The sequence below is a fragment of the Neisseria sp. P0009.S010 genome, from assembly GCF_051958545.1.
Taxonomy (GTDB): domain Bacteria; phylum Pseudomonadota; class Gammaproteobacteria; order Burkholderiales; family Neisseriaceae; genus Neisseria; species Neisseria subflava_A.
The window spans coordinates 1-54,792 of record NZ_JBQCVH010000010.1; the positions used below are offsets into that span (position 1 = coordinate 1).

At 50.8% G+C, this 54,792-nt stretch carries 56 protein-coding genes, 1 other RNA gene and 1 pseudogene; 29 read left to right on the plus strand and 29 right to left on the minus strand.

The features are described from left to right. Positions 1-273: 273 nt before the first annotated feature. The 5 genes from dksA to ACTHSN_RS09830 form a co-directional block, all read right to left on the minus strand. Positions 274-690, minus strand: coding sequence for an RNA polymerase-binding protein DksA (gene dksA, locus ACTHSN_RS09810; RefSeq protein WP_049344904.1), 417 nt, complete (start codon positions 688-690; stop codon positions 274-276). A 233-nt stretch (positions 691-923) separates the two neighbouring features. Further along, entirely contained in the window at positions 924-1,481 is a 558-nt protein-coding gene (locus tag ACTHSN_RS09815; protein WP_070461561.1) for a YggT family protein, read from the minus strand. Positions 1,482-1,483: 2 nt separating this feature from the next. Continuing rightward, entirely contained in the window at positions 1,484-2,281 is a 798-nt protein-coding gene (gene proC / locus ACTHSN_RS09820) for a pyrroline-5-carboxylate reductase (protein ID WP_070461560.1), read from the minus strand. 90 nt (positions 2,282-2,371) lie between these two features. Beyond that, positions 2,372-2,767 (minus strand): RNA-binding protein, encoded by a 396-nt coding sequence (locus ACTHSN_RS09825; RefSeq protein WP_070461559.1) that lies wholly within the window; start codon positions 2,765-2,767, stop codon positions 2,372-2,374. Next, entirely contained in the window at positions 2,764-3,477 is a 714-nt protein-coding gene (locus ACTHSN_RS09830) for a YggS family pyridoxal phosphate-dependent enzyme (protein WP_070461558.1), read from the minus strand. The genes ACTHSN_RS09825 and ACTHSN_RS09830 overlap by 4 nt, the downstream gene beginning before the upstream one ends. 117 nt (positions 3,478-3,594) lie before the next feature. On the opposite strand from ACTHSN_RS09830, the gene ACTHSN_RS09835 reads away from it, so the two are divergent. The 3 genes from ACTHSN_RS09835 to yccS all read left to right on the plus strand — a co-directional run bounded on the left by ACTHSN_RS09835 (position 3,595) and on the right by yccS (position 8,262). Further along, positions 3,595-4,641 carry a type IV pilus twitching motility protein PilT gene (locus ACTHSN_RS09835; protein WP_004519239.1) on the plus strand — a complete coding sequence of 349 codons (1,047 nt, stop codon included), beginning with the start codon at positions 3,595-3,597 and terminating at the stop codon, positions 4,639-4,641. An 86-nt stretch (positions 4,642-4,727) separates the two neighbouring features. Continuing rightward, the gene (locus ACTHSN_RS09840) at positions 4,728-5,957 is read left to right on the plus strand and encodes a PilT/PilU family type 4a pilus ATPase (RefSeq protein WP_070461557.1); all 1,230 of its coding nucleotides are present in this window, start codon (positions 4,728-4,730) and stop codon (positions 5,955-5,957) included. A gap of 163 nt (positions 5,958-6,120) precedes the next feature. Beyond that, complete coding sequence (gene yccS / locus ACTHSN_RS09845; RefSeq protein ID WP_440365288.1) at positions 6,121-8,262, plus strand: YccS family putative transporter; 2,142 nt, start codon at positions 6,121-6,123, stop codon at positions 8,260-8,262. A 95-nt stretch (positions 8,263-8,357) separates the two neighbouring features. On the opposite strand, the gene ACTHSN_RS09850 is transcribed toward yccS, so the two are convergent. Together ACTHSN_RS09850 and ACTHSN_RS09855 are read right to left on the minus strand one after the other, a co-directional pair. Then, entirely contained in the window at positions 8,358-9,536 is a 1,179-nt protein-coding gene (locus ACTHSN_RS09850) for a phosphoglycerate kinase (protein WP_036493913.1), read from the minus strand. A 41-nt stretch (positions 9,537-9,577) separates the two neighbouring features. Next, positions 9,578-9,715: a hypothetical protein gene (locus ACTHSN_RS09855; protein ID WP_159068255.1), complete on the minus strand. Its 138-nt coding sequence runs from the start codon at positions 9,713-9,715 to the stop codon at positions 9,578-9,580. A 15-nt stretch (positions 9,716-9,730) separates the two neighbouring features. On the opposite strand from ACTHSN_RS09855, the gene ACTHSN_RS09860 reads away from it, so the two are divergent. Further along, complete coding sequence (locus ACTHSN_RS09860; RefSeq protein ID WP_440365289.1) at positions 9,731-11,080, plus strand: M16 family metallopeptidase; 1,350 nt, start codon at positions 9,731-9,733, stop codon at positions 11,078-11,080. A 58-nt stretch (positions 11,081-11,138) separates the two neighbouring features. Next, on the plus strand, positions 11,139-12,437 hold the full coding sequence (locus ACTHSN_RS09865) for a M16 family metallopeptidase (RefSeq protein ID WP_440365290.1): 1,299 nt from the start codon (positions 11,139-11,141) through the stop codon (positions 12,435-12,437). 250 nt (positions 12,438-12,687) lie between these two features. Here ACTHSN_RS09865 and glmS read toward each other — a convergent pair whose 3' ends face one another. From glmS to ACTHSN_RS09885, 4 genes are all read right to left on the minus strand, one after another. Beyond that, entirely contained in the window at positions 12,688-14,526 is a 1,839-nt protein-coding gene (glmS, locus tag ACTHSN_RS09870; protein ID WP_107768577.1) for a glutamine--fructose-6-phosphate transaminase (isomerizing), read from the minus strand. A gap of 161 nt (positions 14,527-14,687) precedes the next feature. Next, entirely contained in the window at positions 14,688-16,061 is a 1,374-nt protein-coding gene (gene glmU, locus ACTHSN_RS09875) for a bifunctional UDP-N-acetylglucosamine diphosphorylase/glucosamine-1-phosphate N-acetyltransferase GlmU (RefSeq protein WP_070813660.1), read from the minus strand. 98 nt (positions 16,062-16,159) lie between these two features. Continuing rightward, the gene (locus ACTHSN_RS09880; protein WP_003686634.1) at positions 16,160-16,444 is read right to left on the minus strand and encodes a membrane lipoprotein lipid attachment site-containing protein; all 285 of its coding nucleotides are present in this window, start codon (positions 16,442-16,444) and stop codon (positions 16,160-16,162) included. Between the two features lie 60 nt (positions 16,445-16,504). Continuing rightward, positions 16,505-17,152, minus strand: coding sequence for a pyrimidine 5'-nucleotidase (locus ACTHSN_RS09885; protein WP_070461552.1), 648 nt, complete (start codon positions 17,150-17,152; stop codon positions 16,505-16,507). 64 nt (positions 17,153-17,216) lie between these two features. Here ACTHSN_RS09885 and ACTHSN_RS09890 point away from each other — a divergent pair, with 64 nt between their 5' ends. The 3 genes from ACTHSN_RS09890 (at position 17,217) to ACTHSN_RS09900 (ending at position 19,718) form a co-directional block, all read left to right on the plus strand. Continuing rightward, positions 17,217-18,218, plus strand: a complete 1,002-nt coding sequence (locus tag ACTHSN_RS09890) for a thiamine ABC transporter substrate-binding protein (RefSeq protein ID WP_440365291.1) — start codon at positions 17,217-17,219, stop codon at positions 18,216-18,218. Between the two features lie 111 nt (positions 18,219-18,329). Then, a complete protein-coding gene (locus ACTHSN_RS09895; RefSeq protein WP_440365292.1) occupies positions 18,330-19,175 on the plus strand; it encodes a mechanosensitive ion channel family protein in 846 nt (281 codons plus the stop codon). Between the two features lie 75 nt (positions 19,176-19,250). After that, positions 19,251-19,718 (plus strand): CinA family protein, encoded by a 468-nt coding sequence (locus ACTHSN_RS09900; protein WP_003686660.1) that lies wholly within the window; start codon positions 19,251-19,253, stop codon positions 19,716-19,718. Positions 19,719-19,796: 78 nt separating this feature from the next. On the opposite strand, the gene efeB is transcribed toward ACTHSN_RS09900, so the two are convergent. From efeB to efeU, 3 genes are all read right to left on the minus strand, one after another. Next, positions 19,797-21,062 (minus strand): iron uptake transporter deferrochelatase/peroxidase subunit, encoded by a 1,266-nt coding sequence (efeB, locus tag ACTHSN_RS09905; RefSeq protein WP_440365293.1) that lies wholly within the window; start codon positions 21,060-21,062, stop codon positions 19,797-19,799. A gap of 135 nt (positions 21,063-21,197) precedes the next feature. Next, positions 21,198-22,364, minus strand: coding sequence for an iron uptake system protein EfeO (gene efeO, locus ACTHSN_RS09910; RefSeq protein WP_004519217.1), 1,167 nt, complete (start codon positions 22,362-22,364; stop codon positions 21,198-21,200). 12 nt (positions 22,365-22,376) lie between these two features. Continuing rightward, on the minus strand, positions 22,377-23,210 hold the full coding sequence (gene efeU, locus ACTHSN_RS09915) for an iron uptake transporter permease EfeU (protein WP_107768582.1): 834 nt from the start codon (positions 23,208-23,210) through the stop codon (positions 22,377-22,379). A gap of 380 nt (positions 23,211-23,590) precedes the next feature. Here efeU and ACTHSN_RS09920 point away from each other — a divergent pair, with 380 nt between their 5' ends. The 3 genes from ACTHSN_RS09920 to ACTHSN_RS09930 all read left to right on the plus strand — a co-directional run bounded on the left by ACTHSN_RS09920 (position 23,591) and on the right by ACTHSN_RS09930 (position 25,609). Next, positions 23,591-24,766, plus strand: coding sequence for a cytochrome-c peroxidase (locus ACTHSN_RS09920; RefSeq protein WP_049329349.1), 1,176 nt, complete (start codon positions 23,591-23,593; stop codon positions 24,764-24,766). 138 nt (positions 24,767-24,904) lie between these two features. Further along, positions 24,905-25,234 (plus strand): FKBP-type peptidyl-prolyl cis-trans isomerase, encoded by a 330-nt coding sequence (locus tag ACTHSN_RS09925; RefSeq protein ID WP_107768583.1) that lies wholly within the window; start codon positions 24,905-24,907, stop codon positions 25,232-25,234. Positions 25,235-25,360: 126 nt separating this feature from the next. Next, positions 25,361-25,609, plus strand: coding sequence for a BolA family protein (locus ACTHSN_RS09930; RefSeq protein ID WP_003686612.1), 249 nt, complete (start codon positions 25,361-25,363; stop codon positions 25,607-25,609). A gap of 145 nt (positions 25,610-25,754) precedes the next feature. Here the strand turns inward: ACTHSN_RS09930 and ACTHSN_RS09935 are convergent, their stop codons facing one another. Then, on the minus strand, positions 25,755-26,549 hold the full coding sequence (locus ACTHSN_RS09935; protein ID WP_049329347.1) for a methyltransferase: 795 nt from the start codon (positions 26,547-26,549) through the stop codon (positions 25,755-25,757). Positions 26,550-26,604: 55 nt separating this feature from the next. Beyond that, entirely contained in the window at positions 26,605-27,351 is a 747-nt protein-coding gene (bioH, locus tag ACTHSN_RS09940) for a pimeloyl-ACP methyl ester esterase BioH (protein ID WP_440365294.1), read from the minus strand. Between bioH and ACTHSN_RS09945 the strand changes: the two genes are divergently transcribed. The 7 genes from ACTHSN_RS09945 to rnpB all read left to right on the plus strand — a co-directional run bounded on the left by ACTHSN_RS09945 (position 27,350) and on the right by rnpB (position 31,470). Next, positions 27,350-28,066: a ComF family protein gene (locus ACTHSN_RS09945; RefSeq protein WP_070712467.1), complete on the plus strand. Its 717-nt coding sequence runs from the start codon at positions 27,350-27,352 to the stop codon at positions 28,064-28,066. The two genes, bioH and ACTHSN_RS09945, sit on opposite strands and share 2 nt — an antisense overlap. Positions 28,067-28,130: 64 nt before the next feature. Then, positions 28,131-28,595 (plus strand): tRNA (uridine(34)/cytosine(34)/5-carboxymethylaminomethyluridine(34)-2'-O)-methyltransferase TrmL, encoded by a 465-nt coding sequence (gene trmL, locus ACTHSN_RS09950; RefSeq protein WP_070461542.1) that lies wholly within the window; start codon positions 28,131-28,133, stop codon positions 28,593-28,595. Positions 28,596-28,643: 48 nt separating this feature from the next. After that, positions 28,644-29,363 (plus strand): septal ring lytic transglycosylase RlpA family protein, encoded by a 720-nt coding sequence (locus ACTHSN_RS09955; protein WP_070461541.1) that lies wholly within the window; start codon positions 28,644-28,646, stop codon positions 29,361-29,363. 98 nt (positions 29,364-29,461) lie between these two features. Beyond that, a complete protein-coding gene (gene ruvA, locus ACTHSN_RS09960) occupies positions 29,462-30,046 on the plus strand; it encodes a Holliday junction branch migration protein RuvA (protein ID WP_049349161.1) in 585 nt (194 codons plus the stop codon). A 13-nt stretch (positions 30,047-30,059) separates the two neighbouring features. Continuing rightward, a complete protein-coding gene (locus tag ACTHSN_RS09965; protein ID WP_049333119.1) occupies positions 30,060-30,293 on the plus strand; it encodes a hypothetical protein in 234 nt (77 codons plus the stop codon). Positions 30,294-30,347: 54 nt separating this feature from the next. Beyond that, positions 30,348-31,055 carry a hypothetical protein gene (locus tag ACTHSN_RS09970; protein ID WP_049333117.1) on the plus strand — a complete coding sequence of 236 codons (708 nt, stop codon included), beginning with the start codon at positions 30,348-30,350 and terminating at the stop codon, positions 31,053-31,055. Positions 31,056-31,108: 53 nt separating this feature from the next. Next, positions 31,109-31,470, plus strand: an RNA gene (gene rnpB, locus ACTHSN_RS09975) — RNase P RNA component class A. Between the two features lie 105 nt (positions 31,471-31,575). On the opposite strand, the gene mltA is transcribed toward rnpB, so the two are convergent. Both mltA and ACTHSN_RS09985 read right to left on the minus strand, forming a co-directional pair. Further along, on the minus strand, positions 31,576-32,898 hold the full coding sequence (mltA, locus tag ACTHSN_RS09980; RefSeq protein ID WP_070461538.1) for a murein transglycosylase A: 1,323 nt from the start codon (positions 32,896-32,898) through the stop codon (positions 31,576-31,578). Positions 32,899-32,987: 89 nt separating this feature from the next. Next, the gene (locus tag ACTHSN_RS09985; protein WP_070461537.1) at positions 32,988-33,560 is read right to left on the minus strand and encodes an RDD family protein; all 573 of its coding nucleotides are present in this window, start codon (positions 33,558-33,560) and stop codon (positions 32,988-32,990) included. 240 nt (positions 33,561-33,800) lie between these two features. Between ACTHSN_RS09985 and asd the strand changes: the two genes are divergently transcribed. Then, positions 33,801-34,916, plus strand: coding sequence for an aspartate-semialdehyde dehydrogenase (gene asd / locus ACTHSN_RS09990; RefSeq protein WP_063076326.1), 1,116 nt, complete (start codon positions 33,801-33,803; stop codon positions 34,914-34,916). An 89-nt stretch (positions 34,917-35,005) separates the two neighbouring features. Here the strand turns inward: asd and ACTHSN_RS09995 are convergent, their stop codons facing one another. After that, positions 35,006-35,803 carry a factor H-binding protein gene (locus tag ACTHSN_RS09995; protein ID WP_070461536.1) on the minus strand — a complete coding sequence of 266 codons (798 nt, stop codon included), beginning with the start codon at positions 35,801-35,803 and terminating at the stop codon, positions 35,006-35,008. A gap of 196 nt (positions 35,804-35,999) precedes the next feature. On the opposite strand from ACTHSN_RS09995, the gene ACTHSN_RS10000 reads away from it, so the two are divergent. Next, complete coding sequence (locus ACTHSN_RS10000; protein WP_070461535.1) at positions 36,000-36,482, plus strand: dihydrofolate reductase; 483 nt, start codon at positions 36,000-36,002, stop codon at positions 36,480-36,482. 82 nt (positions 36,483-36,564) lie between these two features. Here ACTHSN_RS10000 and ACTHSN_RS10005 read toward each other — a convergent pair whose 3' ends face one another. After that, entirely contained in the window at positions 36,565-36,831 is a 267-nt protein-coding gene (locus tag ACTHSN_RS10005) for a DUF3079 domain-containing protein (protein WP_003686685.1), read from the minus strand. A gap of 167 nt (positions 36,832-36,998) precedes the next feature. Here ACTHSN_RS10005 and ACTHSN_RS10010 point away from each other — a divergent pair, with 167 nt between their 5' ends. Beyond that, on the plus strand, positions 36,999-37,454 hold the full coding sequence (locus ACTHSN_RS10010) for a GNAT family N-acetyltransferase (RefSeq protein WP_234396013.1): 456 nt from the start codon (positions 36,999-37,001) through the stop codon (positions 37,452-37,454). Here ACTHSN_RS10010 and ACTHSN_RS10015 read toward each other — a convergent pair. The 5 genes and pseudogenes from ACTHSN_RS10015 to ACTHSN_RS10035 all read right to left on the minus strand — a co-directional run. Then, a pseudogene (locus ACTHSN_RS10015) lies at positions 37,353-37,625 on the minus strand (hemagglutinin repeat-containing protein); the annotation flags it as partial. The gene ACTHSN_RS10010 and the pseudogene ACTHSN_RS10015 overlap by 102 nt on opposite strands. Positions 37,626-38,028: 403 nt before the next feature. Next, positions 38,029-38,508 (minus strand): SMI1/KNR4 family protein, encoded by a 480-nt coding sequence (locus ACTHSN_RS10020; protein ID WP_070461533.1) that lies wholly within the window; start codon positions 38,506-38,508, stop codon positions 38,029-38,031. A gap of 15 nt (positions 38,509-38,523) precedes the next feature. Beyond that, a complete protein-coding gene (locus tag ACTHSN_RS10025; protein ID WP_283120669.1) occupies positions 38,524-38,775 on the minus strand; it encodes an HNH endonuclease in 252 nt (83 codons plus the stop codon). A gap of 107 nt (positions 38,776-38,882) precedes the next feature. Continuing rightward, complete coding sequence (dinG, locus tag ACTHSN_RS10030; RefSeq protein WP_070461532.1) at positions 38,883-41,033, minus strand: ATP-dependent DNA helicase DinG; 2,151 nt, start codon at positions 41,031-41,033, stop codon at positions 38,883-38,885. 164 nt (positions 41,034-41,197) lie between these two features. Further along, entirely contained in the window at positions 41,198-41,416 is a 219-nt protein-coding gene (locus ACTHSN_RS10035; RefSeq protein ID WP_107768592.1) for a DUF2061 domain-containing protein, read from the minus strand. A gap of 128 nt (positions 41,417-41,544) precedes the next feature. Between ACTHSN_RS10035 and ACTHSN_RS10040 the strand changes: the two genes are divergently transcribed. After that, positions 41,545-42,495: a D-2-hydroxyacid dehydrogenase gene (locus ACTHSN_RS10040; RefSeq protein WP_070461530.1), complete on the plus strand. Its 951-nt coding sequence runs from the start codon at positions 41,545-41,547 to the stop codon at positions 42,493-42,495. 195 nt (positions 42,496-42,690) lie between these two features. Here ACTHSN_RS10040 and gnd read toward each other — a convergent pair whose 3' ends face one another. Continuing rightward, on the minus strand, positions 42,691-44,139 hold the full coding sequence (gnd, locus tag ACTHSN_RS10045; protein ID WP_070461529.1) for a decarboxylating NADP(+)-dependent phosphogluconate dehydrogenase: 1,449 nt from the start codon (positions 44,137-44,139) through the stop codon (positions 42,691-42,693). A gap of 476 nt (positions 44,140-44,615) precedes the next feature. On the opposite strand from gnd, the gene ggt reads away from it, so the two are divergent. Next, complete coding sequence (ggt, locus tag ACTHSN_RS10050) at positions 44,616-46,385, plus strand: gamma-glutamyltransferase (RefSeq protein ID WP_070461528.1); 1,770 nt, start codon at positions 44,616-44,618, stop codon at positions 46,383-46,385. Positions 46,386-46,621: 236 nt separating this feature from the next. Here the strand turns inward: ggt and lpxC are convergent, their stop codons facing one another. Beyond that, complete coding sequence (gene lpxC, locus ACTHSN_RS10055) at positions 46,622-47,536, minus strand: UDP-3-O-acyl-N-acetylglucosamine deacetylase (RefSeq protein ID WP_070461527.1); 915 nt, start codon at positions 47,534-47,536, stop codon at positions 46,622-46,624. A gap of 652 nt (positions 47,537-48,188) precedes the next feature. On the opposite strand from lpxC, the gene gap reads away from it, so the two are divergent. Beyond that, positions 48,189-49,193, plus strand: coding sequence for a type I glyceraldehyde-3-phosphate dehydrogenase (gene gap, locus ACTHSN_RS10060; protein ID WP_049335677.1), 1,005 nt, complete (start codon positions 48,189-48,191; stop codon positions 49,191-49,193). A 95-nt stretch (positions 49,194-49,288) separates the two neighbouring features. Here gap and tsaA read toward each other — a convergent pair whose 3' ends face one another. Then, the gene (gene tsaA, locus ACTHSN_RS10065; RefSeq protein WP_004519192.1) at positions 49,289-49,963 is read right to left on the minus strand and encodes a tRNA (N6-threonylcarbamoyladenosine(37)-N6)-methyltransferase TrmO; all 675 of its coding nucleotides are present in this window, start codon (positions 49,961-49,963) and stop codon (positions 49,289-49,291) included. A gap of 169 nt (positions 49,964-50,132) precedes the next feature. Between tsaA and ACTHSN_RS10070 the strand changes: the two genes are divergently transcribed. The 5 genes from ACTHSN_RS10070 to ACTHSN_RS10090 all read left to right on the plus strand — a co-directional run bounded on the left by ACTHSN_RS10070 (position 50,133) and on the right by ACTHSN_RS10090 (position 54,333). Beyond that, positions 50,133-50,768: a nicotinamidase gene (locus tag ACTHSN_RS10070; protein WP_004519191.1), complete on the plus strand. Its 636-nt coding sequence runs from the start codon at positions 50,133-50,135 to the stop codon at positions 50,766-50,768. Between the two features lie 46 nt (positions 50,769-50,814). Beyond that, entirely contained in the window at positions 50,815-51,783 is a 969-nt protein-coding gene (waaC, locus tag ACTHSN_RS10075; RefSeq protein WP_070461526.1) for a lipopolysaccharide heptosyltransferase I, read from the plus strand. Between the two features lie 184 nt (positions 51,784-51,967). Further along, a complete protein-coding gene (locus tag ACTHSN_RS10080) occupies positions 51,968-52,717 on the plus strand; it encodes an electron transfer flavoprotein subunit beta/FixA family protein (protein ID WP_003686610.1) in 750 nt (249 codons plus the stop codon). A gap of 10 nt (positions 52,718-52,727) precedes the next feature. Beyond that, entirely contained in the window at positions 52,728-53,660 is a 933-nt protein-coding gene (locus ACTHSN_RS10085) for an electron transfer flavoprotein subunit alpha/FixB family protein (RefSeq protein WP_070461525.1), read from the plus strand. 61 nt (positions 53,661-53,721) lie between these two features. Next, entirely contained in the window at positions 53,722-54,333 is a 612-nt protein-coding gene (locus tag ACTHSN_RS10090) for an IMPACT family protein (RefSeq protein ID WP_070461524.1), read from the plus strand. 54 nt (positions 54,334-54,387) lie between these two features. Here the strand turns inward: ACTHSN_RS10090 and ACTHSN_RS10095 are convergent, their stop codons facing one another. Further along, positions 54,388-54,699: a DUF4298 domain-containing protein gene (locus ACTHSN_RS10095; RefSeq protein WP_003747758.1), complete on the minus strand. Its 312-nt coding sequence runs from the start codon at positions 54,697-54,699 to the stop codon at positions 54,388-54,390. Between the last annotated feature and the right edge of the window lie 93 nt (positions 54,700-54,792).

A 54,792-nucleotide genomic window follows, 5' to 3' on the forward strand; every position in this document is an offset into this window, starting at 1 on the left:
AAATTCTAACTAACTGTGTTATACTGTCTGCTTCGTTTTCTTCACCGCGTCAGCAGCGAAGAACCGAACTATACGCCTCCAAACAAAACCAGTCAACACTTTTCGCAAAATTATTTCCAGAAATTTAACCACTGCCCTGTTTTAACAGGGTTTTTATTTTATAAAAAACTCCAACAACCTTTCTACACTCTCCAAATATACAAAAAACACAAACTAAAGGCCGTCTGAAATGCTCTTTCAGACGGCCTTTTTTATGGTTTCTATATCTATATTTTAGTCGGCGAACTGTTTTTTCATTCGTTCGCGTCGCTCTTGCGCTTCTACGGACAATGTCGCGGTCGGACGTGCCAGCAGGCGTTTGAGGCCAATGGGTTCGCCGGTATCGGCACAGAAACCGTAATCACCTTCGTCAATGCTGCGGATAGTCGCTTGCACTTTATTGAGAAGTTTACGCTCGCGATCGCGGGTGCGCAGCTCTAAAGCGTATTCTTCTTCTTGAGTAGCTCGGTCGGCTGGATCGGGAGCGGATTCGTGCTCTTGAAGATGGCCGGTAGTGGTGTTTGCATTTTCAATCAGCTCTTCTTGCATTTTAACCAGTAGTTCGCGGAAGAAGGCCAATTGGTCGCTGTTCATGTAGTCCTCTTCAGGACCATCCCAGTTTAAAATATCTTGTTCTGTCAGCTTTGCCATGGTGTCTGCTTTCGGTTTGTTGTTAATGATTTGGATGCTACGGGTTTGCTTTTATTGGGTTTTCTTGAATTTCCGTTTTGGAAATTGGGCGAATCATATCATGTTTTACCTATTCATTTGTTCCTTATATTTCGATTTGCACTTTTTTGCACTACCTTACACCTAAATGTATTAAAACGCTTTTTAGGACGTTGTATTTTTGGTCGTTAATACCTGCTGCGCTTTCAGACGGCCTATTGAAGCAACCATAGGTTGGTTTGCTGGATAAGCTGGGGAAACCATCGGGCCAGCCACAACCATAATAAAAGTGCCAACAAACTGCCTGAAAAATCGTATCGCCCTACGCGCAAGAAGGAAAACGGTTTGAGCAATGGCTGCAGGATTCGTTCGATGGCATAAGTCAACGGCGAATAGCGGCCCTGTATGCTGGACACCATTCTAATAATCAGACCGATAAGTAATGTATAGGCCGCGGCTTTCAGCATATGGAGTGCGGCAAACCAGAAGTTTGCCAAAATCAGCTTATTACTGATGGACAGCGCCGGCGAGATGAAAATAATGGCGGTACAGGCAAGGTAGTACACCAGAAAACCTGCGGGCAGGCAGTACCAATCGGTTTTCTCGCCGGATGGAAATGCTTTTTGCCAAGGTTTGGTCAGCCAGCCTGTTGCCTGTATGCTGAATTTGAGCAGGGGGTGTTCTGCTGCCAATCCTGCGTATCGGAGCAAAAAGCGCGTGATACACAGGATGGCAATAGCGTCTGCCAATAATAAGAGCAAGTCGCCGCGCATGTTCAGACGGCCTTATATTGTTGCGCCATTTCTTGCGAACGTTTGACGCAGGCTTCTACACCCTGTTCGATGGCTTCGGCAACGTGACGGGCTTTGAAGGTTTCGATGGCTTCGTGTGTCGTGCCGCCTTTGGAAGTTACGTTTTGCTGTAATTGTGCGAATGCTTCGCCGGTTTGTTCGGCCAAAGCCACTGCGCCTTTAAATGTGGCGAGGCTCAGTTCGCGTGCATCTTGTTCGTTGAAACCTTGTGCCAAAGCCGCATTTTGGAGCGCGCCCAACAGATAGAAAACATAGGCGGGGCCGCTGCCGCTGATGCCGGTAATATTGTGGAGTTGCTCTTCCTCGTTCAGCCAAATGGTCGTGCCGACAGAGCGCATGATGCCGTCGGCAGCTGTACGGTCGGCTTCTGAAACGCCTGCATCGGCAAACATACCGGATACGCCCAAGCCGATTTTGGCCGGCGTATTGGGCATGATGCGTACGATACGGCGTGTGCCGCCCAGATAATGGCTGAGGGTATCGATGGACAAACCTGCCGCTACAGACAACACCAGCGCGCCATTCAAACGGATGTTTTGACAGGCTACCTGCATGTCTTGCGGTTTGACGGCGAGAATGAGGACATCGTCCGCACTCAATTCGGGCAGGTTTTCAGAAGTGGCTACGCCCAATTCTTGCACCAGTTGTGCACGTCTTTCGGCGCCGCGTTCGACAATGTGGACACGATAGCCGTCTTGTTTGACCAAACTGCCTGCAATGGCAGTCGCCATATTGCCGCCGCCTAAAAAGTAGATGTTCATAAATTTCCTTAATTTTTTAAATGAGATACATTTGCTGAGGTCGTCTGAAATACCGTTTCCATCATACCGACAAAATTTCAGACGACCTTTTCACCAACGGACGCTTTCGGGCAGTGATGTTCGGTATAAACCCTGTTTTTCCAAACAATCCAATCCTTCTTTTTTAAAAGTTTCCGCTAAAGGGCGTTTATCGCGGGTTTGCCAAGCTAGCCCGCAAGCTTCAAACTTTTTGATTTTCCTACTGAAATAATCATTAGCTGCGGTACGATAAGCATTATCGTCAATAGAATAATTCCCGTCCGCCAAACGCTTCCCGCGGAAATCCTCAATAGAAGGCGGCGGTTCGCCTTTAATTTCCCAAAAATCTATTGCTGCCGGCTTTTTGGGTTTGCACCAGCCCGATAAGGATTCACATTGATACCAGCCCATCAACCGACAACCCGTTAAGGTCAAACCAAGCAAAACGACCGAGATAATCTGTTTCATTGGCTGCCTTCTCCTTTTTGTTTTTGTTCCCGTCTGCCGAAAATCGCGCTGCCGATGCGGACATGGGTTGCGCCGCATTCTACCGCGATTGGCATATCTCCGGACATACCCATAGACAAAACATCTGCTTCGACGCCTGCCGCATTCAACTCGGCCAACAACCGCTGCATGGTATGAAACTGACTGCGCAACTCATCGTCGCTGCTGTCGGCCTTGGCCACACACATCAATCCGCATACTTTAATATTCGGCAACTTGGCCACTTCAAGGGCCAGCGCAATCGCTTCTGCGGGCGCTACGCCGTGTTTCGCCTCTTCCGCGGCAATGTTCACTTCAATACACACCTGCAACGGCGGTATTTCAGACGGCCTTTGCTCACTCAAGCGCCGCGCCGTTTTCAGACGGCCTATCGTATGCACCCAATGTGCGCGTTCGGCCACAAATTTGGTTTTATTAGACTGCACATCGCCGATAACGTGCCAAACAATATCCGGCAAATCGGCCAGCGTTTCCGTTTTTTCAAACCATTCCTGAATATAGTTCTCGCCGAAATCGCGCTGACCGGCCGCATACACTTCGCGGATGTCGTCTGCCGGAAAGGTCTTGCTGACCGCTACCAGCTTTACCGCATCCGCAGGCCTCCCTGAAGCCTCAGCCGCCTGTTCAACCGCCCGGCATACGTCCTGATAGTTTTGTTGCAATACCGACATGGTTTTCTCCTTTAACCCGTTCATCACTCGGCATTTTGAAAATTTTACTTGGTCGAACGGATTTATCTATTTAAAATAAAGCGATTTTATTATTCTAAACCAAAACAAGGCCACATTATGCAGATTACCGACTTACTCGCGTTCGGCGTGAAAAACAAAGCCTCCGACCTCCATTTGAGTTCGGGCATTTCCCCTATGATACGCGTACACGGCGACATCCGCCGCATCAACCTGCCCGAGATGAGCTCGGAAGAAGTCGGTACCATGATTACCTCGGTCATGAACGACCACCAGCGCAAGCTCTATCAACAGGATTTTGAAGTCGATTTCTCATTTGAGCTGCCTAATGTTGCCCGTTTCCGCGTCAACGCCTTTATGACCGAACGCGGCCCGGCCGCCGTATTCCGTACCATTCCGAGCACCGTTCTGACGCTGGAAGAATTGCGTGCGCCGCGCATTTTCCAAAAAATTGCCGAAAATCCGCGCGGTTTGGTCTTGGTAACCGGCCCGACCGGTTCGGGTAAATCCACCACGCTGGCGGCGATGGTCAACTACATCAACGAAACCCAACCGGCCCACATTCTGACCATCGAAGACCCGATTGAGTTCGTCCACCAAAGCAAAAAGGCGCTCATCAACCAGCGCGAGCTGCATCAGCACACCCACAGCTTTACCAACGCCCTGCGTTCCGCACTGCGCGAAGACCCCGACGTGATTTTGATCGGTGAGATGCGCGACCCTGAAACCATCTCCCTCGCCCTGACCGCCGCCGAAACCGGCCACTTGGTTTTCGGCACGCTGCACACGACCGGCGCCGCCAAAACCATCGACCGTATTGTCGACGTATTCCCCGCAGGCGAAAAAGAAATCGTGCGCTCCATGTTGTCCGAATCCTTGCGCGCCATCATTTCCCAAACCCTGCTGAAAACCCGCGACGGCAACGGCCGCGTCGCCGCACACGAAATCCTGATTTCCACACCGGCCGTGCGAAACCTCATCCGCGAGAACAAAATCGCCCAAATCAACGCCGCCCTCCAAACCGGTCAGGCCCACGGTATGCAAACCCTCGATCAAGCCCTGCAAACCCTTGTCCGCCAAGGCACCATCAGCCCCGAGCTGGCACGCAGTAAGGCGCAAAACATCGAAAACCTCTCTGTTTTCTAAACCATACTCAGGCCGTCTGAACCCCATCATCCCGTTTTCAGACGGCCTTTCAGCCTGACCGAATACCCGTTTTAAAGAGAATCATCATGAGCGACCTCGCCCCTCTGCACGACCTGTTAAGCGAAATGGTGCAAGCCTACTCACAAAAAAACCAAGCACCGCACATCCCCACCCCGGCTGAAATCGGTACGCATCTTCATCCCCTGCTCGACCGCATGTGTGAAGAGGCCGAAAAACGCAACGCCTCCGACATTTTCATCAGCGCAGGCTTTCCCCCTGCCATCAAAGTCGGAGGCACCCTCACGCCCATGCCCCACAAAGCACTGAACGGCGCGGACACCGCCGCCATCGCCGAATCCACCATGAACCCCGACCAGCTCGAAGCCTTCAACCGCGACTGGGAAATCAACTATTCCGTCCAATCGCGCAGCAACACGCGCTACCGCGTCAACGCCTACCACGAGCAAGGCCGCGTCGGCATGGTATTGCGCCGCGTCAGCCAAGACATTCCCGAGATGAAGACCCTCGGCTTACCCGAAAAGCTCCAAGAGCTTGCACTCGCACCGCGCGGCCTGCTGATCCTCGCCGGCCCGACCGGTTCGGGTAAGTCCACCACCATGGCCTCCATGCTCAACTACCGCAACCAAAAGCTGCCCGGCCATATCGTTACCATCGAAGACCCCATCGAGTTTATCTACAAACCTTGCCGCAGCATCTTCACCCAGCGCGAAATCGGCATCGATACCGACAACTGGAAAACCGCCGTTCAAAGCGCCATGCGTCAAGCACCCGATGTCGTCTGTATCGGCGAAGTCCGCAGCGAAGAAAGCATGGAATACGCCCTCCAACTGGCTCAAACCGGCCATCTGTGCGTTTTCACCATCCATGCCAGCACGGCCTCCCAAACCATCGAGCGCATCATCAACTTCTATCCGGAAGACCGACGCCAACAGGTTTTGATGGATTTGGCGTTGAACCTCGTCGGCATCATCGGCCAACGCCTCACCATCAAGAAAAACCGCCAACGCACGGCCGTTACCGACCTCCTGCTCAACACGCCGGCCATGCAGGACTTGATTTTCAAAGGCGAATTGCTGGAAATCCGCGACCTGATGGCACGCTCCGGCAGCAACGGCATGCAGACGTTCGACCAAAATCTCTTCACCCTCTACGCACAAGGCCAAATTGAACTCAGCGAAGCCCTGCGCCAAGCGGTATCCGCCAACGATTTGCGCCTGCGCATTCAAATGCACGACGAGGGCAACAATACCGAACGCCTCTACGACCGCATCAGCGACCTCAACCTGATGACCTAATGGCGCAAGCCAAAAAAGGCCGTCTGAACAAATGTGGAAACGAAATCAAGTATTTTCCCGTATCCGTTCAGACGGCCTTATCCTATTTCAAGCATTCTGAAACCGACTGAAAATCCTGTTAAAATCCAATCATTCATCTCATAACAAATAAAACAACCCAATCATGAAAACTCCGCCGCTCAAACCTCTGATCATTGCCTCCCTGCCCGTCTTCGCCAGCGTGTTCATCGCCGCTACCCTCGTTTGGCACTTCAACACGCCTAAGCTCGTCATGCCCTTCGTACTCGGCATTATTGCCGGCGGTTTGGTCGACTTGGACAACCGCCTCACAGGCCGTCTGAAAAACATCGTCATCACCGTTGCCCTGTTCACCCTCTCTTCGCTGCTTGCCCAAAGCACCATCGGCACAGGCGTTCCCTTCATCTTGGCCATGACCCTGATGACTTTCGGCTTTACCATCCTCGGCACCGTCGGCCTCAAATACCGCACCTTCGCTTTCGGTGCGCTCGCCGTCGCCACCTACACCACGCTGACCTACACCCCCGAGACCTACTGGCTGACCAACCCCGTCATGATTCTGTTGGGCACTGTTCTATACAGCGTCAACACCCTGATCTTCCAAATCATCCTGCCCCACCGCCCTGTCCAAGAAACCGTCGCCAACGCCTATGATGCACTCAGCAACTACTTCGATGCCAAAGCCGACTTTTTCGATCCAGACGAAGCCGCATGGTTGGGCAACCGCCAAATCGACTTGGCCATGAGCAACACCGGCGTGATTACCGCCTTCAACCAATGCCGCGGCGCACTTTTCTACCGGTTGCGCGGCCAACACCGCCATCCGCGTACCGCCAAAATGCTGCGCTACTACCTCTGCGCGCAAGACATGCACGAACGCATCAGCTCCGCCCACGTCGATTACAGCGAAATGGCCGAGCAGCTCAAAAATACCGACCTCATCTTCCGCATCCGCCGCCTGCTCGAAATGCAAGGCCAGGCGTGCCGCAACGTTGCCGCCTCCCTGCGCAACAACAAACCCTACGCATACAGCAAACGCCTCGGCCGCGCCATGGAAGGCTGCCGCCAATCCCTCAGCCATTTTGCCGAGACCCATGCCGATAATGCCAACCTCCACAATATCCGCCGCCTGCTCGACAACCTCAGCAGCGTCGATTACCAACTGCGGCAACTGCAAAACGATGCGTCCCTTGCCGAAAACGACAACGCCGACACCCGCATCGCCGCCCTTGAAAACACCAAATTCCGCAATATCGGCGAGACCGTCCTCAGCCAGCTCAATTTCGACTCCGGCGTCTTCCGCCATGCCACCCGCCTCTCCATCGTCGTGGCCGCGGCCTGCATCATTGTCGAAATCCTTCATCTCAATCTCGGCTACTGGATTCTGCTGACCGCCCTTTTCGTCTGCCAGCCCAACTACACCGCCACCAAAAGCCGCGTGTACCAACGTATCGCCGGTACGATTCTCGGCGTAATTGTCGGTTCGCTCGTTCCCTACTTCACCCCGTCTGTTGAAACCAAGCTTTGGATTGTCATCGCCAGCACCACCCTGTTCTTCATGACCCGGAGCTACAAATACAGCTTCTCCACCTTCTTTATCACCATCCAAGCCCTGACCAGCCTCTCGCTTGCCGGTTTGGACGTGTACCACGCCATGCCCATCCGCATCATCGACACCATCGTCGGTTCCGTTATCGCATGGGCCGCCGCCACCTACCTCTGGCCCGATTGGCGTTACCTCACCCTCAGCCATACTGCCGCCCAAACCATTACTGCCAACGGCCGCTATCTCGACGCCATCCTCGACCAGCTGCAAAACGGCAGCCGCGACGATTTCGACTACCGCCTTACCCGCCGCCAAGCCCACGAAAGCACCGCCGCCCTCAGCAGCACCTTATCCGACATGAGCAGCAACCCGAAAAAATACCAAGACCGCCTGCAAGACGGTTTTACCCTGCTCAAAACCAGCTATGCGCTGACCGGCCACATTTCCGCGCTCGGCGCATACCGCGACCAGGTTCATCACGACGGCAGCGATACCTTCGCCCCATATGCCCGCCTGACCCACCACATCGCCGAACTCCTCAAACAAATGCCGCAGACCGAACCGGCCACCTTCGATGCAAGCATCGAAGCCATCCGACAGGAGTTTGCCGATTTGGAACAGACCGACAAAGAGCAGTCCCAACAAAACCAAATCCTCAAACACCAGCTCGACCTCATCATCCGCCAGCTTGCACCGTGTTATCAGGCATTGCACAGACAGTCGGATACGCAAACCGCCTAAACCGATAACACATTTCAACAAAATAAATAAGGCCGTCTGAAACCTGATTTCCAGATTTTAGACGGCCTTTATTCAGCCATCGAGATTAAAACCGATTATGCGCCGCGTTTTTCCAAAGCGGCTACGGCAGGCAACTCTTTGCCTTCCAAGAACTCAAGGAACGCGCCGCCGCCGGTGGAGATGTAGCTGATTTGGTCGGTTACGCCGAATTTGGCAATCGCCGCCAAAGTGTCGCCGCCGCCGGCAATCGAGAACGCATCGCTTTGGGCAATCGCTTCGGCCAATACTTTGGTACCGCCGGCAAATTGGTCAAACTCAAACACGCCGACCGGGCCGTTCCATACGACAGTGCCTGCGGCTTTGAGCAACTCGGCCAAAGCAGCGGCGGATTTCGGGCCGATGTCCAAAATCATGTCGTCTTCGGCAACGTCGGCAATATCTTTCACCACAGCTTCCGCATCGGCGGCGAAGGCTTTAGCGACAACCACATCGGTCGGCAGCGGAACAGAGCCGCCTTTAGCCGCCATTTTCGCCATGATTTTTTTGGATTCTTCCACCAAATCGTGTTCGGCCAAAGATTTGCCGATGGCTTTGCCTTCTGCCAACAGGAAGGTATTGGCAATGCCGCCGCCGACGATGAGTTGGTCGACTTTGTCGGCCAAAGATTCGAGGATGGTCAGTTTGGTAGACACTTTGCTGCCGGCAACGATGGCAACCATCGGATGAGCCGGTTGTTTCAGGGCTTTACCCAAAGCATCAAGTTCGCCCGCCATCAACACGCCGGCGCAGGCAACCGGTGCAGCTTGGGCAACGGCTTCAGTTGAAGCTTGGGCGCGGTGGGCGGTACCGAATGCGTCGTTGACGAACACGTCGCACAAAGAAGCGTAGGCTTTGCCCAGCTCCAAGTCGTTTTTCTTCTCGCCTTTGTTGATGCGCACGTTTTGCAGCATCACGACATCACCGGCATTCAAGGTCGGTTTGTTTTCACGCCAGTCGTTCAATACTTTCACGTCTTTGCCCAACAGTTTGCCCAAATGCGCGGCAACAGGCGCCACATCGTCTTCAGGATGGAATTCGCCTTCGGTCGGACGGCCGAGGTGGGTCATCACGATCACAGACGCGCCGTTGTCCAAGCAGTATTTAATGGATGCGAGCGAAGCGCGGATACGGGTGTCGTCGCTGATGTTGCCGTCTTTGAACGGTACGTTCATATCGGCGCGGATCAGAACGGTTTTGCCTTGAACATTTTGTTCGGTCAGTTTCAAAAATGCCATGATGATTCCTTTGTGATGGTTGGAAACGGGAATGTTTGGGATTATCCGCGAATGAGGCGCGACGGTAAAGATTGGCAACGGCCGCGCTTGATGTGAATCAGCAGATAAAGCCGCAGGCCGTCTGAAACATTCGGCCAATCTTTCAGATTTTCCGCTATACTTTGGCGATTGATTTTCATTTTACGGATTGAACCATGTTACGCCGAATTGCTTTAATGCTTGCCTTCGCGCTGCCTGCCGCCTCATGGGCGCAGACGCTTTCTGAAACCCTGCCCAACGGTCTGAAAATCATCGTCAAAGAAGACCACCGCGCGCCTGTGGCCGTTTCGCAGATTTGGTACAAAATCGGCAGCGTGGATGAAAAACCGGGCAAAAGTGGCCTGAGCCACGCTTTGGAACACATGATGTTTAAAGGCACGAAAGACGTTCCCTCCGGCGAGTTCAACCGCCGCGTGTCCGAGCTGGGCGGACAAAACAACGCCTACACCAGCCGCAATGAAACGGTGTATTACGAAAACGTCGCCGCCGCCAACCTGCCCGAGATTCTGAAGCTCGAGGCAGACCGCATGCACAACCTCAACTTCAGCGACAAAGAATTCCTCAACGAGATGAACGTCATCCGTGAAGAACGCCGCCAGCGCACGGAAGACACGGCCGACGGCAAAATGTGGGAACAAGCCTATCTTGCCGCCTTTACCCAACCGTCCATGCGCGCCTCCGTCATCGGCTACATGAAAGATTTGCACACCCTAAAAGCCGACGACTTGCGCGCGTGGTACAAACAATATTACGCGCCCAACAATGCCGTATTGGTCATTGTCGGCGATGTCGATGCCAAACAAACGCTTCAGACGGCCGCCAAACTCTTTGGCGATATTCCGGCCAAAGCCCAGCCGCCGCGCAACAAACTCCATACCGAACCCTATTTGCGCAAGCCTGTTACGGTCAAAGCCACTTCTCCGGTTACACACCAGCCGCTGATTGCCATCAACTTCCGTGTACCGAAACTCCAAAAACTCGATGACACGATGCCTTTTGCCCTCGACATCCTCTCCGATATTTTGGCAGGCAACGCGTCCAGCCGTTTTGACAAAAACCTCGTGCGCGGCAAGCAAACCGCATTGAGCGCAGGAACGCATTACGACATCATCAGCCGCGAAATGCCGCTGTTCAGCGTAATAGCCATGCCTGCCGAAGGCGTGAAAGCCGATACTCTGATTACCCAATTGCGCCAAGAAATCAAAGACATTGCCGACAACGGCGTTTCCGAAGAAGAATTGCAGCGCGTCAAAACCCAGGCAGCGGTCAACGAAATCTACGCCAAAGACTCCATGTCTTCCCAAGCCTCCATGATGGGCCGCCTCGAAGCGCGCGGTTTCCAATATACCGATGAACAAGAAATCCACCGCCGCCTACAGGCAGTCAGCGCGCAAGAAGTACAGGCCGCCGCCCGGATGTTGACCGACGAGCGCATGAGTACCGTCATCATCGAGCCGCAAAAACCTGCCACCGTGCCAAGCAAAAAAGCTGCCAAACGCCAATAAACATCAGGCCGTCTGAAAGCCCATACCCTTTCAGACGGCCTTAACAGAAAGCCACAACATGAAACCCACCCTGCTCGCCCTTGCCCTCCTCCTGCCCTTAAGCGTCCAAGCCGCCACCGACATCCAACGCTGGCGCAACCGCGACGGCACCCAAATCCTCCTTGTCGAACGCCACGAAAACCCCATCATCGACCTTGAAGTCAGCTTCAAGGGCGCAGGCAGCGTCGCCAATCCGGACGGCAAAAGCCAAGTTGCCGAATTTACCGCCGCCCTCCTGACCGACGGCACCCAAGAGCTGGACGAAGAAGCCTTCAATGCCGAAGCCGACAACATCGGCGCACAAATCAGCAGCGACAGCAATGCCGAGAGCGCGTCCGCAGGCTTCCGCAGCCTCAGCAAAGCCGACATCCGCGACAAAGCCGCCAACTTGCTCAACCACTCGCTGACCCGTCCGCGCTTTGACGAAGCCGTTTTCCGCCGCCGTCAAACCCAATCCATCACCGGCTTGCAACAACAAGAAACCACCCCCGACTACACCGCCACGCGCGAACTGACCAAACTCATCTACCCGAAACACCCCTACGGCAGCGGCGCAAACATAACCGTTGACAGCCTCAAACGCGTCAACCTCGACGACATCCGCGCCTTCCACCGCACCCACTACGGCAAAGACAACGCCATCGTTGCCATCGTCGGCGACCTCAACCGCAAACAGGCAGAGCAACTGGTCGAACGCGTCCTCAAAGACCTGCCGGCCAAAGCCACCGCAACCCACGCCATCCCGCCCGTTCCCAAACAAACCGCCCAACGCCGCGACATCCCCTTTGCCGGCACACAGGCACAAGTCCTGCTCGGCACCTCCCTCATCAAACGCCACGACCCCGACTACTATGCCCTCGTTGCCGGAAACTACATCCTCGGTGGCGGCGGTTTCGACAGCCGGCTTATGAAAGTTTTGCGCGACCAACACGGCTACACCTACGGCGTATACAGCAGCCTCGCCCCGGCAACAGAAGAAGGCACGTTCGCCGTTTCCTACTCCACCCAAAAGAAAAACACCAAAGCCTCACTGGCCGACACACAAGCCGTCATCGAACAGTTTATCGCCGAAGGCCCGACCGAAGCCGAGCTGAAACAGGCCAAGGCCAACATCGTCGGCAGCTTCCCCCTGCGCTACGACTCCAACGACAAACTGCTCAACTACCTGAGCCTGATCGGCCTCTACGACCTGCCCAACGACTACTTGGAAGCCTACCCCAAAGCCATCAACAGCCTAACCGTCGAACAAGTCCGCGACGCATGGCAACGCCGCGTCAAATTCAAAGACCTCAACATCGTCGTTGTCGGCGCAGAATAAAACGCTTTAAAACAACAGACCGTCTGAAAGATTTTTCAGACGGCCTGTTTTCATTCTGTCGATTTGCTGATCTTGTCATCAGAGACCACTCTAATCAATAAAATATCGGTCACAATCAGCTGTTGTTGTACATTTATAATAAAAGCAAAGACATCATAAATAGCATTTCTATTACTGAAACCAACAAATAAAAAGGCCGTCTGAAACCTTGAAACAGGTTTCAGACGGCCTTTTTTAACCGGTTTATTGCTTATTCAACCGTTACCGATTTAGCCAAGTTGCGCGGTTTGTCCACGTCTGTGCCACGTGCGAGGGCGGCGTGGTAAGACAGGAGTTGCACAGGGATGGTGTGCACAATCGGCGAGAGTACGCCGACGTGGCGTGGGGCGCGGATGACGTGCACGCCTTCGGTGGCGCTGAAGTTGCTATCGAGGTCGGCGAAAACGAAGAGTTCGCCGCCGCGAGCGCCGACTTCCTGCATATTAGCTTTTACTTTGTCCAACAGGCTGTCGTTCGGGGCAATCACGACAACAGGCATGTTCTCATCCACCAAGGCCAACGGGCCGTGTTTCAACTCACCCGCAGGATACGCTTCGGCGTGGATATAGGTAATCTCTTTCAGCTTCAATGCGCCTTCAAGGGCGATTGGGAAGTGGATGCCGCGGCCGAGGAAGAGTGCGCTGGTTTTCTTGGCAAATTTTTGCGCCCAAGCGGCGATTTGCGGCTCCAGATTGAGAGCGTGCTGAATGCTGCCCGGCAGTTGGCGCAATTCTTCAACGTATTCACGCGCTTGTTCGTCAGAAACCAGGCCGCGCTGTTTGCCCAAGGTAACGGCCAAACCGAACAGGACAACCAGTTGGGTCGTGAACGCTTTGGTAGAGGCGACGCCGATTTCTGCGCCGGCGCGTGTGTACAGTACCAACTCGCTTTCACGCGGCAGGGCGGATTCCATCACGTTACAAATAGACAGGCTGTGTTTGTGTCCCAAGGATTGCGCGTATTTCAGGGCTTCCATGGTATCCAAGGTTTCGCCGGATTGGGAAATGGTGATGACCAGTTGTTTCGGATCGGCAATCACGTCGCGGTAGCGGTATTCGCTGGCGATTTCCACGTCGGTCGGCACTTTGGCGATGGATTCGAGCCAGTATTTGGCGGTCAGCGCGGCATAGTAGGACGTACCGCAGGCAAGGATTTTGATGCTGTGGATGTCGTCGAATACTTCGCGGGCGTTCGCGCCGAAGTTTTCAGGTTCGAAACCGCCATCCAAGAAGACTTCGGCGGTATCGGCGATGGCGCGGGGTTGTTCGTGGATTTCTTTTTGCATGAAGTGGCTGTATGGGCCCAACTCCAAAGAAGCCAGAGACAATTCGGATACTTTAACCGCGCGTTCGGTTTGCGCACCGGTTTTGTCAAGCAGTTTTTCGATACCGTTTGCATTCAACAGGGCGATGTCGCCGTCTTCCAAGTAAGCGATGCGGCGGGTAAAGGCAATCACTGCGGATACGTCGGAAGCGATGAAGGTTTCCTGGTCGCCCAAGGCCACCAACAACGGGCAGCCCATGCGCGCAACAACCATTTCTTCAGGGTTGTCTTGTGCGATAACGGCAATGGCGTATGCGCCGTGGAAACGGGCAGTCGCAGCTTGGACGGCTTCAAACAGTTTGCCGCCGTTTTGCGTGTATTCGTGGTTGACGCTGTGGGCGATGACTTCGGTATCGGTTTGCGATTCGAAGGTATAACCCAAAGCTTGCAGGCGTTCGCGTTCGGCTTCGAAGTTTTCGATGATGCCGTTGTGGACAACCGCGATCATGCCGCCGGAAATATGGGGGTGGGCGTTAGGCTCGGTTACACCGCCGTGGGTTGCCCAACGGGTATGGCCGATGCCGATATGGCCGAACACGCCATTTTCACGTGCTGCATCTTCCATCAGCTGAACACGGCCGACACGGCGGACGCGTTTGATTTTGCCGTCCATGTTGACGGCAATACCCGACGAATCGTAGCCTCGGTATTCAAGGCGTTTGAGACCGTCGGTCAGAAAATCGACTACATTGTGATTGGCGCGAATAGCACCTACGATACCGCACATATAAGTTCCTTAGTATCAAAAGTTTGAAAAAATGACTGCTGCTCCGGCTCCCGAAAGCGGCAGTCGGAAAACGCCGTTTTATTTTCATTGAAACGGCAAATCTAGGTTTCAGACGGCCTGTTGTTTCTCAAGGCCGTCTGAAAACAAATAAAAGATCAACCTTACTTCTTATCGCCTTTTTCCGGACGCACCCAGCCTTCGATGACGGTTTGGCGCGAACGGGCGAGAACGAGTTTGCCGTCTTCGCAGTTACGGGTAATCGCGCTGCCCGCGCCTGTCGTCACTTTATTACCGAGGGTGACAGGGGCAACCAGTACGCAGTTTGAACCGATGCGTACTTCGTCGCCGATGACGGTTTTGTGTTTGTTCACGCCGTCGTAGTTGGCAATAATCGTGCCGGCGCCGAAGTTGGTTTTGCTGCCGATCTCGGCATCACCGATGTAGGTGAGGTGGTTGGCTTTGGTGCCGTTGCCGATGGTGGCGTTTTTGACTTCGACGAAGTTGCCGATGTGTACGTCGTCGGCCAGTTTGGCTTGCGGACGCAGGCGGGCGTATGGGCCGATTTGGTTGTTTTCGCCGACTTCGCAATCTTCAAAATGAGAGAACGGGGCGATTTTGGTGTTGGCACCGATTTTGGCGTTTTTGATCACGCAGTTGGCACCGATTTCGACGTTGTCGCCGAGTTCGACTTCGCCTTCGATGACGACGTTGACGTCAATCACGGCATCTTGTCCGTGTTTCAGACGGCCTCGTAAATCGAAACGTGCCGGATCGCGCAGGGTGACGCCTGCTTTGAGCAATTCTTGCGCCTGTTCGGTTTGGAAGATGCGTTCGAGTTCGGCAAGCTGGAGTTTGTTGTTCACGCCGGCGGCCAGATGGGAGGCGCGCACTTGGACGGGATGAACTTTGATGCCGTCGGCAACGGCTTTGGCGATGAGGTCGGTCAGGTAGTATTCGCCTTGGGCATTGTTGCTGGAAAGGCTGTTCAACCAAGCTTCAAGTTTGGCGTTAGGCAGAACCAAAATGCCGGTATTGATTTCTTTTACGGCCTTTTGGGCGGCATCGGCGTCTTTTTCTTCGACAATGGCGGTTACGTTGCCGTTGCTGTCGCGGATGATGCGGCCCAAGCCTGTCGGGTCGTTGGGCACGTCGGTCAACAGGCCGACTTCGTTGCCTGCGGCTTCGAGCAGGGTTTCGAGGGTGGCTGCGTCAATCAGGGGGACGTCGCCGTACAACACCAGCGTGCGGCCTTCGGCAGACAGGTGCGGCAGGGCGGTTTTGACGGCGTGGCCGGTACCGAGCTGTTCGGTTTGTTCAACCCAAACGACATCGCGTTTGACGGTGTCCAAGACTTGCTCTTTGCCGTGGCCGATGACGACGCAGATGTTTTGGGGATTCAGGGAGGCGGCGGTGTCAATAACGCGCTCAACCATGGGAAGGCCGCCGATGCGGTGCAGCACTTTGGGCATTTTGGAGTACATGCGCGTGCCTTTGCCGGCGGCGAGGATGACGATATTTAAAGCTGTCTGAGCCATGATACGGTTTCCGTTGTCGTTGTTTGAGGCCGTCTGAAAAGTGTGGCAACAAGTGTTGATTGTTTTTCACTCCGTTTCAGACGGCCTTGGGGATATTGTTATTCGGTTGCTGGCTGTTGGTTGGCAAATTGCGGTTTTTGCCAATGTTGGCCGCGTTCGCCGTGTTCGGCATGATCCGCTTGATTGGATTGGACGGCGCGGCGCTCAGGGCGGAACTGGTTGTAATTCATGTTTTTAGAATAAGTACCGTCCTGATAAACGATAGGCGTGCCGGTAGCATATTTTTGGCGTACGGCGGTACGGCCGGATTCGTTGGTGTAGGTTTCCCAAGAGCAACCGGCCAAAACGGCGGCGGCGGTCAGAATTAAAGCGAGTTTACGCATGATGTTGTCCTTGTTTTAAATGTCGGCAATACCGCGTATTGTACTTGTTTTTGCAAAACTTCACGGCAGTTTTGTGCAAACTTCAAGCAAACCCTGCATATCTTTCGCTATGCCGTCGGCAAATGGCAGCGGATGGGCCTTTTCGCCATACCAAACGGTCTTCATGCCCAAGGCTTTGGCTTGGTGCAGATTGTCGGCGCTGTCGTCCACCATAATGCACTGTTCGGGTTTGACGCCCAACAGGCGGCAGACGTTGAGATAGGCCTGCGGATTAGGTTTGTAGAGCAGGCCGAAGTCGTCCGTGCCGAACAAGCCGTCAAAATGCGCTTCCAAGCCCAACGCCTCAACCAATGCGCGGACATAAAACGAAGGCCCGTTGGAAAATACGGCTTTTCGCCCTTTCAGACGGCCTAAAACATCATCAGTTCCATCCATACCCTCCACCTTTACCAAAATTTGCTTAAGTGGATGACTTTCAAGCAAAAATTCATCGATATCGACTTCGGGATGGTGGATTTGCAAACCGGCAAGCGTCGCGCCGTATCGGTGCCAATAATCTTGGCGCAGATGAGAGGCGGCTTCTTCGGAAAGCTTCAGACGGCCTGCCATGTATTCGGTCATGGCGCGGTTGATGATGTAGAAAATGCCGGCTTCGGCATTGTGCAAAGTATTGTCGAGGTCAAACAGCCAAACTGGGGAATGATTCATATCGTGCCTTGATATGCAGATTTTGTTATGATATTTCGTATTTTACCCGCACAAAGGAAAGAGAATGAAACTGAAATTGTCCGCAGTGGCTCTATTACTGGCCTCGGCAAACCTGTACGCCCAAACCGAAGTACGTTTGGCCGTGCACAAATCCTTCAGCCTGCCACAATCCGTCATCGCACAATTTGAAAAAGCCAACGATGCCAAAGTGTCCGTCATCAAGGCAGGCAGTGGCAACGAAATGCTCAACAAGCTGATTTTGAGCAAGGCCAACCCGATTGCCGATGCGGTTTACGGTTTGGACAACGCCAACATCGGCAAAGCCAAAGCCGCCGGCATCCTCGCCGCCAGTCAACCCAAATCCGCGCCCGTAACCGCCTCCCTGCCCGATGCGCTGGCTGTTGATTACGCCTATGTCGCCATCAACTACGACAAAAAATGGTTTGAACAGAAAAAACTGCCCCTGCCACAAACCCTGCAAGATCTGACCAAACCGGAGTATAAAAACCTTCTGGTGACCCCGTCTCCCGCCACGTCCTCGCCCGGCCTCTCCTTCCTCTTGGCCAACATCGGCGGCATGGGTGAAGAAGGCGCGTTCAAATGGTGGGCGCAAATGCGCCAAAACGGCGTGAAAGTTGCCAAAGGCTGGAGCGAAGCCTACTACACCGATTTCACCCAAAACGGCGGCGCCTATCCCCTCGTGGTCAGCTATGCCACCAGCCCGGCGGCCGAAGTCCACTACTCCAAAGGCAAATACAGCATCCCGCCCACCGGCAACCTCTTCCTCAAAGGCGGCACATTCCGCCAAGTTGAAGGCGCGGCCGTTTTGAAAGGTGCAAAACAACCCGAACTGGCGGCCAAACTGGTGAGCTGGCTGCAAAGCGGCGAAGTGCAAAAAGCCCTGCCTGCCGAAATGTGGGTCTATCCGGCAGTCAAAAACACGCCGCTGCCCAAAGTATTCGAGTTTGCCCAAACCCCGCAACACAGCGATTCCCCCAATCGCGCCGACATCAACACCAAGCAAAAACAATGGGTGAGCCGTTGGAGCAAAACCGTTTTACGTTAAACCGAAAAACTTAAAAACACATCAAGGCCGTCTGAAAAAACAAATCATTAGTTTTTCAGACGGCCTTGTTTTACAATGACCTTTTAAACAACTTCACACGCACACACAATTATGAATTTCGATCTTCAAGTCCTCTCTTCGTTCTCCGGCTGGGAACAACTCGCCCAAACCGGCATGTCTTTCGGTACCAACCTGCTGGCCGCTTTAGCCATCTTCTTTATCGGCCGCTGGATCGCCACGCGCTTGGTAACACTGATGAAAGCCGCGCTGACACGCGCCAAAGTCGATAAAACGCTGGTCAGCTTCCTCGGCAACGTCGCCAACATCGGCCTGCTGATCCTCGTCATCATCGCCGCACTGGGCAAACTCGGCATCCCGACCACTTCCGTTACCGCCTTGATCGGTGGCGCAGGCTTGGCCGTGGCTTTGTCTTTGAAAGACCAACTGTCCAACTTCGCCGCCGGCGCGCTGATTATCCTGTTCCGCCCGTTTAAAGTCGGCGACTTTATCCGTGTCAACGGTTTTGAAGGTATCGTCCGCGAAATCAAAATGGTGCAGACCTCTTTGAGTACGCCGGACAACGAAGAAGTCGTCCTGCCCAACAGCGTGGTCATGACCAACAGCATCACCAACCGCTCCTCCCTGCCCCTGTGCCGCGCCCAAGTCGTTGTCGGCGTCGACTACGCCTGCGACTTGAAAGCCGCCAAAGCCGCCGTATTGAGAGCGGCAACCGAGCATCCATTGTGTGTTCAAACCGAAGAACGACCTGCCGTCGTATACATTACCAACCTTGGCGACAGCGCCATCGAAATTACCCTTTGGGCGTGGACGCAAGAAGAAAATCTCGGCCCATTCCGATTCGCCCTGAACGAGCAAGTGGTTGAAAACCTGCGTGCCACCAACATCAACATCCCATTCCCACAATGTGATGTCCACCTCATTCAGCCGAAAGCCTGATTTCAGCTTTCAGGCCGTCTGAAACCCGGCGGGTCAAACGCCCGCCCCATTCCACCATTTCCATAAGGAGCCGTCATGTCCCATCTGCAAACCATCGCCGAACACCTGACCAGCCGCCGTCAAACCGTTACCTGCGCCGAGTCCTGCACCGGCGGCCTACTTGCAGGTGCGCTGACTTCCCTCTCCGGCAGCTCGCAATGGTTTCATCAAAGCTTCGTCACATACAGCAATCAAGCCAAACAGGAGCGTCTGGGCGTCATGCCCGATACCTTGCTGAAACACGGCGCGGTCAGCCGCGAGACCGTCTATGAAATGGCACGCGGCGCAAAAGCCGTGGCGCAGGCAGATTACGCCTTGAGTATTTCCGGCATTGCCGGCCCTAGCGGCGGCAGCGCGGCCAAACCGGTCGGCACAGTCTGGTTCGGCCTGGCCACGCCCGAAGGTTCGTTTGAACAAACCGCGCTTTTCACAGGCGACCGCGAAGCAGTAAGGGCGCAAGCCGTCGAATACGCATTGGCTTTCTTGGCGGAACATTTGGTTTAATAGAAAAAACACAGGCCGTCTGAAATCTGGAAATCAGGTTTCAGACGGCCTTTTTATCTATTCAAACCATCGGCGGATTTATACGCCCAAAAGCTCTTTGCCGAGGAAGCTGCCTTTTTCGACACCCGGCAGGACGAAGAAATAGCCGCCGCCAAACGGGCTGATGTATTCCTCCAGCGGCTCGCCGTTGAGCAGGTTTTGCACGAAGATGAAGCCGTCGGCAAGGTTGGCCTGATAGCAGATGAACACCAAGCCGACATCAAGTTGGCCGTTGGCGGCTAGGCCGCGCGAGTAGTTGAAGGCGCGGCGGTAGAGCAGGTGTTTTTTCATGAACTCAGGATCGCGCGGATTGGCAAGGCGCATATGGCTGTCTTTGGGCGTGATTTTGCCGTCGGCGTCTTTGGCGAAATCGGCGGTGTCGCCTTCTTTTTTACCGTCCATGGGCGCACCGCTGTATTTGCGCCGGCCGAAAATATCGGTTTGTTCCTGCATCGGGGTGCGGTCCCAAAATTCGACAAAGTGGCGGATGAGGCGGACGGCCTGATAGCTGCCGTTTTTCGCCCATGCCGGTTCGTCCAAGCTGTTGGCGGCAACGCCTGTCCACAGGACTTGATCGGCGACTTTGGGATCTTCGACTTTTGGATTACCGGAGCCGTCGCGGAAACCTAAAAGATTGCGCGCGGCAATGGCGCCGGGTTCGGCTTTAGGGAGCCAACCGTCTATGCTCCAGCGGATGACGGCAAACTGGGCGGTGTTTTTGATGATGTCGCGCAGGGCGGCTTGGCAGGTTTCGGGGGAAAACGCGCAAATTTGCAGGCTGAGGTCGCCGTCGCACCAAGATTTTTGGAGTTTGTCGTTAGGAAAGTCGCGCATTTCCTGCAGGTGTTTCGGCTTTTTGTCTTTGAGGCCGAAGCGATCGTCAAAGAGGCTGCTGCCGACGCCGACGGTAACCGTCAATCCGTCGGGGCGGAATTGTTTGCCGAGGATGCCGCTGCCCGCAGGCGGGAGCTTGTCGTCGCCGTCTTGGTATTCGCCGCCTTGGGTAAGGAATTCGATGCGGGCGGTCAGGGTGCGGAACAGGTTTTCAAGTTGTTTGGCGTCTTTGGCGGTAACGTCAAAGGCACACATGATGCCGAAGAGCTGGTGTGGCGTGACGATGCCTGCCTGATGCTCGCCGTAACACGGATAGGCCAGCTCGGAATGTTGGTTGTTTTGGGTATCGGCGGCGGCTTCGCCTTGTTTTTTACCGGCAAAATAACCGGCAACGCCGATAGCGCCGGCGGCAAGGGCAGTTTTGAAAAGGGTTCGTTTTTCGGGTTGTGCCGGTTGTTTGTTTTGGCTCATGGTCTGCTCCTTGGCAGGGAACGGAAAGATTGCAATCGTGTGAAGTAAGGTTGGTTTTCAAGCATATTTTGTGTGGGAGACAATAAGATTCAGACGGCCTTTCAATATCCAAAGGCCGCCTGAAAACGCGTTATCTTATTTCAAACCCAAAATGCCGCGCAGTTTGGCCAAATCTTCTGCCAAGGCATTAATCGGCGCCTGCAGGGCTTTGCGGTCTTCTTCGCTCAATTTGTCGTACAGCTCGAAACCGTTCGGGGTTTTGTATTTCGCCAAAATGTCTTCAACCTGTTTGAAGTTGGCATCGGTTTTTTCCAACAACGCTTTGTCTTTGGCTTCGATCAGCGGACGGAACAAATCAACGATTTTTTTGGAGCCTTCCACATTAGCTTGGAAGTCGCTCAAGTCGGTATGGCTGTAACGGTCTTCTTCGCCGCTGATTTTGCTGCCGGCCACTTCTTCAATCAGTTCGGACGCGCCGCCGACCACCTTACCCGGAGGAAACGCCAATGCGTCGATTTCTTTTTGCAGTGCTTCGACATCGGTCATCAGTTTCGCTGCAATTTCCTTCACGCCGGATACGTCTTTTTCTACCCAAAGGGCGTGTTCGATACGGTGGAACCCAGTAAACCCGGCATCTTTCGCACCGTCTTTGAAGTCGTCTTCACGCGCATCGATGACGGGGTCGAGTTCGCTGAAAAGCTCGGCAATCGGTTCGATGCGTTCGTAATGGACGCGGGTGGCGGCAAACAGGGATTTGGCCTTTTCAATGTCGCCGGCTTTAACGGCTTCGGTAAAGGTTTTGGTTTTCGCCACCAGCTCTTTAACCTCGCCTTGAACGTAAGCTTTATAGTCGGCCAAAGGTTGCGCCAGTTTTTCCAAATCGGCTTCGTTGGCAGTGTCTTTGAAGCCGCTGTCGGTAACAATCAGCTTACCGCGCGGATTGGTCAACAGGCCGCAAGTCATTTCGTATTCGCCCGGCAGCAGGGTAACGGTCATTTTGTCGGATAAACCCGGGGCGATGTTTTCACGCTCGTCCACCACCATCACGCCTTTCAGGATTTCCCATTCCAGCTTGCGGCCGCTGTCGTTTTTGATGTTGAACACGACTTGGCCGCTGGGGACGGTCAATTCCATCGGTTCGCAGGCAGTATCGTTCACACCGATATTGACCGAACCGTCGGCATTGGCGGCAGCGGATGCACCTGAAGCGGCAGGCGCGGCTTTTTCGGCTTCAGGCGGCTGACACGCAGTCAAACCCAGAGCCAGCATTACAGACAAAGCAGTCAGATTGAATTTTTTCATTTTACTTCCTTCTTATTTAGTTAATTTAGTTAACGTTTTTGCCGGAGCGCTGCCGCGCAAAAACCAAATCATGACGGGAACCAGATACAGCAGCCAAATCAGGACTTCGCCTTCGGTCGGATGGTCGGTATAGCCGAAGAAACCGCCGAGCAGCACGCCTAAAGGGCTGTCTTCATGCAAATATTTCGAGGTGTCGAAAGCGATGTCCTGCATCGCATTCCATACGCCAGCCTCATGCAGCGCACGAAACGAACCGGCCAACAGACCGGCCGCCACCACAATCAAAAACGCGCCCGTCCAACGGAAAAACTTCGCCAAGTTCAGGCGCATACCGCCCTGATAAATCAGCGTACCGATGACAACCGCCGCCAACAGCCCCAACACCGCGCCTATCGGCATAGACCACGTCGGGCTTTGCTGGAACACGGCCAGCAGGAAAAACACGCTCTCCAAACCTTCGCGCGCCACGGCCAAAAACGCCATGCCGACCAAGGCCCAACCCTGGCCGCTGCCGCGGTTCAGGGCCGTCTGAACCGAATCCTGCAGATGCTGTTTCATCGAACGCGCGGCCTTCTTCATCCACAAAATCATGTACGTCAGCATCGCCACGGCCACCAGGCCGATGACGCCGACCACCAATTCCTGTTCTTTTTGCGGAATCTCGCCCGTAACGGAATGAATGCCGTAACCGATACCCAAACACATGGCCGCAGCCAAAAACACGCCCAGCCAAACCTTCGGCATCAGCTCGCTGTGTCCCGACTGTTTTAAAAAACTGGCAACAATGCCGACGATCAGGGCGGCTTCGATGCCCTCGCGCAGCATAATCAAAAAAGCAATCAGCATAAAAAACTCTAAAGTGAAACGTTCATTTGTTAACGCATTTATAACGCTTTACGCTTAATAACGCAAATTATTTTCATTTTTTAATAATCCTATAATTATTAAGATTTTTTAAAATAAAATAACGAACGTAATCAATAAAAACTAAAAGGCCGTCTGAATTTTGTTTTTTCAGACGGCCTTAAAAACATTAACTAATTGTAAAAAAACAATAAAAAAGTTTCATAGTATAAAATTCTCTATCGTTTATATTTTCAAAATTTATCAAAATTAGAAGGTTGATTTACAGCAAGAATCAAAAGCAACTTATCTTATATAGTTCAAACACTGCTGTCATAACCAGCAAACCATTACATAACAAATGCATAACAAAGGAACCTCCTATGCCACGTTTGAAACTCCACCAAATCGTTCTGGCTTTGGCCGTTTCTGCCGCGTTGACCGCCTGCGGTGAGAAAACAGCACAAACTACTGAAACTCCTCAAGCTGCTTCTGCCGCGAGCGCTGCCGATGCTGCCGCAAGCACCGCCGCCGTTTCAGCCCCTCAAAATTCTGCCGATGTTTCTGACGAAGACAAAGCCCTGTTGGAACGCGCGCAAGCCACGTTCAAACCTTTGCCTGACGCAGCCGAAATGCAAAAAGTCCGTCCGTTTACCGAAGAACAGGTCAAACTCGGCCAACAACTTTGGTACGAAAACCGCCTGTCCAAAGGCAACACCGTCAGCTGTAACTCTTGCCACAACTTGGCAACTGCCGGCGTAGACAACATGCCGACCAGCGCGGGCCACAAAAGCCAATTCGGCGGCCGTAACTCCCCAACTGCTCTGAATGCCGCCTTGTTGGGCAGCCAATTCTGGGACGGCCGTGCAGCCGATGTGGAAGAACAAGCCGGCGGCCCATTGCTCAACCCTGTTGAAATGGCCAACGCGACCGAAGCCGATGCCGCCGCAAAAATCGCCGGTATTCCTGAATACCAAGAGAAATTCAAAGCCGCATTCCCTGAAGACGGCGCGGTTTCCTTCAAAAACATCACCACCGCATTGGGCGCGTTTGAACGTACCCTGCTGACCCCGACCCGTTGGGACGACTACCTGAAAGGCAACGTATCTGCCCTGAGCGAACAAGAACGCAAAGGTGTACGCGCATTTATGGACAACGGCTGTATCGCTTGTCACAGCGGCGTCAACTTGGGCGGTGCCATGTTCCAAAAATTCGGTTTGGTGGATGGTCCTTACTGGAAACACATCGACGATCCTAAACACGACAAAGGCCGTGCGGACGTAACCAAAAAAGCCGAAGACGAATTCTTCTTCCGTGTTCCCGGTTTGAGAAACGTTGAGCGCACCTATCCATACTTCCACAACGGCAGCGTTTGGGAATTGGATAAAGCCGTCAACATCATGGCGAAAGCCCAATTGGGTAAAACTCTGGCTCCGGAAGAAACTGAAAACATCGTTGCCTTCTTGAAAGCCCTCACCGGCAATGTTCCTGAATCTGCCCGAACCATGCCTGAGCTGCCTGTATCCATCGATGTCAAATCCCAACCTGACAACAAATAAGGTTTGGCACAAAATAAAGGCCGTCTGAAAATTCGTTTCAGACGGCCTTTTGTTGCCGGCCATATAGTCGGCTTTGTTTCACGATTCCACACAATATGGTAATCTTGAGCCGATTTTCACCATACATCCGAAAGGAACATCATGAGCCTGATTATTGAAGACTTGCAAGAAGGCCACGGCAAAGAAGCCGTCAAAGGCAAAGAAATCACCGTACATTACACCGGCTGGTTGGAAGACGGTACCAAATTCGACTCCAGCCTCGACCGCCGTCAACCGCTGACCATCACTCTGGGCGTCGGCGAAGTGATTAAAGGTTGGGACGAAGGCTTCGGCGGCATGAAAGAAGGCGGCAAACGCAAGCTGACCATTCCTTCCGAAATGGGCTACGGCGCACACGGTGCCAGCGGCGTGATTCCTCCGCACGCGACCTTGATTTTTGAAGTCGAGCTGCTGAAAGTGTACGAATAAGCATTTGACGCTTCAAAAAACCGAGGCCGTCTGAAACCCGAAATTTGGTTTTTCAGACGGCCTGTTTTTATCAAGATTCGGTATAATGCCCTCTTTTACAAGCAAACCATTTCCCAAGGAACCTCCATGCTTTTACCCGAACAAGTCAAAACCCTGATTGAAGGCGTTACCCCTTGCGAACACGTCGAAGTCGAAGGCGACGGCCATCACTTCTTCGCCGTCATCGTTTCCTCCTCATTTGAAGGCAAAGCCCGCCTCGCCCGCCACCGCCTGATTAAAGACGGCCTCAAGCCGCAACTCGAAAGCAACGAATTGCACGCACTGTCGATTTCCGTTGCCGCCACTCCGGCCGAATGGGCTGCCAAACAGGCTTAATTTGGAATCAAATAAAAGGCCGTCTGAAAACTTTTCAGACGGCCTTTTTCATACATATTAAACAGCGCAGGCAATCGATACAAACGCTAAACCGCATTCGACAACACGCAATCGCGGTGTCAACCCTACCGGCACAACCGCCAAACTAGCCCTGCCGTTTCGGGAAAAACTGCACCACGTTCTCCCCTTGCGGCAACACCAATTTCTTCACGGCATGGCCGTACACGGTTTCAAGCGTGATGTTCAGACGGCCTTCGTTTTCAAAAATCTTATCCACACATTCCTTGGCCGCTTGCGGATTACTGAACTTCAACGCATTCCACAATCCCAAGGTTTCCATGTCCTGCCAAAACGTCCCGGCTTTTTTATAGCTCAACTCAAGCTTGGCCGTGTCGGTTACCGGATCGTAAAAGCCGTTGTCGGCGAGCATATCGCCCAAGTCGTGCATATCAATCAGCGTGGGCGCTTCGCATTCGATGCCTTCATGGTTCAGACGGCCTGTCAGCTCGGTCAGGCTGTCGCGGCCAAAGTGCGTGAAAAACAATAATCCGTCGGTTTTCAAAGCAACGGCCCAGTTTTTCAATACCGGCAAAATATCGTCGGCGCGGCTGAGGCTGAGGTTGGCCCACAGCATATCGGCGGATGCTTCGGGCAGCGGCGCGGTCAGGGCTTGGCAATGTTGCGGAATGGTTTTGCCGGTCAGCTTCTGCCAGAAACCGCCTTTGCGCGCGGCGGCGGCGGTTTTCAAAAAGTCGGCATTCGGATCGTATTCTTCAAACACGGCGTCGGGATAACGCGCGGCCAGCAGGCTGCGGCTGATGTCGGCATCGGCACCAATCAGCATGATGCGTTTGGGTGCATTGCGGACTAGCTGCAGGCGCTCGTCGGTGTCTTGGGCGAGATGGCGGTGAATTTGCCAGCGTTTGTCTTGTTCGGTCATGGTGGGTCGTGTCAGCGGGCTTTGCCCGACAATGTTTTTATGGTTGAAGGCTGTTTCAGACGGCCTTTTCGACAAAATTGCGGTAGGTTTCGGCAAATTCGTCGGCATGGCTTAAAAAGGGCGCGTGTGCGGCTTTGTCGATAAGGACCAGCTCGCTGTTACTCAAATGGCGGTGTAAATATTCGCCCATACGCGGCGGCGTGATGGCGTCTTTCTGTCCAAACACCAGCAGTGACGGCGTTTGAATAAGCGGCAACAGCGGACGCGCGTCGGCATGGTTGACCGCTTCAAGTGCGGCTTGTAAGGCGGAAGGCGTGCCGCAGCACGCCAAATCGGGCAGCACCCGGTTTAAGATTTCGCCGGAATGGGGCGTGTGCAGCAGTTGCAGTTGTAGAAACTGTTTAATATGTTTGGCATAATCCAGCTGAAATGCGCCGACCATCTTGCCCAAGGCAGGTTGTGCCAAGCCTTCTGGATAATCCGTGTCGGCAGTCAATCGGGCAAAACTTGCCGTCAGGCATAGCGATTGGATTTTGTCGGGATAAAGCGCGGTCAAATACAGGGCAACCAATCCACCCAGCGACCAGCCAAGAATGTGTGCCGGCGTGTCGATTTGTCCGGCAAAGGTTTCGGCAACGGCGGCAATATCAAACGGTTCGGTAAAAGGCGCATCGCCGTGTCCGGGCAAATCAAGCGCGCGGACGTCCCAACCGGCAGGCAGGCGCGGTATCAAATCGTCGAATACATGGCGGTTCGCCGCCCAACCGTGTATCAGATAAACTTTTTTGGCGGAGTGTGGCATGAATGTTCTTTCTTGGTGGCGCAGTTTGAAACAGCTCAATGCGCGACGTTGCGTATTATGCCACGATTCCGTTTCAGACGGCCTTTGCCGAGGCTGCGCAAACGATTTGACGGAATATTTTATCGACGCGGCACAAAGCTGCCCTTTGTGTTTCCGCCATGTCGCAGGCGGGGCAGTGTGCGGCAGTTGTCAGAAAAAGCCGCCCGCATTTGATAGAATGTGGGCCTCGCTGTATTACGAACCACCCGTCAGCAGCATGATACGCGAGCTGAAACACTTGGCCGATTTGGGCATGAGCCGGCCGTTGGCGGATTTGATGGGCCAAAACGCACCGGACTGGCTAACGACGGAACACTTCGATTTCGTCCTGCCCATGCCTTTGAGCAAAGAGCGGCGGCTCAAGCGCGGATTCAACCAAAGCGAGGTGTTGACGGATATTTTGGCAAAACGCTACGGCTGGACGCTGCTGCCGCGCCACGCGGTTTTCAGACGGCACGGCGAGCCGCAAAGTACGCTGAAAAGCGACGAACGTCGGCGAAATATCAAGAATGCATTTAAAATCAAAACTGAATTGCCGAAGGCGTGTAATATTCTGTTAATTGATGATGTCTTTACCACCGGTTCGACTTTAAACGAATTGGCGAAAACACTGAAAAAATCAGGCGCAGGTAAGATTTTTTGCTGGAGCTTGGCGCGGCCGCCAATGAAAAAATAGCTTAAAGTTTTTGACACCCATGGAACATTTCGGCATTATGCCACTCTATAAGTGATTGATTTATATGTTTACCATAGTTTTGTACCAACCCGAAATCCCGCCCAATACGGGCAATATCATCCGCCTGTGCGCCAATACCGGTGCCGATTTGCACTTGGTCAAGCCGCTTGGGTTTCCGCTGGATTCGTCCAAAATGAAACGCGCGGGCTTGGATTATCACGAGTTTGCCAAACTGACGGTACATGAAAATTTCGATGATTGCCTCAAGGCCCTTGAAGGCCGTCGCATTTTCGCGCTGACCACCAAAGGTTCTACCCGACCCGACGAAGTTTCCTTCCGCGAAGGCGACGTGTTGCTGTTTGGTCCCGAAACGCGCGGCCTGCCTGCCGAAGTTCTCGACAGCCTGCCTGCCGGACAAAAAATCCGCCTGCCGATGATGCCCGACAGCAGGAGCATGAATCTTTCCAATACCGTCGCCGTTATTCTGTTTGAAGCATGGCGACAAAACGGTTTCGCAGGCGGCGTATAACAGGCCGTCTGAAACCGCTGCGTTATCAACTCAAGAACGGAACCCGTTTTGACTTTTACCAAAAAAACCCTCCTTTCCTTAGCCGCCGCCACCATCGGCGTCCTTTCCATCAATGCCGCCGTCGCCGACAGCGTGGTCCGAGTCGAAAAACTGCATCCTTCTGCCAACCGCAGTTACAAAGTTGCCGGCAAACGCTACACGCCGCTGACCAAAGTTTCCTCTTTCAGCCAAACCGGCAAAGCCTCATGGTACGGCAGCCAATTCCACGGCCGTAAAACTTCCAGCGGCGAGCGTTACAATATGAACGCCCTCTCCGCCGCCCACAAAACCCTCCCTATTCCCAGCTACGCACGTGTGACCAATATGCAAACCGGCAAAAGCGTCATCGTCCGTGTCAACGACCGCGGCCCTTTCCACGGCAACCGCGTCATCGATGTTTCCAAAGCCGCCGCCCAACAATTGGGTTTCATCAACCAAGGCACAGCCAACGTCAAAGTTGAACAAATCATCCCCGGCCAAACCGCCGCTCAAACCATTATTACCCCAAACAACAAAGAATTTTTTGTTGATTTGAAATCCTTCGGTACCGAACGCGAAGCGCAAGCCTATTTGAACCAAACCGCACAAAGCCTGCCATCCGACAGCAAAATCACGCTTGAAAAACGCAACTACGAATACGTTGTCAAAATGGGTCCGTTCAGCAGCCAAGAACGTGCCGCCGAAGCAGGCGAACGCGCCCGTCATCTGAACCTGGCATCCGCCATCTGATTTCGTCCGCGTTACCGCTGAAGTTTGATACAATACAAGGCCGTCTGAAACCCGATTGCAAGGTTTCAGACGGCCTTTTTTAATCACAGGGGAACACCATGATCAGCAGGCTTACAGGCAAATTGATTGAAAAAAATCCGCCGCAGGTCGTTATCGACGTCAACGGCGTCGGTTATGAAGCCGACGTTTCCATGCAGACTTTCTACAACCTGCCCCCCGTTGGCGAAACCGTCCATCTCTACACCCAGCTTGTCATCCGCGAAGACGCGCATTTGCTGTTTGGATTCGCCTCAGCCGAGGAACGCGCCACCTTCCGCCAACTGGTCAAAGTCAGCGGCATCGGTGCCAAAACCGCATTGGGTATCTTGTCGGCCATGAATGCCGACGAGCTGGCGCAAGCCGTCGCCGAAGAAGACGTCAAACGCCTCTCCTCCGCCCCCGGCATCGGCAAAAAAACCGCCGAACGCATGGTGTTGGAACTACGCGGCAAACTCGTATCCCATACCGTTTCAGACGGCCTGTTTGCCCCTGATGCCGTTGCCGACGAAAGCCAAGACATCATCAACACCCTGCTTGCCCTCGGCTACAACGAACGCGAAGCCAAAGCCGCCACCAAAGGCATTCCCAAAGGCACGGAAGTCGGCGAAGGCGTACGCCTGGCCTTGAAAAACCTGCTCAAATAAGGCCGTCTGAAACATGAAAACTGCCGTCCTGAGTACCGCCTTGCTTCTAAGCGCGTGCGTTTATACCGAGACTCCGTACGGGCGCACCGCCGTCTTGGACCTGCCCGTCCACTCGCAAACCACCGTCAACAAAACCGTGACCATCAACGCCCCGCCCGGGACGACCGTTATCTATCAAGACAGCGAACCCGTCCGCAATTACCCGGCCTATCCCGTTTATCCCCGCCGGGTTTATCGTTATCGATAAACAATGCTGACCGTTTGAAACCATAGATTCAGACGGCCTGTTGAGAGACCAGCCATGAAATACATCCTTCCCCTGCTTTTACTCCTGAGCGCCTGCACACCGGACACCAAGACCACGGATGCCGCATCCGCCCCCAAAACACACGGCTTCGCACACCGCCTGACCGAAGGCGAAAAACTGCTGACCCAAGCCCTCATCAAACAAGACCTCGCCGCCTACTTCAAACACGAAACCGGCGGCGCATTTGCCGAACAAGCCCCCTTATTCTCGGCCCAGCAACTTGCCGAACAGAAAAACATCCCCAAAAACGATGCCATCGGCGTTTACGGCAAAATCATCAAAACCCAAGGCCGCACCGCCTGGCTGCAAACCGACAAGCAAACCCTCAAACTCGATTTGGCCGAACCGCTGCAAGAAGCGCAAGGCGAAGTTACCCTTGTCTGCCAATATGAAAACACCGCATTCCAAGACTGCCAAACAGAAGAAAACTTCGCCCGACGCTTTACCGAACAAATCTTCTCGGCGGTCGAGTCCGGACGCGTATCCGCCCAAACAGACGCACCGGCCGAAGAAATCATGGCCGGCCGCCTCATCCCGTTTTTGAGTGCCGCCAGCGACTTTACCGGCAACTTCAAAGCCTGCGCCACCACCATGACCGAATACTGCACCAGCCGCCTAGCACGCGAAATGCCCGAATCCGCAGTCCGCAAAAAAGCACAGGAATTGGGTTTGACCGAAATAGCATTTAAAAAGAAAAAATAAATATTTAGGCCGTCTGAACCTTATGGCGGCTGTGTTATAATCTGCACCTCATACAGGTTGGACAGACAGTCGCCGCGTATCGCGTAAGGCATACGGGGAGGAAAGTCCGGGCTCCACAGAGCAGAATGCCGGCTAACGGCCGGGCGCGGCAACGCGACGGAAAGTGGAACAGAAAGCAATACCGCCGATGATTGCCTTAGGGCAAAACAGGTAAGGGTGAAAAGGTGCGGTAAGAGCGCACCGTGCATTTGGTAACAAAGCGCAGCAGGCTAAACCCCATTCGGAGCAAGACCAAACAGAACGCGATGACGCTGCTCGCCGAGCGTTCGGGTAGGTTGCTTGAGCACACCAGCAATGATGTGCCTAGAGGAATGACTGTCCGCGACAGAACCCGGCTTACCGTCCGAGCTGTATGTCCCCATACCGCGGCAGGTTTTAAAAACCTGCCGCATTTTTATAGAAATAAAAAGGCCGTCTGAAACCTCAATCTTGGTTTCAGACGGCCTTTTTAAACCGCTGTTTATGGGCGGTATTCCGGTTTCATGCCGTTGGGCAGGAGCTGCCATACATAGCCGGTGGTTTTCATTTTGCCGGCCACTTCGCCTGCTTCGTCACCATAGCCCCAGAAATAATCCACACGGACCGCGCCTTTAATCGCGCTGCCGGTGTCTTGCGCCATAATTAAGCGGTTGAGGGCTTTTTTGGTGATCGGATGGGCAGTGGCGACAAACAGCGGTGCGCCAAGCGTGATGTAGTGGCGGTCGATGGCACCGGCGTATTCGCCCATCAACGGCGTACCTAATGCGCCCACCGGGCCTGAATCACTGCTGCCGGTCAGCTCGCGGAAAAAGACGTAGCTTGGGTTTTGTCCCAAAACTTCGGCAAGGCGGCCGGGGTTTTGCTTCATATAGGCCTTGATGCCCTGCATGCTGGTCTGACCCAGCGGCAGATAGCCTTTATCCGCCATATAGCGGCCGATGGAAACATACGGATGTTCGTTTTTATCGGAAAATCCGACACGGATGTATTTTCCGGACGGTGTTTTCAGACGGCCTGAACCTTGAATGTGCATAAAGAAAAGTTCGACCGGATCATCTGCATAACCCAAAATCGGCGCTTTGCCGTTAAGCGCGCCGCCGTTGATTTGGCTGCGGGTGTAGTAAGGAACAAAACGGCTGCCTTCAAAACGGCCTTTCAGCGCAGTGCTGCGTGCTGTAATCGGGAATCTGGACAAGTCGGCCGTGTATGTACCGCTGTTGTCGATGACACCGCTGTTTGGGCCGGTTTGGCGGATGCGGACAGTGGCTTTGCTGCCCCTCAAGTTTGCAGCCAGCGGAACGGAAACGAAATCGTTCGGAATGCCGTAAATAGGGAAACGGGATTGGCTTGTGGATTTGTCGTCGCCGTGCAGGACCGGTTCGTAATAGCCGGTAATGGTGCCGGCAGGATTGCCGCCGTTATCGACGCGCCATGCGGTGAAATAGCGCTCGAAAAAGTGCTTGGCTTGGAAATGGTGCACCGGCGTTTGCATGGCTTGGATACAAACGTCCTGCCAGCCTTGGCGGTTTTTAAGTTTTTCACAGCCTAAACGGAAAGACTGCAGGCTTTTGGTAAAGTGTTGGAGGTCCCAGTGCGGCAATTCGTTGTAGGAAACTACGGTGTAGTTTGCTCCTCCCCCGCTCACTGTCGTACCGACGGGATCAGGCGTACCGGTGGGGCGGTCAGGACCTTTGATAACGCTGGTGTCGGTTTCGGGAAGATTTTTAATGCTTTTGCTCGGGCAGGCGGCAAGAATGGCTGCGGCAATACTGACGAGCGTAATGCGGTACAGATGTTTTTTCATGGAATCAATAGCGTGTCGAAAGGCCGTCTGAAAGCTATTTTTCAGACGGCCTATGTTGGAAAGTGCTGATTTTAACACAAAAAAGCGATTTATCGGCGCGGCGGCAATTTGACGACAACCGTATCGGCCAGCATATCGTAGAGCGTGCGACGGTTGCGTTTGACGGAGAAGAGCATGATGAAGTTGATGAAAGTCATAAGCAGAGAAACCAAATCTCCACCTGTTTCATTTACTGCCAACATTACCGCAATGACTATAATACCGACAATGAATGACCAAGCCACTTCGCGTATCAAAACCGTACCACCAAAACCCGGATTGCTACCGTCACTTTTTAACACCCGGATGCCCATAATTTTTTTACCTAAAGACTGACCGTCTCGGCTCATGTAATACAGTTGGAAGATACCAAAAACCAAATAGACAGCCAAAGAAATAAAAAATGTTATGACTGCATAGTCAGGAGTATTAGAAAGAGAAGACTCCGAAACTAATTCTTTGCTTTCATCAAAAGTGAAAACTACCATCACAATGAATGGTACCCATATCAAAAAAGTAAACAGATTATTCAACAAATATGCCACAACCCTCGCCCCCGGCGAAGCAATATGGACATCTACTATTTCTGTTTTAGGCAAATCCGACAAATTGATTTCGCTCATTTAATCTTCCTCTGTGCAATTAATGAAATGTAGTTTCATTGTTATCTTAACCTATTTTCCCATCATTCTAAAAATTTTTGATAAAAACCTTTACATTTTCCGCAGACGGCGTTAAAACACTCGTTTTCCCCTTTTTTATAGTGGGTTAACAAAAGTCTGAACAAAGCGGCAGGCGATGCCGTTCCGATTTTTGTTAATGCACTATAAACTTATCCGGATTTTCTTTGTAAGGAGTAACACATGAAAGTAGGTTTCGTCGGCTGGCGCGGTATGGTTGGCTCTGTTTTGATGCAGCGTATGAAAGAAGAAAACGACTTCGCCCACATTCCCGAAGCGTTTTTCTTTACCACTTCCAACGTCGGCGGCGCTGCCCCTGATTTCGGTCAGGCAGCCAAAACATTGTTGGATGCCAATGATGTTGCCGAATTGGCAAAAATGGACATCATCGTTACCTGTCAGGGTGGCGATTACACCAAATCCGTCTTCCAACCCCTGCGCGACAGCGGCTGGAACGGCTACTGGGTTGACGCGGCTTCTTCCCTGCGCATGAAAGACGATGCGATTATCGTCCTCGACCCTGTCAATCGCAACGTCATCGACAACGGTCTCAAAAACGGCGTGAAAAACTACATCGGCGGCAACTGTACCGTTTCCCTGATGTTGATGGCTTTGGGCGGCCTGTTCCAAAACGATTTGGTCGAATGGGCAACCAGCATGACCTACCAAGCCGCTTCCGGCGCGGGTGCGAAAAACATGCGCGAACTCATCAGCGGCATGGGCGCGATTCACGCTAAAGTGGCGGACGAGCTTGCCGATCCTTCCAGCGCGATTCTCGACATCGACCGCAAAGTGTCCGATTTCCTGCGCAGCGAAGACTATCCGAAAGCCAACTTCGGCGTACCGCTCGCCGGCAGCCTGATTCCGTGGATTGACGTGGACTTGGGCAACGGCCAGTCAAAAGAAGAATGGAAGGGCGGCGTAGAAACCAACAAAATCCTCGGTCGCAGCGACAATCCGACCGTAATCGACGGCTTGTGCGTACGCATCGGCTCTATGCGCTGCCACAGCCAAGCCCTCACCCTGAAGCTGAAAAAAGACCTGCCTGTTTCCGAAATCGAAGCGATTTTGGCAGGCGCGAACGACTGGGTGAAAGTTATCCCCAACGAAAAAGAAGCCAGCATCCACGAGCTGACGCCCGCCAAAGTTACCGGCACGCTGTCTGTTCCTGTCGGCCGTATCCGCAAACTGGAGATGGGTGGCGAATACATCAGCGCATTCACTGTCGGCGACCAACTCTTGTGGGGTGCTGCCGAGCCGTTGCGCCGCGTATTGCGCATTATCTTGGGCAGCCTGTAATTTAGGTTGGCATGAAAAAAGCAACGGTTTGAGCCGTTGCTTTTTTTGTCACAAAAAGGCCGTCTGAACATTTCAGACGGCCTTGTTTCCTATTCTTTTTTACCGGCTAAACCGATTTCTTTGGTGGAGTCGCCAACTTTGATTTGCGCTTTACCGGCAATTTCTTCAGCCTGCGGGCCGAAGAGTTTCAAATCGTAACGGCCGTTTTCTACGCCATTCAAACTGGTTTTACCGCTGATGGCGGCTTTGCCATTGTTATTGGCAATGCCTGCGGCAAGCAGGTCGACATTATTGTGGGAAGCCATGCTGCTGATTTTGCCGTAACCTTGTTTTTTATCGAAATCGACGGTGTATTTCAGACGGCCGCTGCGGTCGTCGCCATTAAACGCGATACCTGAATACTGATAGCTGCCTTGTTTGGGCAAATTGCGATACGCTGTTTCATCGCCTTGGACTTCGCCGACGATGAATGTGTATGTATCGAGGTTTTGCAGCTTGCCTGCGTCATCGGCTTTTTGTTTGGCGTAACGCGCGGCAACAGTGGAATAATTTTGTTTATACACTTGGAAGTCGCCCGTTTCCAAAGTGATGACTTGGCCGTTTACCTTAATTTTTTGGGCGTAGTCGTAAGAAGATACTTTATCGGTTTTCAAAAAGCCGGTATCGAGTTTGTCGCCTTTTTTCAGGTTTTGCGGTTTACCGTTGGCCATCAGCTCCAACGTACCGTTTTCAGGGACGGATTCGTTCAATTCAACGGACAACACGCCTTTCGGATGCGGATTGAGCGGCTCGGTCACGGCATTCGACAAGCCGCTTGTTGCGCCACCGCAGGCAGCCAACATCAAAGACAGGGAAGCAGTCAAAGCAGAAATACGGAGGGTTCGCATCATTTTTTCCTTTCCTTTTTATTTGGTATGATATTCATCATATACCTAAAAAAATGAACAATAAATGATTTTTGTCAAAATTAAGTATTTTGAATATTAATTTTATAAATATTGAAACATTTTAAAAATATCGGGCATTCAGTCCATCCAGCCTCCCTTCCGCTATAATCATTTTATTTTGCAAACGGACTTCATCATGCCGAAAATCACCCTTATCGCCGCCTACGCCGCCCGCCGCTGTATCGGCATCAACAACACTATGCCTTGGCATTTGCCCGAGGATTTTGCCTTTTTCAAATCCTACACCACCGGCAAACCCGTCATTATGGGCCGCAAAACATGGGAATCTCTGCCGCGCAAACCGCTGCCCGGCCGTCAAAATATCGTCATCACCCGCCAAGATTATCAGGCCGAAGGTGCGCAAACGGCGGCTTCTTTGGAAGATGCGCTGGCTTTGTGTCAGGGGGCTGAAGAAGTCATCATCATGGGCGGCGCTCAAATTTATGCACAAGCCCTGCCGATTGCCACGGATTTGCGTTTGACCGAAGTCGGTTTGGATGTGGACGGCGATGCGTTTTTTCCTGAGTTTTCCACAGAAACATGGCAAGAAGCCTCTCGGGAAAACCATGTTTCCGCCAAAGGCATCGAATACGCGTTTGTGCATTATGTGAAGGCATAATCCGACAACGCAAAGGCCGTCTGAAACCCTGTTTTTCAGGTTTCAGACGGCCTTTTTATTTCGTTTGTTTACGGCATACCGTTTAAGCCGTTTTGTTTTTTAAAGGCAGCTTGATATGCGGTTTGGCCGGCTTGGGTGCTTCTTTCAGTCCAAGTTCGATTTGCTGCTCTTCGCTCAACAAATTGCTCCAGTCGCCTTTTTTATACCAGTCGCGGCCGTCCAATTCGATGGGATGTTGGATGCGCTCGCAACCGTTGCCGCATTGCAGATCGTCTTCTTTGCAGTATTTGTCGCAACCCCAGCAGATACGCTCGGGATTTTTCGGGAAAATGGGAAATTTCTTGGCCATGGTGTTCTTCTTTTGTTTGTGTGCGGTATGGGCAGAATTATAAGTGATTTGAATGGGGCTGGCGGCGGGTTTATCGTGTTTTACGCTGATTTTTTAAGATGTGTTAACCTTTCAGACGGCCTATACTGTGAAAATAATCCCTACGCGGTACAACAAGAGGACCCGATATGAACATATGCCGTCTGAAGCCTGAATTTGTCGAGCCTTTATCACTCACGCTATTTGAGGAATGGCACGATTTTGCGCCGTGGTCGTCTCTGGACAAAATCCGTGTGTATTACGCACAGTGCCTTAATGGGGATGACTTGCCGCTGGCGTTTGCGGCTGTCGATAACGAAGGGCGGCTGATGGGTTCGGCGGCATTAAAGCGGTTTGATATGGCGTGTTTTCCCGAATACGAATATTGGCTGGGTGATGTGTTCGTTTTGCCGCAATTTCGCGGTTTGGGCGTAGGCAGGCAGCTGGTTTCGTTTTGTCTGGATAAAGCACGCGAACTGGGTTTGCCGCATCTGTATCTCTATCCAGCCGCTGCTTTTGTTGTTGCTGCGTTCGCTGCTGCTTTGTTCGGCGGATTGGAGTGTGATGTCGTTATCGGCAATCAGGCCGGTTCCTGCTTTACCTGAAACATCCGATCCTGTGATGTTGATATTGGATTGTTCGCCTGCACCTCCGGCAATAAGGGTAGTTTTACCGCCTGCTTGAATTTGGCTGGCTTGGGCTTGATTTACTTGAACTTGGGTGGTTTGTCGGTTTTGCTGTTCGCCGTAGGTTATGGAAATGCTGACTTCTGCTGCTGCAACCGCTGCTTCTAAATACCGCTTGGGCAAGGATATACACGGTTTTTTGTCATGTGCTTAATTCTTCTTGCTTGTTTTTTTCGGTGAGTTGATTTTCTTTTTTTACACAGGCAATAGGCACTTGGCGGTGCATGGGATTAATACCACAACCAAGTGATAGCACCGGGTGCTTCGCTTTCGTTATATGGCTCACTGGGATAGAGCTTGGGTGAGAGAATGTTTAGGGGGGAGTGGGCATAGTTTAGAGTTACGATTAGTTAAAGTAAAAAGGAAAGGTAAGTGGTTTTAAGGCAGCCTGAAACGGAGTTCAGCGAAACCAAAACCGCGTGTGCATGAATGCACATCCTACCATTTCACTTTTTTGGTTGGTTACACAGGCTATGCTGGTTAGTAGTGCCAGTTAATCTACATCTTGATAAAGTTTATCTATAAAACTATCAAAATCAGGTGTGATGGGAACTGTAATCATCTTGGTATTACCTAGTTCATCTTCGTAAAATTCATCATGATACATAAGTACGATGGATGGATTACTTGAATTCTTACGGTAATCAAAACAAATATAATCGCCATTTGCACTTATTCCAAATGCAACAACTTGGTTTCCATAGCCATATTCATTATCAATGCATGAATAGGTATAGATATTTTCATGACAGGAGGCATCTTTTTTATATCCTAAAAATAAAATATTTCTGTCATCTGTATTCTTATTATTATCAATAAAAATAAAACAATCTTCTTCGGGATATAAATAATCATGTTCACTTATCAAATATATATACGATCTAGGGAATGTTACACCTAAATTTTCTGCAAATTTTTCAATGATTGAAGCAGAAACTTTTCCTTCATCTCTCCAGATATTTAATTTTTTCATTATTCATTTCCTTGATTAACGTCCTTTTTTTAATGCATTTTGACCAGTATGTCTAACTGCATCATGTATTTCCAATGGTACTAGCTGCATGTTATTTGGTGCACTTTGTGCATTATGATGCCAAATATATCCATTAATAGTCCGTTTTCCAGCCATAATATCTTCTAACTGTGTGCTAGTAAAATTTGATTTAGGAATTACCCCACGCCGGATGTGCAGGCCGTGTATGAAAAGTTCGGCTAGAAAGAAATCACGCAGACTTGGCACAACGGGGAAACCGTATCCGTCATGAAATTGGATTTATAGCTTGAAATGAATAAAAGGCCGTCTGAACATTTGATTTCAGACGGCCTCTGCCTTTGAATTATCCACAACTACCCTATCCGTTTAAACGGCGGCAAACAGGCCAATAATTGCTGGCCGTAGCGTTGCGTTTTGACGCGGTTGTCGAGGATGGTCACACGGCCGTAATCCTGTTCGGTACGGATAAGGCGGCCGACGGCTTGGATCAGTTTGATGCTGGCTTCAGGCACCGTAATTTCGATAAAAGGATTGCCGCCGCGTTGTTCAATCCAACGGTTTTGGGTTTTCTCGATGGGGTTGTCCGGCATGGCAAACGGCAGCTTGGCAATAATGACTTGAACGCAGGCCGTGCCGGGCAGGTCGAGGCCTTCGGCAAAACTGTCGAGGCCGAAAATAATGCTGGCTTTACCTTCGGCAATGGCTTGATGGTGCCTTTGCAACAGGACAGCCTTGGGCAACTCTCCTTGTACAAGCAGAAGCGGCAAGTATTCGTCAGGCAGTCGTAAGGCGACATCCTGCATTTGCTTGCGCGAGGAAAACAACACCAGCGTGCCGATGGCTTCAACCGGCGAAACCAGCTTCGGCAACCATTCGACAATGGCGGCCGTGTGCGCATCAGGGTCTTTGGGGCTGGCGTGTACGGGCGGAATATACAGCTCGCCTTGCGTATCGAAATTAAACGGGCTTTCCAATGCAAGCGTGGTGGTTTCGGGCAGCCACAGCAGGCCGGTTTGGCGCAAAATCAGGTTGAAGCTGCCGAGCGATTGCAGGGTGGCCGAAGTCAACACCGCACCTGCCGCGCGCCGCCACAGGCTGTTGGCAAGGTGGGATGCGCTGCTGATGGGGCTGGCGTTGAAAATATAGTCGTTTTTGTCGTCGGCACGGCGGGTTATCCATTTCGCCAACGGCTCTTCGCCTTCAATGGGAACGGTAGAGAGCAAATCCCAAACTGCGCTGATTTGTTCGATACGGGCGATAAAAAGGCCGAACTCGCTGGTCAGGCGGTCGATGAGCGCGCCGTCCTGTTCTTTTTCGCGGCGGGCGGCGGAAAGCGCATCGTTCAGCCCGACGACGTGTTTGAGCAGGCTGCGTGCAGCAATGGCCGTATTGGAAACTGTGGTTTCCAGGCCTTCGGGGATTTTGCCGTCTTCCCACAGCCAAGTCGGTTCGTTGTGTTTCCGCCTGTCGTTTTCAGACGACCCCAGACTTAAAGACGGCTCTTCCGCCAAGTGAAACTGCCATTCGTGCAGGCTGTCGAGCAAGGATGTGGCAGCTTCGTCAGCAAGGTTGGCAAGTTCGGCTTTATCGGTCAGCGTGGCAATTTTGCCGGTAAGCTGCGGCAGTTTTTCCAGCGTCCAAACGGCAATATTCCATGAATGTTCGGCGGCAAAACGGCTGAGGGCTTTTTTGGGCAGATGGTGCGCTTCGTCTATGCAATAGAAACTGTTTTCGGGTGCAGGCAGAATCACGCCGCCGCCCATGCTGATGTCGGCAAGCAGAAGGTCATGGTTGGCAACGACGACATCGACGGTTTCCAAAACATCGCGCGCCAGGTAAAACGGGCATTCCGGACGGTTAGGACAGGCGGATTTCAGGCAACCGTGGCGGTCGTTGGTAACTTTGAGCCAAATCGCGTCATCGATTTTTTCCGGCCAAGTGTCGCGGTCGCCATTAAAGCGGCGGGCGGAAAATTCATCGGCAATGTCGCGCAGCAGGTTCAATTCTTCCGGCTTGGGTTTGCTGTCCCACAACACTTCCGGCGCTTCAAAACCAAGCAGGTTTTGCTGGGCGTTGTTTTGCGTCAGTTGATAGAGTTTGTAAGGGCAAAGATAACGGCCGCGCCCCTTGGCAAGCGTAAAGGTCAGCTCCAAACCGCTTTTTTCGACCAGAAACGGTAAATCGCGGTCAACCAACTGCTCCTGCAAGGCCACCGTCGCGCTGCTGACAATCAGCCGTTTGCCGCGCGTTTGCGCCATGATGCCGCCGGCCAAAAGATAGGCCAACGATTTACCCACGCCGGTCGGCCCTTCGATCACGGCAATGCTCTCGCCCTCGCGTTTGGGCGCTTCTTCGCCTTCTTCACGCGTCAACGTCCGCGAAAAAGCGTTGGCAATCGCCGCAATCATTTCCCGCTGCGAAGCGCGCGGACGGAAACCGGGCAGGTTTTTGCCGATGTTTTGGTAATGGTCGCGGATGGCGTTTTTTTCTAAATCGGTGAGCATTGAGGCCGTCTGAATGGGTTTGCAAGAATAGCGTATTTTAGCATTTTTACCTTCATGAAGCCTTCGTAAAGTCTTACCCTATTTTAGGGTTTGGCATTTTGATGGCGATGGACGAACTGCAAAGGCATAATCGTTTTTAATCAAGCAAAGGGCCGTCTGAAACTTTAGCCGCACTGATGCAGAGGCACCCACAATTTTTGTTTTTCGGATTTGTTTTTCTCGTAGCGGTTCCACGCTTTTTCGTGAAAATAAAAGACGACGGTATTGGCGATGGGTTCGACCAAGGCCACCGCGCTGGAAACGCCGATACTGCCGGTCAGAATATAGGCGACACTAAATGCGACGCTGAAATGCAAAATAGCAAATGTAATGGTTTTAATCATTCTGTTTTCCTGATACATTGGTGTTTTAATCGCTACATAATAATTATTATCAACTAACGCGTATATTTTAAATCCTTTATCCTAATTTAGATTTTATAAATCGATATTTTATTTTTGATAGGAATTTTATGAACCCGCTCCATATTGTCGTCCTCGACCGCGATACTCTCGTCAACCGCCCGTTTGATTTTGATTTTCCACATACATTGAGCAGCTACGGCACAACCGAAGCGCACGAAACCTTAGAGCGTATCCGCGGCGCGGACATTGTGATTACCAACAAAGTCGTGATTTCCGCCCAAGCATTTGCCGAAAATCCACAATTCAAGCTGGTTGCCGTTACCGCGACAGGCGTCAACAATGTGGACGTTGAGGCTGCCAAACAAAACGGTACGGCAGTGTGCAATATCCGCGCTTACGGCAATGAATCCGTGGCGGAACACGCGTTTATGATGATGATTACCCTGATGCGCAACCTGCCTGCCTATCAGCGTGACGTTGCGGCAGGCTTGTGGGAAAACTCACCGTTTTTCTGCCACCTCGGCGCACCGATGCGCGATTTGAACGGTAAAACGCTGGCGATTTTCGGTCGCGGCAATATCGGGAAAACGCTGGCAACTTATGCTCAGGCTTTCAAAATGAATGTCGTGTTCGCCGAACATAAAAATGCCCAAAGCGTCCGCGACGGTTATGTTTCCTTTGACGAAGCCATCCGCTCCGCCGATGTCGTATCGCTTAATTGTCCGCTCACGCCGCAAACGGCCAATATGATAGGCGAAGCTGAATTGCAGCAAATGAAACCCGGCGCCATCCTCATCAACTGCGGACGCGGCGGCTTGGTTGATGAAGCCGCTTTGGTTGCGGCGTTGAAATACGGCCAAATCGGCGGAGCAGGTTTTGACGTATTGACACAAGAGCCGCCGCGCGACGGCAACCCTCTGCTGAAAGCCCGACTGCCCAACCTCATCGTCACGCCACACATTGCATGGGCAAGCCAAGAGGCCGCCAACCGCCTGTTTGACATCCTTTTAGACAATATCAACCACTTTGTGGCCGGTAATCCGCAAAATCTGGTTTAATCTATGGAAAACCTGTTGATAAGGTTGTGAACAATTTTAAAGGCCGTCTGAAATATTCAGACGGCCTTTATTAATTCTTATTTATTTCATAAAGTTATCTATAAAATAGGTTAAATCGTTTCATTCTTCATTGTGGATAACCCTATAAAAAGGCCGTCTGAAATACTCAGACGGCCTTTTGTTTGCTCAGGCAAATTAAATATCGTATGTGGTTGAAGCGGTATCGCCGCCCTTGCCTGTCCAGTTGGTATGGAAGAACTCGCCGCGCGGTTTGTCGGTACGCTCGTAAGTGTGCGCGCCGAAGTAGTCGCGTTGCGCTTGCAGCAGGTTGGCCGGCAGACGCTCGGAAGTGTAGCCGTCAAGGAAGGTAATGGCGGAAGCCATGCAAGGCATCGGAATACCGTACTCAATCGCTTTGGCCACCACTTTACGCCATGCAGGCAGACAGGTTTCCAACACGCCTTTGAAATAAGGATCGGAACCCAAGAATACCAAATCAGGATTGGCTTCGTATGCGTCACGGATGTTGCCCAAGAACGCGCTGCGGATGATGCAGCCTTCGCGCCACAAGAGGGCAGTATTGCCGTAATTCAATGCCCAATCGTTGTTTTCGCTGGCTTCGCGGATCAGCATAAAGCCTTGTGCATAAGAAATGATTTTGGATGCCAACAGGGCTTGGCGCAAAGCATCCACCCATGTGGCTTTGTCGCCTTCGACGGGGCTGATGGTTTTGCCAAACAGGCTGTTTGCTTGGGCGCGTTGGTCTTTAAACGCGGACACGCAACGTGCAAACACGGCTTCGGAAATCAGGGTCAACGGGATACCCAAATCGAGGGCATTGATACCGGTCCATTTGCCTGTGCCTTTTTGACCTGCGGTATCAAGGATTTTTTCGACCAAAGGTTCGCCGTTTTCATCTCTGTAACCCAAAATCGCGGCAGTAATTTCAATCAGATAAGAATCCAGTTCGGTTTTGTTCCACTTGTTGAAGATTTGGTGCATTTCATCATAAGACAGGCCCAAACCGTCTTTCATGAATTGGTACGCTTCGCAAATCAACTGCATATCACCGTATTCGATGCCGTTGTGCACCATTTTGACGAAATGGCCTGCGCCGTCGCGGCCGACCCAGTCGCAGCAGGGTTCGCCTTGCGGGGTTTTGGCGGCAATGGCTTGGAAGATAGGTTTGACGGCGGGCCATGCGGCTTCGTCGCCGCCGGGCATGATGGACGGGCCGTGACGCGCGCCTTCTTCGCCACCGGATACGCCCGCGCCGATAAAGCGGATGCCTTTCGCGGCCAGCTCGTGTGTACGGCGGGTGGAATCAGGATAGTTGGCATTACCGCCGTCAATAATGATGTCGCCTTCGTCCAAAAGCGGAACGAGTTGTTCGATAAAATCGTCAACAACAGAGCCAGCGCGAACCATCATCATGATTTTGCGCGGTTTTTCCAGTTTATCCACTAAATCTTGCAATGAATAGGCACCGATAATGTTGGTACCTTTAGCTGCGCCGTTGAGAAAATCGTCTACTTTAGCGGTGGTCCGGTTGTACGCCACGACTTTGAAACCGCGATCGTTCATATTCAAAATCAAATTTTGACCCATAACGGCCAAGCCGATGACGCCGATATCGCCTTTCATTGATGGAAGCTCCATTATTAATTTAATTTATCAACCGTAACTCTAGCTGATTTACAACTTTTTAACAATCCTTAACTTTTTAATTTTTTGAAAAGATGCCTTTACGTTTCAGACGGCCTTTGGGAAAACAAACTATAAATAAGATTTTAAATAATAAATAGAAGATGATATTGAGTGCAGACACAGCTTGTTGATAACTTTGATTACAAAAATTTTTCAAATACTTAGCTGATATTTTTTGATGAGGATAAAGTATTGTCGGCCTTGTTTGCAGATGTGGATAAAAATTTCCTACTGCTTTATTCTGTGGGTAACTTTTTGCCTGTGCACAATCTTAGCCTGTTTTATACTTCTCCAATTGGAACTGATTGACTAGAGAAATAGTCAAATGGTTTTTTATTTCAAGTTATTTTCATATTTCCTTTTATTTAAGCTGGGAAAAGGCCGTCTGAAAATATTTCAATAAGGGTGTGCATATGAAGTTTTCCTTTAGTATTAACCTGTTATCCGTTTTGATTTTGGCCGCTTGTGCGCAACAGCCGGTTCAAAAGCCTCAAGTTTCCCTGCCCTCTGTATCTGTGGATAACCATGCGCCGGAGCAAGGAACAGGGCTGACGGAGCAGAAATTAATCCGCGCCAAGCATTATATGGCGGCGTCTGCCAATCCGCTGGCAACTGAAGCCGGTTATGAAATTTTGAAGCGCGGCGGCAGTGCGATAGATGCGATGATTGCCATGCAGACAACTTTGGGACTGGTTGAGCCGCAGTCTTCCGGATTGGGCGGCGGTGCGTTTTTGGTGTATTGGGACAATAAGGCGAAAAAGCTGACGACGTTTGATGCCCGAGAAACGGCGCCGAAAGCGGCAACGCCGGAACTTTTCTTGGATGAAAACGGCAAACCGATGGGCTTTATGAAAGCAGTGGTCGGCGGCCGTTCGGTCGGTGTGCCGGGAATTCCGAAGCTGCTGGAAGATGTCCACAAGCGTTACGGCAAATTGCCCTGGGCAAGTTTGTTTGAGAAACCGATTACTTTGGCGGAACAAGGTTTTGCCGTTTCTCCGCGTATGGCGAAATCCATCGAACAAAATTTGGAACCCTTGCAACGTTATCCGCAAACCGCCGCTTACTTCCTGCCTGACGGCAAACCTTTGGCTTCGGGAACGGTTTTGAAAAACCCTGAATTTGCGCGTTCCGTACGCCTGTTGGCGGAAAAAGGCAGTGCGCCGTTTTATCAGGGAATGCAGGCGCAGAATATTGTTCGTGCCGTTACCGGTGCTGTGGATAATCCTGGCAAAATCAGCATGGCGGATTTGAAAAACTATCAAGTTATCGAGCGTAAGCCGGTTTGCGCGCCGTATCGTGAATATGAAGTTTGCGGCATGGGCGCGCCAAGTTCGGGCGCGATTGCTTTGGGTGAGATTTTGGGCGTCTTACAAAATCAGGATATGAGGGCGTTGGGATCGGAAAATATTCACAGTTGGCGCTGGATAGGCGATGCGTCGCGGATTGCTTTTGCCGACCGTGATTATTATGTCGGCGATCCTGCGTTTGTGAACGTTCCGACCCGCGCCATGATTTCTCAGGCTTATTTGAAACCGCGTGCCGAAGAAATCCGCAAAGCTGACAAGGCATTGGAAACTATTCAGGCAGGTCAGTTCGGCAAGGTATACGCGCAGGGCATGGCGGTCGAGCTACCGTCTACTAGCCATTTGGTGGTTGTGGATAAAGACGGCAATGTCGTGTCGATGACGACTTCGATTGAAAACGCGTTCGGTTCGGGGCTGATGGCAAACGGTTATCTGCTCAACAACGAATTAACCGATTTTGCCTTCAATCCTGTCGGAGAGGACGGTAAAACGGTGGCAAACAGCGTTGCCGGTGGAAAACGTCCGCGTTCTTCGATGGCGCCGACCATTGTGATGAAAGACGGAAAACCTTATATGGCGGTCGGTTCGCCGGGTGGCAGCCGCATTATCGGTTTTGTCGCTAAAACGCTGGTGGCGCATATCGATTGGGGTATGGACATTCAGACGGCAATTTCACTGCCGAATATGCTCAATCGCGGCAGCCAGTATGAAATCGAGGATAAAACAGCGGCTGCGGATAAAGCGGCTGCGTTGGAAAAATTGGGCTACAAAGTCCAAATCCGCGATTTGAATTCCGGCGTGCAAGGCATTGTGATCGGCAAAGACAGTTTGCTCGGCGGCGCCGACCCGCGCCGTGAAGGCAAGGTCATGGGCGATTGATATTGTCGGTTTGACATGCAAAGGCCGTCTGAAACCTAGTTGTTCAGACGGCCTTTTAGTTTAGGAAAAAATATGGATAAGATGTGTATAAGAATAACGCTAAATTTTAATGTTTTTATTTTTCAATAAGATAAAAAGGATGAATATGTGGATAATTACTTGTGGAAAATGACATGATTTAGGCCGTCTGAAAGGTTCAGACGGCCTTTTCATTGGACTGCTTTATCTATTTTCTATCAGGCTGCCGGCAACTCGTGAAAAGCGGTGGGCAAATCTTCGTCATCGGCAAACTCAACCCATTCGTAAGCGGTTTCATCTGCCAAAACGGCACGCAACAGCGCATTATTGATGGCATGGCCTGATTTGTAACCTTCAAATGCGCCGATAATCGGATGGCCGACAATGTATAAATCGCCAATCGCATCAAGGATTTTGTGGCGGACAAATTCATCGGGATAGCGCAAACCTTCCGGATTCAAAACATCCATGTCGTCAATCACGATGGCGTTGTTCAAATTGCCGCCCAGTCCGAGATTGTGGGCGCGCATCATTTCCACTTCGTGCATAAAGCCGAAGGTACGGGCACGGGCAATCTCATCGATATAGGATTTTCCTGCAAAATCAATCTCGAAAGTAGGTGCGCTTCGGTTGAATACGGGATGATCAAATTCGATGGTTAAAGTAACTTTAAAGCCGTCATAAGGCGTAAAGCGCACCCATTTTCCGGTTTCTTTGATTTCAACGGGTTTGAGGATTTTTAGAAAACGTTTTTGGGCTTTTTGATCGACAACGCCTGCATCTTGTAATAGGTAAATAAACGGCAGGCTGGAGCCGTCCATAATCGGAATTTCAGGCGCGTTCAATTCAATCAAGGCATTGTCGATGCCATAGGCAGACAGAGCCGACATAATGTGTTCAATCGTGCCGATGCGTACGCCTTTATCGGTAACGATGGTTGAAGAGAGGCGGGTATCGTTGATCAAATAAGGATTCAATTTGATTATTTCGCCCATTTCCCCACTTAAATCGGTACGGCGGAACGAAATACCGCTGTTTTCTTCGGCAGGATGCAAAGTCAGAGCGACCCTTTCGCCCGAATGCAGGCCAACGCCGGTAACGCTTACTGATTTGGCTAAAGTCCGTTGCAGCATAATTGCTTCCTTTTAAAAAGTCTGATGGGCAAATGATACGTTAAAAAGGAAAAAACAAGCCATCATTTTTAATAGTATTTGCCAATATGGATGTTTTGCGGGTGTGAATTTCAAAATTTTAATTATCCACAATAGCATGTGAAATTGAAGTGGGTAATTTGGGTTTTATCCACAGAAAAATAGAAGAACTAAGATTCTATCCTTTTTTATTCCGGCATTCAGTTGGGGTTGGCCTCAAAGATAAAAAGCGACTATCAAATTGGTTTTAAAGAAAGTTATTCCGTTATCCACAGATGGTTTGGTTCTTCATCAAAATCATCATTTTAAAAATTAAAATATTATAATTTGAAGAAAACACTGAATTATCAACACAAAAATGGCAAAATACGGAGGAAATAGAACTAAGTTTATGATTTCCATAAACTTATGAAACTTTTAAGATTGGAAAAAGGTTTTTATGAAATAAAATATCAAAATTAAGGACTGATTCGATTTACCTGATATTTTCCTACAAACAAGAATTTCATGTTTTCTTTATTTAAATCAAACAACTTAAAAGTAATTATCTTTAATCCTAGAAAGTAATTTTATTTCAGGATACAATGGCCTTACTGAAAAATTTTTCCCATTCCATCTAATTAGGAGTAGCAAAATGAGTATTAAAGTAGCGATTAATGGTTTTGGCCGTATCGGTCGTCTGGCATTACGTCAAATTGAAAAAGCCCAAGGTATCGAAGTCGTTGCTGTTAACGACTTGACTCCTGCCGATATGCTGCTGCACCTCTTTAAATACGACAGTACTCAAGGCCGCTTTGAAGGCTCTGCCGAATTGAAAGATGATGCGATTGTTGTGAACGGCAAAGAAATCAAAGTATTTGCCAATCCTAATCCTGAAGAATTGCCTTGGGGCGAGCTGGGTGTGGACGTTGTCCTCGAATGTACTGGTTTCTTTACCAATAAAACCAAAGCGGAAGCCCATATCCGTGCCGGTGCGCGCAAAGTTGTAATTTCGGCTCCTGGCGGCAATGATGTGAAAACTGTCGTATACGGCGTAAACCAAGATATTTTGGACGGCAGCGAAACCGTTATCTCCGCCGCTTCTTGTACGACTAACTGTCTGGCCCCTATGGCTGCGGTATTGCAAAAAGAATTCGGTATTGTTGAAGGCCTGATGACCACTATCCACGCTTATACCGGCGACCAAAACACCCTTGACGCGCCACACCGCAAAGGCGACTTCCGCCGCGCCCGTGCCGCTGCCTTGAATATCGTACCGAACAGCACCGGTGCCGCTAAAGCCATCGGCTTGGTTATCCCTGAATTGAACGGCAAACTTGATGGTTCTGCCCAACGCGTTCCTGTAGCCACCGGCTCTTTGACTGAACTGGTTTCTGTTCTCGAACGCCCTGTTACCAAAGAAGAAATCAATGCAGCCATGAAAGCTGCCGCCAACGATGCTTTAGGCTACACTGAAGATCAAATTGTTTCTTCCGACGTCATCGGTATCGAATACGGCTCACTTTTCGATGCGACTCAAACCCGCGTGATGACAGTTGGCGACAAACAATTGGTAAAAACCGTTGCTTGGTACGACAATGAAATGTCTTACACTTGCCAATTGGTTCGTACCTTGGAATTTTTTGCCAGCAAAATCTAAAAAATAACGGGCTGAATCAATCAGTCTGTGGATAATTAAAAGGCCGTCTGAACATTTCAGACGGCCTTTTGTGTGTAGATAGATTCAATTTGCAATCAGATTGTGGATAGTTTAATCACTGTGGCACATTTGTTTTCTATCCTAAACTGCACTTCATAATCCGCAATATTCATTACATAAACCCGTTCGGGAATATCTTGATAGGCAGGGCGAGGATCTTGGGCGATGCTTTGCTCAATGAGATGTTTTTCTTCTGTGGATAAATGTTCTGCAAGCGTACTTTCTGCCCAGACAACGTTCAATTCTTCAGGTTTGCCGCTGACAAAGCCTGATGATGCGTCAGGTTTGGATTCGACAAACGGGATGTAGGGTTTGATATCCACTACCGGAGTACCGTCTAATAGGTCTGCGCCGCTGCAATAGATGCGGACAGGTTTGCCTGTTTCGATGCGTTCGAGTTTCAGCAGGGATAAACCGAGATGATTGGGGCGGTGCGGGCTGCGCGTGGCAAATACGCCCATTTTTTGTTTGCCTCCAAGCCGTGGCGGACGCACCATTTGCGCCCAACCTTCATCCAATACGCCGTGGAAAATAAAACTTATCCACACGTAGTCGAAATCTTCCAAGCCCCGAACGCTGTCTGTGGTAAATTCAGGATTGAATTCAATGCAAATTTCTGCCGCAGGAACCAAACCGGGTTGGCGGGCAATGCCGAATTTTTGTTTGTAGGGGGAATGAACGGTTGCAATAGGCGTAATCGAATAGGACATAATTTATGGATAAAAATTCTGTGCAAACTGTCATCATATCACAGATGTTTTCCCACATTTTGCGGTAGTAATTTGTTATAATACAAAGCATTTATTCCAAATGTCCGTACATTGGTAATAAATGCTCAATTCAAATTATATAAATAAAATCAATAGGTTATATTAATCCATGATTGTTTCCATCGATGTAGATGCACAAAAAACGTTTACGCCTTTGTGCCCGAAAGAATTGCCCGTTGCCGAAGGTCATCTGATTGCGGATGAACTCAATGCTCAAGCTGCATTGGCGGATTTACGCGTAATGACGAAAGATGCGCATCATGCCGCGGCAAAATGGCTTGTGGATAATCCTGTTGATATGTTGAAACCGACGGGTTTACCCGATGCGGATTTGACTTGGGTATCGCATGCGATGGTTGGAACATATGGCTATGATTTGTTGGATGGCCTGCCTTCAGCCAAAGAATACAATTATTGCGTTTGGAAAGGCGTCGATCCTGAGTTACATCCTTACGGCGCATGTTTTCACGATATTGAAGAAAAGCTCAGTACAGGTTTGATCGAATGGTTGCGCTGTCAAAATGCAGATACAGTCATTGTCGGCGGTTTGGCAACGGATTATTGTGTGAAAACGACAGTTTTACAGTTGCTTAAAGGCGGGGCTTGGAAAGTCATCGTCAATCAGGCGGCTTGCCGTGGCATTGCTCCGGAAACGGTTGAATCTGCATGGCGGGAAATGCGTTCTGCCGGAGCTATTATTTTAGAAAACGCCGAAGAAATAAAAAAATACATTAATAATCAATAAAGTATATTTAAAATTCTGTTGTTTCACGTGAAACATTTTTCAAAATATGAAGATTTTACTTGTCCGCTTGTCCAGTATGGGCGATTTAATTCACACGTTACCCGCAGTTGAAGATTTGGCGCGACAATGTCCTGAGGTAGAGCTCCATTGGCTGTGTGAGGCAGGGTTTGCAGATATTGTCCGCTTGCATCCTTTTGTCAAAAAGGTTCATGTAATGAAATGGCGGCAATGGCGCAAACAGCTTTTTCAGGCTGAAACTTGGCGTGAAATAGGCCGTCTGAAAACAGATTTACAGGTTGAATCTTTTGATTTTGTTTTAGATAGTCAAGGACTGATTAAAAGCGCATGCTTTGCCAAAATGGCGAAATCCCCTATTTACGGTTTAGATAAACACAGCACGCGTGAAAGTTTGGCTGCCTTTGCATACAGTAAAACATTTGCCGTGCCGAAAGGCAAAAATGCGGTCTGGCGAAACCGTGAATTATTCGCCCAAGTATTTGGTTATACAATGCCTGAAACGCAGGTATTTGGTTTGTCGGTTCCTGAATCAGGCCGTCTGAAAAATTTGCAATCCCCTTATTACGTTGCTTTGCATGCAACCAGTCGAGACAGTAAATTATGGCCGGTAGAACACTGGCGTGCATTATTGAAAAAGTTGAATGAAGAACAACAATGCAATGTATATTTGCCGTGGGGAAATGAAACCGAAAAAATGCGTGCCGAACAGATTGCAAGCGATTTACCGTCTGCTTCGGTTTGCGACAAAATGAATTTATTACAGGCTGCATTTTTATTGAAAAACGCAGAGGGTATTATTGGCGTAGATACCGGACTACTGCATCTTGCCAATGCACTGGAAAAGCCTGTTGTAGGAATTTATACAGATACAGATCCGGCCAAGACCGGCGTTCAAGTTTCGGCTTATGCAAAAAATTTAGGCGGTATTGCTCAAATTCCCAATGTTGACGAGGTTTATCAAACCTTGATGGATTGTGTTGCAGCATATGGTAAATAATTGCAGGGGAGTTGGATTTATTTTCTGAGTAAATGCTTTAGAAATGATATAATTCCGCTCTATTTACCAAGATTTATACAAATTTGGTTTTATCATGTTGGTGAAAACCGAATTGGATTTTATATAAAGAATGTATCAAAAGCAGTATGCTAGATTTGATGGACATTCTTTTTAGGAGAATTGAATGAAAGCACTGGTCGCAGTAAAGCGCGTAGTGGACTATAACGTCAAAGTTCGTGTGAAAGCCGATGGTTCCGATGTGGATATCGGTAATGTCAAAATGTCGATGAACCCGTTTGATGAAATCGCGGTAGAAGAAGCTGTCCGTTTGAAAGAAGCCGGAAAAGTAAGCGAGATTGTTGCTGTTTCTCTTGGCGAGAAAAAATGCGAAGAGACGTTGCGTACTGCTTTGGCGATGGGTGCCGACCGTGCGGTTCATGTTGAGACTGATGCGAAGTTGGAGCCTTTGGCCGTTGCAAAATTGCTGAAAGCTGTTGCGGATAAAGAAAATCCGCAAATTTTATTGCTGGGCAAACAGGCAATTGACGATGACGCCAACCAAGTTGCCCAAATGCTGGCTGCGTTGTTGAATGCGGCTCAAGGTACTTTTGCATCAAAAGTGCAAATTGAAGGCGAAGAAGCATTGGTAACCCGTGAAATTGACGGCGGCGAAGAGACTGTTGCATTGAAGCTGCCTGCGGTCATTAGTGCAGATTTGCGTTTGAACGAACCACGCTTTGTCAAACTTCCTAATATCATGGCGGCAAAGAAAAAACCTTTGGAAAAATTAAGTCCTGCCGATTTGGCTGTGGATATTTCTCCGCGTTTGAATACCGTGAAATTTGCCGAACCTAAAGCACGTCAAGCTGGTGTGAAAGTGGCTGATGTTGCCGAGTTGGTTGAAAAGCTGAAAAACGAAGCCAAAGTGATCTAAGGAGTATGAAATGAGCGTATTGATTATTGCAGAACATAATAACCAACATTTGAATCCTGCCACTTTGCATGCGGTAACGGCTGCCGCCAAATTGGGTAATGTAGATTTATTGGTTGCCGGCAGCAATGCTGCTGCGGTGGTTGAAGAGGCAAAACAGGTTGCAGGCGTGGCGAAAGTTTTGGTAGCCGATGCGCCCTATTACGCTGAAGGCTTGGCAGAAGAATTATCGCCTTTGGTTGTTAAATTGGCTGCGGATTACCGCTATGTGGCTGCGACTGCAACTGCGTTTGGTAAAAATCTTCTGCCCCGGGTCGCTGCCCTGTTGGATGTGCCACAAGTTTCGGACTTAACTGAAGTTGTGGATAACTCGACATTTGTCCGTCCGATTTATGCCGGTAATGCATTTGAAACCGTTCAATCCAATTCTGAAAAACTGGTGCTGACTTTCCGTGCAACCGCATTTGATGCTGCCGGACAAGGCGGTAATGCAGAAGTGGTCAATGTTGAGGCAACGCCTGCTCAAAACCTGAGCCGTTTCGTAAACCGTCAACTTTCCCAGTCTGACCGCCCTGAATTGACTCAGGCAAAAGTGATTGTTTCCGGTGGCCGTGCGTTGGGCAGCGCTGAAAAATTCAATGAAGTATTGACTCCTTTGGCTGATGTTTTGGGTGCGGCGATTGGTGCATCCCGTGCAGCAGTGGATGCCGAGTATGCGCCAAACGATGCCCAAGTCGGACAAACCGGTAAAGTGGTTGCGCCGCAACTGTACTTTGCTATCGGTATTTCCGGTGCTATCCAACACGTTGCCGGTATGCAGGACAGTAAAGTAATTGTTGCCATCAACAAAGATGCTGACGCTCCGATTTTCAATGTGGCAGATTACGGCTTGGTTGGTGATTTGTTTGAAGTTGTGCCTCAACTAACTGAAGCACTGAAAAACTAATGTTTCACGTGAAACGTTCAGACGGCCTTTTACAACAAAGGCCGTCTGAAAATATTTTGGCATGATTACGACCTATAAAACCATTACCACACCGACACAGGCTGAATTTAAAGATAAAGGCAGCCGCTTCATTGCATACGCCTATCCGATTCGCACTTTGGCCGATGTGAAGAAGTATTTAGACCCATTAAAGGAAGAACATCACAAGGCACGACATTGGTGCTATGCCTATCGATTGGGTGTGGATGGAATGCAGTTTCGCGCAAACGATGATGGAGAACCGTCCGGAAGCGCAGGCCGCCCTATTCTGGGACAGATTGATTCTGTCGGCGTAACGGATGTGTTGGTTGTGGTTGTGCGTTATTTTGGCGGTACGCTATTGGGCGTTCCCGGTTTGATTCATGCTTATAAGGAATCAACGACTCAGGCATTGGCGATAGCTGAAGTTGTTGAAAAGAATGTCGAAAAGACAGTTTGGTTGAAATGTGAATATCCTGTTTTGAATGAGGCTATACGGATTGCCAAACAATATCAGGTCGATATTGTGGAACAGGATTTGCAGCTGGATTGTAAGTTGACAGTGAAAATAGCGTTGGCCGATTATGAAGCTTGTATTGCTGCTTGGAAAAATACGCGCCAAATTGAAATAGATACTGAAAAGCCGTTTGAATAAAAGGTCGTCTGAACATATTTGAGAAATCAAAAGTTTCAGACGGCCTTTGAAGTTTTAGCCTTGGTATCTGTCTAAAGCATTTACACTTGAGCGCAGGTGTTCCCAAGCCAGTTGATGAAATTCCCCTAGTGCGTTCCATAGGGCATCTTCGCTCATAATGCTGTATTCGCCCTGTGTTCGCAAATCAACATCTGCCCCTTCTTCAATGGCTTGATGGCATGCTTGGTATTCGTTGGTATAGAAGTCATCCATGTCTTGCATGAGGCTTGCAGCATGTTTCCAACGGGCGATATCTGCTTCCAGTTGCGGCAGTAATTCGCACCATTCGCGGTATTTGCTTTGAATTTCGTCAATACGTTTTTGCATGATTTTCCTTTCGTTGTTTGAAATTAGAGTATGGTTGTCTTGGTGCAATATTATTCTTAATTTGAAACAGCTATGCAAGATGGAACAATATTC

What these genes read in the sequence shown, in the direction of transcription:
- dksA (WP_049344904.1), bottom strand. Translation starts at nt 690, where the DNA reads ATGGCAAAGCTGACAGAACAAGATATTTTAAACTGGGATGGTCCTGAA.
- ACTHSN_RS09815 (WP_070461561.1), bottom strand. Translation starts at nt 1,481, where the DNA reads ATGCGCGGCGACTTGCTCTTATTATTGGCAGACGCTATTGCCATCCTG.
- proC (WP_070461560.1), bottom strand. Translation starts at nt 2,281, where the DNA reads ATGAACATCTACTTTTTAGGCGGCGGCAATATGGCGACTGCCATTGCA.
- ACTHSN_RS09825 (WP_070461559.1), bottom strand. Translation starts at nt 2,767, where the DNA reads ATGAAACAGATTATCTCGGTCGTTTTGCTTGGTTTGACCTTAACGGGT.
- ACTHSN_RS09830 (WP_070461558.1), bottom strand. Translation starts at nt 3,477, where the DNA reads ATGTCGGTATTGCAACAAAACTATCAGGACGTATGCCGGGCGGTTGAA.
- ACTHSN_RS09835 (WP_004519239.1), top strand. Translation starts at nt 3,595, where the DNA reads ATGCAGATTACCGACTTACTCGCGTTCGGCGTGAAAAACAAAGCCTCC.
- ACTHSN_RS09840 (WP_070461557.1), top strand. Translation starts at nt 4,728, where the DNA reads ATGAGCGACCTCGCCCCTCTGCACGACCTGTTAAGCGAAATGGTGCAA.
- yccS (WP_440365288.1), top strand. Translation starts at nt 6,121, where the DNA reads ATGAAAACTCCGCCGCTCAAACCTCTGATCATTGCCTCCCTGCCCGTC.
- ACTHSN_RS09850 (WP_036493913.1), bottom strand. Translation starts at nt 9,536, where the DNA reads ATGGCATTTTTGAAACTGACCGAACAAAATGTTCAAGGCAAAACCGTT.
- ACTHSN_RS09855 (WP_159068255.1), bottom strand. Translation starts at nt 9,715, where the DNA reads ATGAAAATCAATCGCCAAAGTATAGCGGAAAATCTGAAAGATTGGCCG.
- ACTHSN_RS09860 (WP_440365289.1), top strand. Translation starts at nt 9,731, where the DNA reads ATGTTACGCCGAATTGCTTTAATGCTTGCCTTCGCGCTGCCTGCCGCC.
- ACTHSN_RS09865 (WP_440365290.1), top strand. Translation starts at nt 11,139, where the DNA reads ATGAAACCCACCCTGCTCGCCCTTGCCCTCCTCCTGCCCTTAAGCGTC.
- glmS (WP_107768577.1), bottom strand. Translation starts at nt 14,526, where the DNA reads ATGTGCGGTATCGTAGGTGCTATTCGCGCCAATCACAATGTAGTCGAT.
- glmU (WP_070813660.1), bottom strand. Translation starts at nt 16,061, where the DNA reads ATGGCTCAGACAGCTTTAAATATCGTCATCCTCGCCGCCGGCAAAGGC.
- ACTHSN_RS09880 (WP_003686634.1), bottom strand. Translation starts at nt 16,444, where the DNA reads ATGCGTAAACTCGCTTTAATTCTGACCGCCGCCGCCGTTTTGGCCGGT.
- ACTHSN_RS09885 (WP_070461552.1), bottom strand. Translation starts at nt 17,152, where the DNA reads ATGAATCATTCCCCAGTTTGGCTGTTTGACCTCGACAATACTTTGCAC.
- ACTHSN_RS09890 (WP_440365291.1), top strand. Translation starts at nt 17,217, where the DNA reads ATGAAACTGAAATTGTCCGCAGTGGCTCTATTACTGGCCTCGGCAAAC.
- ACTHSN_RS09895 (WP_440365292.1), top strand. Translation starts at nt 18,330, where the DNA reads ATGAATTTCGATCTTCAAGTCCTCTCTTCGTTCTCCGGCTGGGAACAA.
- ACTHSN_RS09900 (WP_003686660.1), top strand. Translation starts at nt 19,251, where the DNA reads ATGTCCCATCTGCAAACCATCGCCGAACACCTGACCAGCCGCCGTCAA.
- efeB (WP_440365293.1), bottom strand. Translation starts at nt 21,062, where the DNA reads ATGAGCCAAAACAAACAACCGGCACAACCCGAAAAACGAACCCTTTTC.
- efeO (WP_004519217.1), bottom strand. Translation starts at nt 22,364, where the DNA reads ATGAAAAAATTCAATCTGACTGCTTTGTCTGTAATGCTGGCTCTGGGT.
- efeU (WP_107768582.1), bottom strand. Translation starts at nt 23,210, where the DNA reads ATGCTGATTGCTTTTTTGATTATGCTGCGCGAGGGCATCGAAGCCGCC.
- ACTHSN_RS09920 (WP_049329349.1), top strand. Translation starts at nt 23,591, where the DNA reads ATGCCACGTTTGAAACTCCACCAAATCGTTCTGGCTTTGGCCGTTTCT.
- ACTHSN_RS09930 (WP_003686612.1), top strand. Translation starts at nt 25,361, where the DNA reads ATGCTTTTACCCGAACAAGTCAAAACCCTGATTGAAGGCGTTACCCCT.
- ACTHSN_RS09935 (WP_049329347.1), bottom strand. Translation starts at nt 26,549, where the DNA reads ATGACCGAACAAGACAAACGCTGGCAAATTCACCGCCATCTCGCCCAA.
- ACTHSN_RS09945 (WP_070712467.1), top strand. Translation starts at nt 27,350, where the DNA reads ATGAATGTTCTTTCTTGGTGGCGCAGTTTGAAACAGCTCAATGCGCGA.
- bioH (WP_440365294.1), bottom strand. Translation starts at nt 27,351, where the DNA reads ATGCCACACTCCGCCAAAAAAGTTTATCTGATACACGGTTGGGCGGCG.
- trmL (WP_070461542.1), top strand. Translation starts at nt 28,131, where the DNA reads ATGTTTACCATAGTTTTGTACCAACCCGAAATCCCGCCCAATACGGGC.
- ruvA (WP_049349161.1), top strand. Translation starts at nt 29,462, where the DNA reads ATGATCAGCAGGCTTACAGGCAAATTGATTGAAAAAAATCCGCCGCAG.
- ACTHSN_RS09965 (WP_049333119.1), top strand. Translation starts at nt 30,060, where the DNA reads ATGAAAACTGCCGTCCTGAGTACCGCCTTGCTTCTAAGCGCGTGCGTT.
- ACTHSN_RS09970 (WP_049333117.1), top strand. Translation starts at nt 30,348, where the DNA reads ATGAAATACATCCTTCCCCTGCTTTTACTCCTGAGCGCCTGCACACCG.
- mltA (WP_070461538.1), bottom strand. Translation starts at nt 32,898, where the DNA reads ATGAAAAAACATCTGTACCGCATTACGCTCGTCAGTATTGCCGCAGCC.
- ACTHSN_RS09985 (WP_070461537.1), bottom strand. Translation starts at nt 33,560, where the DNA reads ATGAGCGAAATCAATTTGTCGGATTTGCCTAAAACAGAAATAGTAGAT.
- asd (WP_063076326.1), top strand. Translation starts at nt 33,801, where the DNA reads ATGAAAGTAGGTTTCGTCGGCTGGCGCGGTATGGTTGGCTCTGTTTTG.
- ACTHSN_RS09995 (WP_070461536.1), bottom strand. Translation starts at nt 35,803, where the DNA reads ATGCGAACCCTCCGTATTTCTGCTTTGACTGCTTCCCTGTCTTTGATG.
- ACTHSN_RS10000 (WP_070461535.1), top strand. Translation starts at nt 36,000, where the DNA reads ATGCCGAAAATCACCCTTATCGCCGCCTACGCCGCCCGCCGCTGTATC.
- ACTHSN_RS10005 (WP_003686685.1), bottom strand. Translation starts at nt 36,831, where the DNA reads ATGGCCAAGAAATTTCCCATTTTCCCGAAAAATCCCGAGCGTATCTGC.
- ACTHSN_RS10010 (WP_234396013.1), top strand. Translation starts at nt 36,999, where the DNA reads ATGAACATATGCCGTCTGAAGCCTGAATTTGTCGAGCCTTTATCACTC.
- ACTHSN_RS10020 (WP_070461533.1), bottom strand. Translation starts at nt 38,508, where the DNA reads ATGAAAAAATTAAATATCTGGAGAGATGAAGGAAAAGTTTCTGCTTCA.
- dinG (WP_070461532.1), bottom strand. Translation starts at nt 41,033, where the DNA reads ATGCTCACCGATTTAGAAAAAAACGCCATCCGCGACCATTACCAAAAC.
- ACTHSN_RS10035 (WP_107768592.1), bottom strand. Translation starts at nt 41,416, where the DNA reads ATGATTAAAACCATTACATTTGCTATTTTGCATTTCAGCGTCGCATTT.
- ACTHSN_RS10040 (WP_070461530.1), top strand. Translation starts at nt 41,545, where the DNA reads ATGAACCCGCTCCATATTGTCGTCCTCGACCGCGATACTCTCGTCAAC.
- gnd (WP_070461529.1), bottom strand. Translation starts at nt 44,139, where the DNA reads ATGAAAGGCGATATCGGCGTCATCGGCTTGGCCGTTATGGGTCAAAAT.
- ggt (WP_070461528.1), top strand. Translation starts at nt 44,616, where the DNA reads ATGAAGTTTTCCTTTAGTATTAACCTGTTATCCGTTTTGATTTTGGCC.
- lpxC (WP_070461527.1), bottom strand. Translation starts at nt 47,536, where the DNA reads ATGCTGCAACGGACTTTAGCCAAATCAGTAAGCGTTACCGGCGTTGGC.
- gap (WP_049335677.1), top strand. Translation starts at nt 48,189, where the DNA reads ATGAGTATTAAAGTAGCGATTAATGGTTTTGGCCGTATCGGTCGTCTG.
- tsaA (WP_004519192.1), bottom strand. Translation starts at nt 49,963, where the DNA reads ATGTCCTATTCGATTACGCCTATTGCAACCGTTCATTCCCCCTACAAA.
- ACTHSN_RS10070 (WP_004519191.1), top strand. Translation starts at nt 50,133, where the DNA reads ATGATTGTTTCCATCGATGTAGATGCACAAAAAACGTTTACGCCTTTG.
- waaC (WP_070461526.1), top strand. Translation starts at nt 50,815, where the DNA reads ATGAAGATTTTACTTGTCCGCTTGTCCAGTATGGGCGATTTAATTCAC.
- ACTHSN_RS10080 (WP_003686610.1), top strand. Translation starts at nt 51,968, where the DNA reads ATGAAAGCACTGGTCGCAGTAAAGCGCGTAGTGGACTATAACGTCAAA.
- ACTHSN_RS10085 (WP_070461525.1), top strand. Translation starts at nt 52,728, where the DNA reads ATGAGCGTATTGATTATTGCAGAACATAATAACCAACATTTGAATCCT.
- ACTHSN_RS10090 (WP_070461524.1), top strand. Translation starts at nt 53,722, where the DNA reads ATGATTACGACCTATAAAACCATTACCACACCGACACAGGCTGAATTT.
- ACTHSN_RS10095 (WP_003747758.1), bottom strand. Translation starts at nt 54,699, where the DNA reads ATGCAAAAACGTATTGACGAAATTCAAAGCAAATACCGCGAATGGTGC.